52 protein-coding genes (2 of these 52 running past the window's edge) are annotated in these 57,437 nt (G+C 59.1%); 18 read left to right on the plus strand and 34 right to left on the minus strand.

The genetic code is table 11. The annotated features are described in order from the left end of the window. The 7 genes from tauD to AB4P90_RS02215 form a co-directional block, all read right to left on the minus strand. Positions 1-89, minus strand: the 5' end (the start) of a protein-coding gene (gene tauD, locus AB4P90_RS02185) for a taurine dioxygenase (RefSeq protein WP_020302426.1). Its footprint begins 748 nt before the window's first position; the window shows 89 of its 837 coding nt (coding positions 1-89); its start codon is at positions 87-89; its stop codon lies beyond the left edge, outside the window. Positions 90-103: 14 nt separating this feature from the next. After that, positions 104-940: a taurine ABC transporter permease TauC gene (gene tauC, locus AB4P90_RS02190; protein ID WP_014716467.1), complete on the minus strand. Its 837-nt coding sequence runs from the start codon at positions 938-940 to the stop codon at positions 104-106. Then, on the minus strand, positions 937-1,716 hold the full coding sequence (tauB, locus tag AB4P90_RS02195; RefSeq protein WP_395605614.1) for a taurine ABC transporter ATP-binding subunit: 780 nt from the start codon (positions 1,714-1,716) through the stop codon (positions 937-939). Before tauB ends, tauC begins: the two co-directional genes overlap by 4 nt. A 17-nt stretch (positions 1,717-1,733) precedes the next feature. After that, positions 1,734-2,711 (minus strand): taurine ABC transporter substrate-binding protein, encoded by a 978-nt coding sequence (gene tauA / locus AB4P90_RS02200; RefSeq protein WP_395605615.1) that lies wholly within the window; start codon positions 2,709-2,711, stop codon positions 1,734-1,736. Positions 2,712-2,971: 260 nt separating this feature from the next. Further along, positions 2,972-4,555, minus strand: coding sequence for a glutamate--cysteine ligase (gene gshA, locus AB4P90_RS02205; protein WP_032901783.1), 1,584 nt, complete (start codon positions 4,553-4,555; stop codon positions 2,972-2,974). A gap of 214 nt (positions 4,556-4,769) precedes the next feature. Beyond that, entirely contained in the window at positions 4,770-5,153 is a 384-nt protein-coding gene (locus AB4P90_RS02210) for a PaaI family thioesterase (protein WP_014716471.1), read from the minus strand. Beyond that, complete coding sequence (locus AB4P90_RS02215) at positions 5,153-7,477, minus strand: Tex family protein (protein ID WP_014716472.1); 2,325 nt, start codon at positions 7,475-7,477, stop codon at positions 5,153-5,155. The genes AB4P90_RS02210 and AB4P90_RS02215 overlap by 1 nt, the downstream gene beginning before the upstream one ends. Before the next feature lie 357 nt (positions 7,478-7,834). On the opposite strand from AB4P90_RS02215, the gene ompR reads away from it, so the two are divergent. Continuing rightward, positions 7,835-8,575 carry a two-component system response regulator OmpR gene (gene ompR / locus AB4P90_RS02220; RefSeq protein ID WP_003187669.1) on the plus strand — a complete coding sequence of 247 codons (741 nt, stop codon included), beginning with the start codon at positions 7,835-7,837 and terminating at the stop codon, positions 8,573-8,575. A gap of 117 nt (positions 8,576-8,692) precedes the next feature. Continuing rightward, on the plus strand, positions 8,693-10,006 hold the full coding sequence (locus AB4P90_RS02225; RefSeq protein WP_014716473.1) for an ATP-binding protein: 1,314 nt from the start codon (positions 8,693-8,695) through the stop codon (positions 10,004-10,006). Positions 10,007-10,147: 141 nt separating this feature from the next. Here the strand turns inward: AB4P90_RS02225 and rimK are convergent, their stop codons facing one another. The 3 genes from rimK to AB4P90_RS02240 form a co-directional block, all read right to left on the minus strand. Beyond that, entirely contained in the window at positions 10,148-11,053 is a 906-nt protein-coding gene (rimK, locus tag AB4P90_RS02230) for a 30S ribosomal protein S6--L-glutamate ligase (protein ID WP_003187674.1), read from the minus strand. Beyond that, on the minus strand, positions 11,050-11,472 hold the full coding sequence (locus AB4P90_RS02235; protein ID WP_230957596.1) for an ATP-dependent zinc protease: 423 nt from the start codon (positions 11,470-11,472) through the stop codon (positions 11,050-11,052). The genes rimK and AB4P90_RS02235 overlap by 4 nt, the downstream gene beginning before the upstream one ends. Positions 11,473-11,545: 73 nt before the next feature. Beyond that, positions 11,546-12,325, minus strand: coding sequence for an EAL domain-containing protein (locus AB4P90_RS02240; RefSeq protein ID WP_014716474.1), 780 nt, complete (start codon positions 12,323-12,325; stop codon positions 11,546-11,548). A gap of 116 nt (positions 12,326-12,441) precedes the next feature. Here AB4P90_RS02240 and AB4P90_RS02245 point away from each other — a divergent pair, with 116 nt between their 5' ends. Next, entirely contained in the window at positions 12,442-12,849 is a 408-nt protein-coding gene (locus tag AB4P90_RS02245) for an RNA-binding S4 domain-containing protein (RefSeq protein ID WP_003236026.1), read from the plus strand. Positions 12,850-12,985: 136 nt separating this feature from the next. Here AB4P90_RS02245 and AB4P90_RS02250 read toward each other — a convergent pair whose 3' ends face one another. Next, positions 12,986-13,789, minus strand: a complete 804-nt coding sequence (locus AB4P90_RS02250; RefSeq protein ID WP_020302422.1) for a phosphatase PAP2 family protein — start codon at positions 13,787-13,789, stop codon at positions 12,986-12,988. Between the two features lie 124 nt (positions 13,790-13,913). Between AB4P90_RS02250 and hslO the strand changes: the two genes are divergently transcribed. Together hslO and AB4P90_RS02260 are read left to right on the plus strand one after the other, a co-directional pair. Beyond that, positions 13,914-14,816 carry an Hsp33 family molecular chaperone HslO gene (gene hslO / locus AB4P90_RS02255; protein WP_395605616.1) on the plus strand — a complete coding sequence of 301 codons (903 nt, stop codon included), beginning with the start codon at positions 13,914-13,916 and terminating at the stop codon, positions 14,814-14,816. Between the two features lie 179 nt (positions 14,817-14,995). Beyond that, the gene (locus AB4P90_RS02260; RefSeq protein ID WP_005783824.1) at positions 14,996-16,537 is read left to right on the plus strand and encodes a phosphoenolpyruvate carboxykinase; all 1,542 of its coding nucleotides are present in this window, start codon (positions 14,996-14,998) and stop codon (positions 16,535-16,537) included. A gap of 57 nt (positions 16,538-16,594) precedes the next feature. Here the strand turns inward: AB4P90_RS02260 and AB4P90_RS02265 are convergent, their stop codons facing one another. The 4 genes from AB4P90_RS02265 to AB4P90_RS02280 form a co-directional block, all read right to left on the minus strand. Beyond that, the gene (locus AB4P90_RS02265; RefSeq protein WP_395605617.1) at positions 16,595-17,458 is read right to left on the minus strand and encodes an EamA family transporter; all 864 of its coding nucleotides are present in this window, start codon (positions 17,456-17,458) and stop codon (positions 16,595-16,597) included. A gap of 160 nt (positions 17,459-17,618) precedes the next feature. After that, positions 17,619-17,975, minus strand: coding sequence for a DUF1493 family protein (locus tag AB4P90_RS02270; RefSeq protein ID WP_014716478.1), 357 nt, complete (start codon positions 17,973-17,975; stop codon positions 17,619-17,621). 726 nt (positions 17,976-18,701) lie between these two features. Next, complete coding sequence (locus AB4P90_RS02275; protein WP_395605618.1) at positions 18,702-19,301, minus strand: Fic/DOC family protein; 600 nt, start codon at positions 19,299-19,301, stop codon at positions 18,702-18,704. Continuing rightward, positions 19,301-19,471 carry a YhfG family protein gene (locus tag AB4P90_RS02280; RefSeq protein ID WP_120247828.1) on the minus strand — a complete coding sequence of 57 codons (171 nt, stop codon included), beginning with the start codon at positions 19,469-19,471 and terminating at the stop codon, positions 19,301-19,303. Before AB4P90_RS02280 ends, AB4P90_RS02275 begins: the two co-directional genes overlap by 1 nt. Positions 19,472-19,646: 175 nt before the next feature. On the opposite strand from AB4P90_RS02280, the gene AB4P90_RS02285 reads away from it, so the two are divergent. The 3 genes from AB4P90_RS02285 to AB4P90_RS02295 all read left to right on the plus strand — a co-directional run bounded on the left by AB4P90_RS02285 (position 19,647) and on the right by AB4P90_RS02295 (position 23,428). Beyond that, the gene (locus AB4P90_RS02285; RefSeq protein WP_395605619.1) at positions 19,647-20,822 is read left to right on the plus strand and encodes a tetratricopeptide repeat protein; all 1,176 of its coding nucleotides are present in this window, start codon (positions 19,647-19,649) and stop codon (positions 20,820-20,822) included. Between the two features lie 224 nt (positions 20,823-21,046). Next, positions 21,047-22,984 (plus strand): ATP-dependent DNA helicase RecQ, encoded by a 1,938-nt coding sequence (locus tag AB4P90_RS02290; protein WP_395605620.1) that lies wholly within the window; start codon positions 21,047-21,049, stop codon positions 22,982-22,984. A gap of 12 nt (positions 22,985-22,996) precedes the next feature. Further along, a complete protein-coding gene (locus AB4P90_RS02295) occupies positions 22,997-23,428 on the plus strand; it encodes a thioesterase family protein (protein WP_032894109.1) in 432 nt (143 codons plus the stop codon). Positions 23,429-23,575: 147 nt separating this feature from the next. Here the strand turns inward: AB4P90_RS02295 and AB4P90_RS02300 are convergent, their stop codons facing one another. The 3 genes from AB4P90_RS02300 to fdhD all read right to left on the minus strand — a co-directional run bounded on the left by AB4P90_RS02300 (position 23,576) and on the right by fdhD (position 27,591). Continuing rightward, positions 23,576-24,058 (minus strand): glycine zipper domain-containing protein, encoded by a 483-nt coding sequence (locus AB4P90_RS02300; protein ID WP_395605621.1) that lies wholly within the window; start codon positions 24,056-24,058, stop codon positions 23,576-23,578. A 348-nt stretch (positions 24,059-24,406) separates the two neighbouring features. Next, positions 24,407-26,755, minus strand: a complete 2,349-nt coding sequence (locus tag AB4P90_RS02305) for an FdhF/YdeP family oxidoreductase (protein WP_014716483.1) — start codon at positions 26,753-26,755, stop codon at positions 24,407-24,409. Further along, positions 26,752-27,591, minus strand: a complete 840-nt coding sequence (gene fdhD, locus AB4P90_RS02310) for a formate dehydrogenase accessory sulfurtransferase FdhD (RefSeq protein ID WP_003187702.1) — start codon at positions 27,589-27,591, stop codon at positions 26,752-26,754. The genes AB4P90_RS02305 and fdhD overlap by 4 nt, the downstream gene beginning before the upstream one ends. Before the next feature lie 242 nt (positions 27,592-27,833). Here fdhD and lysM point away from each other — a divergent pair, with 242 nt between their 5' ends. After that, positions 27,834-28,274 carry a peptidoglycan-binding protein LysM gene (gene lysM / locus AB4P90_RS02315; protein ID WP_003187704.1) on the plus strand — a complete coding sequence of 147 codons (441 nt, stop codon included), beginning with the start codon at positions 27,834-27,836 and terminating at the stop codon, positions 28,272-28,274. Positions 28,275-28,321: 47 nt separating this feature from the next. Here the strand turns inward: lysM and yrfG are convergent, their stop codons facing one another. After that, positions 28,322-28,984, minus strand: a complete 663-nt coding sequence (gene yrfG / locus AB4P90_RS02320) for a GMP/IMP nucleotidase (protein ID WP_014716484.1) — start codon at positions 28,982-28,984, stop codon at positions 28,322-28,324. Between the two features lie 87 nt (positions 28,985-29,071). On the opposite strand from yrfG, the gene nudE reads away from it, so the two are divergent. Next, a complete protein-coding gene (gene nudE / locus AB4P90_RS02325) occupies positions 29,072-29,638 on the plus strand; it encodes an ADP compounds hydrolase NudE (protein ID WP_014716485.1) in 567 nt (188 codons plus the stop codon). Continuing rightward, positions 29,635-30,471, plus strand: a complete 837-nt coding sequence (gene cysQ, locus AB4P90_RS02330) for a 3'(2'),5'-bisphosphate nucleotidase CysQ (RefSeq protein WP_288856739.1) — start codon at positions 29,635-29,637, stop codon at positions 30,469-30,471. The genes nudE and cysQ overlap by 4 nt, the downstream gene beginning before the upstream one ends. A 127-nt stretch (positions 30,472-30,598) precedes the next feature. Here cysQ and AB4P90_RS02335 read toward each other — a convergent pair whose 3' ends face one another. The 7 genes from AB4P90_RS02335 to rfbB are packed head-to-tail and all read right to left on the minus strand — an operon-like array spanning position 30,599 to position 37,668. After that, a complete protein-coding gene (locus AB4P90_RS02335) occupies positions 30,599-31,054 on the minus strand; it encodes a thioesterase domain-containing protein (protein WP_014716487.1) in 456 nt (151 codons plus the stop codon). A 26-nt stretch (positions 31,055-31,080) separates the two neighbouring features. Further along, positions 31,081-32,466, minus strand: a complete 1,386-nt coding sequence (locus AB4P90_RS02340; protein ID WP_020302411.1) for a sigma-54 dependent transcriptional regulator — start codon at positions 32,464-32,466, stop codon at positions 31,081-31,083. Further along, positions 32,463-34,271: an ATP-binding protein gene (locus AB4P90_RS02345; RefSeq protein WP_032901796.1), complete on the minus strand. Its 1,809-nt coding sequence runs from the start codon at positions 34,269-34,271 to the stop codon at positions 32,463-32,465. Before AB4P90_RS02345 ends, AB4P90_RS02340 begins: the two co-directional genes overlap by 4 nt. 34 nt (positions 34,272-34,305) lie before the next feature. Further along, the gene (gene rfbD, locus AB4P90_RS02350) at positions 34,306-35,175 is read right to left on the minus strand and encodes a dTDP-4-dehydrorhamnose reductase (RefSeq protein ID WP_395605622.1); all 870 of its coding nucleotides are present in this window, start codon (positions 35,173-35,175) and stop codon (positions 34,306-34,308) included. Continuing rightward, positions 35,172-35,717, minus strand: a complete 546-nt coding sequence (gene rfbC, locus AB4P90_RS02355) for a dTDP-4-dehydrorhamnose 3,5-epimerase (RefSeq protein WP_054922633.1) — start codon at positions 35,715-35,717, stop codon at positions 35,172-35,174. Before rfbC ends, rfbD begins: the two co-directional genes overlap by 4 nt. Beyond that, positions 35,714-36,589: a glucose-1-phosphate thymidylyltransferase RfbA gene (gene rfbA / locus AB4P90_RS02360; protein ID WP_003187717.1), complete on the minus strand. Its 876-nt coding sequence runs from the start codon at positions 36,587-36,589 to the stop codon at positions 35,714-35,716. Before rfbA ends, rfbC begins: the two co-directional genes overlap by 4 nt. Next, positions 36,586-37,668: a dTDP-glucose 4,6-dehydratase gene (rfbB, locus tag AB4P90_RS02365; RefSeq protein ID WP_395605623.1), complete on the minus strand. Its 1,083-nt coding sequence runs from the start codon at positions 37,666-37,668 to the stop codon at positions 36,586-36,588. Before rfbB ends, rfbA begins: the two co-directional genes overlap by 4 nt. A 153-nt stretch (positions 37,669-37,821) precedes the next feature. Here rfbB and AB4P90_RS02370 point away from each other — a divergent pair, with 153 nt between their 5' ends. From AB4P90_RS02370 to AB4P90_RS02380, 3 genes are all read left to right on the plus strand, one after another. Then, complete coding sequence (locus AB4P90_RS02370) at positions 37,822-40,731, plus strand: aminotransferase (RefSeq protein ID WP_395605624.1); 2,910 nt, start codon at positions 37,822-37,824, stop codon at positions 40,729-40,731. A 120-nt stretch (positions 40,732-40,851) separates the two neighbouring features. Next, on the plus strand, positions 40,852-41,958 hold the full coding sequence (gene aguA, locus AB4P90_RS02375) for an agmatine deiminase (RefSeq protein ID WP_060767901.1): 1,107 nt from the start codon (positions 40,852-40,854) through the stop codon (positions 41,956-41,958). A 235-nt stretch (positions 41,959-42,193) separates the two neighbouring features. Beyond that, positions 42,194-42,409 carry a hypothetical protein gene (locus AB4P90_RS02380; RefSeq protein WP_395605625.1) on the plus strand — a complete coding sequence of 72 codons (216 nt, stop codon included), beginning with the start codon at positions 42,194-42,196 and terminating at the stop codon, positions 42,407-42,409. Positions 42,410-42,726: 317 nt separating this feature from the next. Here AB4P90_RS02380 and AB4P90_RS02385 read toward each other — a convergent pair whose 3' ends face one another. Further along, entirely contained in the window at positions 42,727-44,802 is a 2,076-nt protein-coding gene (locus tag AB4P90_RS02385) for a TonB-dependent receptor (RefSeq protein WP_395605626.1), read from the minus strand. Between the two features lie 407 nt (positions 44,803-45,209). Between AB4P90_RS02385 and AB4P90_RS02390 the strand changes: the two genes are divergently transcribed. Next, complete coding sequence (locus AB4P90_RS02390; RefSeq protein ID WP_014716498.1) at positions 45,210-46,526, plus strand: OprD family porin; 1,317 nt, start codon at positions 45,210-45,212, stop codon at positions 46,524-46,526. An 80-nt stretch (positions 46,527-46,606) separates the two neighbouring features. Here AB4P90_RS02390 and AB4P90_RS02395 read toward each other — a convergent pair whose 3' ends face one another. The 4 genes from AB4P90_RS02395 to AB4P90_RS02410 form a co-directional block, all read right to left on the minus strand. Continuing rightward, complete coding sequence (locus AB4P90_RS02395; protein WP_032901798.1) at positions 46,607-48,184, minus strand: M48 family metallopeptidase; 1,578 nt, start codon at positions 48,182-48,184, stop codon at positions 46,607-46,609. A 13-nt stretch (positions 48,185-48,197) separates the two neighbouring features. Continuing rightward, entirely contained in the window at positions 48,198-48,563 is a 366-nt protein-coding gene (locus AB4P90_RS02400) for a hypothetical protein (RefSeq protein ID WP_103452309.1), read from the minus strand. Between the two features lie 37 nt (positions 48,564-48,600). Beyond that, a complete protein-coding gene (locus tag AB4P90_RS02405) occupies positions 48,601-49,944 on the minus strand; it encodes a CHASE2 domain-containing protein (protein ID WP_395605627.1) in 1,344 nt (447 codons plus the stop codon). A gap of 198 nt (positions 49,945-50,142) precedes the next feature. Further along, positions 50,143-50,427, minus strand: a complete 285-nt coding sequence (locus AB4P90_RS02410; RefSeq protein WP_395605628.1) for a DUF3077 domain-containing protein — start codon at positions 50,425-50,427, stop codon at positions 50,143-50,145. Between the two features lie 1,053 nt (positions 50,428-51,480). On the opposite strand from AB4P90_RS02410, the gene AB4P90_RS02415 reads away from it, so the two are divergent. From AB4P90_RS02415 to AB4P90_RS02425, 3 genes are read left to right on the plus strand one after another with little or no spacing between them, the layout of a single operon-like run. Beyond that, the gene (locus tag AB4P90_RS02415) at positions 51,481-52,443 is read left to right on the plus strand and encodes an IS30-like element ISPpu17 family transposase (protein WP_004577240.1); all 963 of its coding nucleotides are present in this window, start codon (positions 51,481-51,483) and stop codon (positions 52,441-52,443) included. 51 nt (positions 52,444-52,494) lie between these two features. After that, complete coding sequence (locus AB4P90_RS02420) at positions 52,495-53,745, plus strand: DarT ssDNA thymidine ADP-ribosyltransferase family protein (RefSeq protein WP_395606078.1); 1,251 nt, start codon at positions 52,495-52,497, stop codon at positions 53,743-53,745. Continuing rightward, the gene (locus AB4P90_RS02425; protein WP_395605629.1) at positions 53,745-54,881 is read left to right on the plus strand and encodes a macro domain-containing protein; all 1,137 of its coding nucleotides are present in this window, start codon (positions 53,745-53,747) and stop codon (positions 54,879-54,881) included. Before AB4P90_RS02420 ends, AB4P90_RS02425 begins: the two co-directional genes overlap by 1 nt. A 103-nt stretch (positions 54,882-54,984) precedes the next feature. Here the strand turns inward: AB4P90_RS02425 and AB4P90_RS02430 are convergent, their stop codons facing one another. The 3 genes from AB4P90_RS02430 to AB4P90_RS02440 all read right to left on the minus strand — a co-directional run. Next, positions 54,985-55,272: a hypothetical protein gene (locus tag AB4P90_RS02430; protein ID WP_395605630.1), complete on the minus strand. Its 288-nt coding sequence runs from the start codon at positions 55,270-55,272 to the stop codon at positions 54,985-54,987. Beyond that, positions 55,269-56,249 carry an integrase domain-containing protein gene (locus tag AB4P90_RS02435; RefSeq protein ID WP_061204172.1) on the minus strand — a complete coding sequence of 327 codons (981 nt, stop codon included), beginning with the start codon at positions 56,247-56,249 and terminating at the stop codon, positions 55,269-55,271. The genes AB4P90_RS02430 and AB4P90_RS02435 overlap by 4 nt, the downstream gene beginning before the upstream one ends. Positions 56,250-57,178: 929 nt before the next feature. Further along, positions 57,179-57,437, minus strand: the 3' end of a protein-coding gene (locus AB4P90_RS02440; RefSeq protein WP_395605631.1) for a tyrosine-type recombinase/integrase. The gene runs 1,061 nt beyond the window's last position; the window shows 259 of its 1,320 coding nt (coding positions 1,062-1,320); its start codon lies off the right edge, out of view; its stop codon occupies positions 57,179-57,181.

A 57,437-nucleotide genomic window follows, 5' to 3' on the forward strand; every position in this document is an offset into this window, starting at 1 on the left:
TGTTCAGGGTTCAGCGGCTGGGTGATGTCGACGCCACTGATCTGGGCGCCCAGGGCGGTGCTTAATGGGGTAACGGTCAGGCTGCTCATTGTGGATTCTTCACTCAGTGTGCCTGGCCATGCCAGGGCACTAATTTACGCTGCAGGGCGCGCAGGCCCATTTCCATGGCGAAGGCGATCAGGGCGATGACCAGGATGCCCAGAACCACCACATCGGTGACCAGAAACTGCGCCGCCGACTGCACCATGAAGCCCAGGCCGCTGGTGGCGGCAATCAGCTCGGCGGCGACCAGGGTCGACCAGCCCACACCCAGGCCGATACGCACACCGGTGAGGATGTCGGGCAGGGCGCTGGGCAGGATCACATGGCGAATCAGTTGTGCGCGGGTTGCGCCCAGCGACTGCGCGGCCCTCAGCTTGGCAGGGTCGACGGTGCGCACCCCGGTTGCGGTCGCGATGGCAATCGGGGCGAAAATCGCCAGGTAAATCAGCAGCACCTTGGACAGCTCACCAATGCCGCACCAGATTACGATCAGCGGCAGGTAGGCCAGCGGCGGAATTGGCCGGTAGAACTCGATCAACGGATCGAAAATGCCTCGGGCAATGCGGTTGGCTCCGATGGCAATCCCCACCGGCACGGCGGTCAGCACCGCAAAGCCCAGGCCCAGGCCGATGCGGCTCAAGCTCGCGCCCAGGTGCTGCCACAAGGTGGAATCCATGTAGCCGGTGGTCGCCAGCAGCCAGCCTTTTTGCAACACTGCCGATGGTGGCGGCAGGAACAGAGGTTCGATCAAACCGGTGGCGGTGACGGCCCACCAGAGGGCGAGCAAGGCCACCAGGGTCAGCACGCTGATCCAACGCGTGCTCAGGCTGCGGCGTACCGGAATAACGACAGGTGCCACCGCCTTGCTGGCCGTGGCGGGAAGTTCGTAGCTGCTCATGCGTACACCTGCCGTTGGGAGAACACGTTGCCCAGCACATGTTCACGGGTTTCGATAAAGCGCGGGTCGGACTTGATTGCGCGGGCTGATTCACCGGCGGCGTAACGTTGGCCGAAATCCAGCTGCAGGCGTTCGACGATCTGGCCGGGGTTGGGCGCCAGCAGGATCAGGTCCGTGGCCAGAAACACCGCCTCTTCAATGTCATGGGTAATCAGGAATACCGGCTTGGCCGTGCGCCGCCACACTTGCAGCAGCAACTCCTGCATTTGTTCGCGGGTAAAGGCATCCAGCGCGCCGAAGGGTTCGTCCATCAGCAATACGCGAGGGTCGGCCGCCAAGGCGCGGGCCAGGCCGACGCGCTGTTTCTGGCCGCCCGAGAGCTGCCAGATGCGCCGGCTGTCGAAACCGGCCAGGTCCACCAGCGCGAGCATTTCGCGGGCGCGCACTTCGCGCTGCGCCTTGGGCACGCCGGCCAGTTCCAGGCCAAAGGCGACGTTGGCCAGCACGTCCTGCCAGGGCAGCAGGGCGTCGTCCTGGAACACCACGCCGCGCTCGGCGCTGGGACCCTTGACCGGCACGCCATCGAGGGTGATACGCCCGGCAGACGGTTCGACAAAGCCGGCAATCAGGTTCAACAACGACGTCTTGCCACTGCCGGACGGGCCCAGGGCAACCAGCAGTTGCTGGGGCCCAAGCTCCAGTGAAATATCGGACAGTACCGGTTCCGGGGCGCCTGGGTACTGTGCGCTGATGCGCTCCAGTTGTAGCAAGGCCATCGCAGTGAACTCCTGGGTCAGTTGGTAATGAACTTGGCGCTGACGTAAGGGCCGTAGTCGGGCAGCACGGCCTCGACCTTGCCTTGTTCCTTGAGGAACGCAGCGGTGTCGGTGACGGCCTTGGTGGTTGGCGCTCCCAACAGGGTTACCTGGTCGGCGGCCAACGGGTAGACGTTGCCTTGCAGCAGCAACGGGATATCGCTGGCCTTGGCGCCGGAGAGTTTCACCAGTTTGTCGACGTTGCCGGTATCGGCAAGCCAGGCTTGTGGGTCTTTGCGGTAGGCGGCGTAGGCATCCAGAGTGACCTTGGCAAAGGCGGTGACGATCTCTGGGTGCTTCTCGGCAAAATCCTTGCGCACGATCCAGGCATCGAACGTCGGCGCGCCAAACTTGGCCAGTTCGCCGGAGGTGATCAGCACCTTGCCGGTTTCTTTGGCCACGCCCAGGGCCGGGTCCCACACGTAGGTGGCGTCGATATCACCGCGCTTCCAGGCGGCGATGATGGCGGGCGGGGCGAGGTTGAGGATGGTGACTTTGGCCGGGTCGATGTTCCAGTGTTTCAGGGCAGCGAGCAGGCTGTAGTGGCCGGTGGAAACGAAGGGCACAGCGATTTTTTTGCCGACCAGGTCCTGCGGGCTGTTGATCCCCGAGCCGTTACGCGCCACCAGGGCTTCGGCGCCGCCGATCTGGGTGGCGACGAGGAAGGTTTGCACCGGGACTTTGCGGGTTATTGCGGCGGTCAGCGGGCTGGAACCGAGGTAGCCGATCTGCACGTCGCCCGAGGCGATGGCGGCGATGATGTCGGCGCCATTGTCGAATTTGCGCCAGTCGATCTTGGCGTTGGTGGCTTTTTCATAGGCGCCGTCGGCTTGGGCGACTTTGGCCGGGTCCACGGTGGTCTGGTACGCAATGGTCACATCCGCCGCCTGGGCAAACAGGCTGGCACCGGCCAGGGACAATGCGGCCAACAGGCGCAGAGGGGTCAACAGTTTCAAGGGGAAGCTCCTCAATCAGGCGGCCGAGGGTCGGCGTGAGAGGAGACTAAATGATCTAAGAATTCGAAAATAAATAACTTTTTCGAATTAGCTTATGAGAGGAAATGGCGAAGCCTGTTTTCAGGCTGGCAAAAATAATGTGGGCGCTGGCTTGCCTGCGATAGCGGTGTATCTGTCAACAGGTGGGTTGCTGACCCACCGATATCCCAGGCAAGCCAGCTCCCACACAAGCCAGCTCCCACAGGGGAGCGAGCCTGAGGTTAGTTGCTGATGGCCAGGATGCTTGCCTGGTACGAGCCGACAAACACATCGAAATCGCCCACTTCGTTCTGTTCCAGCTCCGCCTGCTGCGCCAGCGAGGCACGGGCCAGTTCTTCAAAGTGCGCTTGTTCCTCAGGCGCCAAAGGCTCCTTGCGGAAGTACTCGGCATGCACTTCGCTTTGATGCAGAGAGAACTGCGCAAAGCTTTCCTTGCGCTCAGCCATGGCTGCCAACACCTGAGCCGACGGTGTCAGGGACGGGTCCTTGACCTTGGCCAACTGGGCGTCCAGTGCCTCGCTGTGTTCGGTGATGCCGTGGCTCTGATCGAGCAGGGCGGCCAGCGGGGCAATCTTCTCCAGCAACTCGGCCGCCCACTCCTTCATGTCCACCGGCTGGCCGTCACGCTGCAATTGCAGGCCAGGACGGCGACCTTCCTTGACCACGCTGAGGAAGTTGGAGGTGGCGTTGCCGCACTCGTTGTTGGCGAACAGTGGGCTGTCGTTCAGTGCGCAGTACAGCAGGAATGCGTCGAGGAACCGTGATTCCGGCAGATCGATACCCATCGGCAAGAACGGGTTGATGTCCAGGCAGCGTACTTCGATGTACTGGATGCCGCGGGCCATCAACGCCTGGATCGGCCGCTCGCCGGTGTAGGTCACGCGCTTGGGACGGATGTTGGAGTAGTACTCGTTTTCGATCTGCAGGATGTTGGTATTGAGCTGCACCCACTCGCCATCCTTGTGCGTGCCGACTTCAACGTACGGCGCGTAGGGTGTTGCCACCGCTTCGCGCAGGCTGTCGGTGTAGCTGGCCAAGTCGTTGTAGCACGGCGTCAGACCGGCCTGGGCGTTGCTCTGGTAACCCAGGTCGCTCATGCGCAGGCTGGTGGCGTAGGGCAGGTACAGGGTGTCGGCATCCAGGACTTCAAGCTGATGCGAGCGCCCCCGCAGGAAGCCGGCGTCCAGGGCTGGCGAGGCGCCGAACAGGTACATCAACAGCCAGCTGTAGCGACGGAAATTACGGATCAGCGCGATGTAGGCCGTGGACTGATAGTCACGGTCGGTGCCGACAAATCCTTCTGTTTCCTTGAGCAATGGCCACAACTGTTCCGGCAGGGAAAAGTTGTAGTGGATGCCCGCGATGCACTGCATGGTCTTGCCGTAACGCAGGGCCAGGCCCTTGCGGTACACGTACTTGAGCTGGCCGATATTGGAGGTGCCGTAGTAGGCAATCGGAATATCTTCCTCGGCCGGCAACGGGCACGGCATCGAGGGGCTCCACAGGTATTCGCTGCCCAGCTTGGTGTAGGCAAAGCGATGGATCTTGTCCAGGCTGCTCAGGGTATCGGCCGGGTTCGGCAGGGCTGGGGTGATGAACTCCAGCAGCGATTCCGAGTAGTCGGTGGTGATCTGTTCGTTGGTCAACGCGGCGCCCAATGCTTCGGGGTGTGGCGTTTGCGCCAGGCGACCCTCACTGGTGACGCGCAGGCATTCGCGCTCGATGCCGTGCAAGCATTGCTCTAGCAGGGAGAGGTGTTCGCGCTTGCCGAGCAGGGCCAGGCGGCGGTTGAGAAGTTCGCTCAAGTTGGATTCCTTCACGCGTCAGTCGCCCCAATATGGGGGTGGGCAGGACGGTCTACAAGGGTGAAGTGGAAACTGGCGTGATCGCCTGGTTTTGAGTCGATTTGACCCGCTCTGAATTTGCCGACTTCACTCCATGAATTGGGCTACAGCGCAGCGAGAAAATTCCGACGCTGTTATCGCAGCGCCGAAATTAACTCAAATCGGGGGTGGGGAGCTATAGGACAGCGAACGTGCCCTGTGCTTTTGCGACAAGTCTTTCGCCTTGGTACACGTCGGCCTCGACCACCAGGGTGCGGCGACCGGTGTGGATCACCCGGCTGGTGCACAGCACATCACCGTCTTCCACGGCGCGAATATAGTTGATCTTGCATTCGATGGTGGCGCTCTGCTGGTCGAAACCGTGGGCGCTGGAACACGCCAGGCCCATGGTTATATCCACTAGGCTGAAAATCGCCCCGCCATGGAGCTTGCCCGCGCGGTTGCGCAGGTGCGGCTCCAGGGTCAGGGCCACCTCGGCAACGCCTTCTTCCAGGCGTTGCAGGCGGCAGCCGATCAGTTCGCTGAATGCGCTCTGGGTCAAACCGGCCGGAATCTCCATCAACGCTTCTTCAGCTGTTTAGCGTTGGCAAACAGCGACGCCATGGCGTTGTTGCTGGGCGCGGCAGTCGCGGTTTCCTTGCGCGGCGCGTTGTTCTGCGACTGGCGCGGCGCCGAACCGGGGCGAGCACCACGTGCACCGTCGATTTTTTCGCCGGGGGTGTCGCTCATGCGCATCGACAGGCCGACGCGTTTGCGCGGGATGTCGACTTCCATGACCTTGACCTTGACCACGTCACCAGCTTTGACTGCCTCACGTGGGTCCTTGATGAACTTCTCCGAAAGCGCGGAGATGTGCACCAAGCCGTCCTGATGCACGCCGATGTCCACGAATGCGCCGAAGTTGGTCACGTTAGTCACCACGCCTTCGAGGATCATGCCCGGTTGCAGGTCCTTGAGGTCTTCGACGCCGTCCTGGAACTCGGCGGTCTTGAACTCCGGGCGCGGGTCGCGACCCGGTTTCTCCAGTTCTTGCAGGATATCGGTGATAGTCGGCACACCGAAGGTCTCGTCGGTGTACTTCTTGGGGTCCAGGCGCTTGAGGAACGCGGCATCACCGATCAACGAACGGATATCGCGGTCGGTCTCGGCGGCAATGCGTTGCACCAATGGGTAAGCTTCCGGGTGAACCGCAGAGGCGTCCAGCGGGTTGTCACCGTTCATTACGCGTAAGAAACCAGCAGCCTGTTCAAAAGTTTTTTCACCCAGGCGTGCGACTTTTTTCAGTGCAGCACGGGTTTTGAACGCGCCATTTTCGTCGCGATGGCTGACGATGTTCTGCGCCAGGGTGGCGTTGAGGCCGGAGATTCGCGCCAGCAGGGCCACGGACGCGGTGTTCACATCCACGCCCACGGCGTTTACGCAGTCTTCCACCACCGCATCCAGGCCGCGTGCCAGTTTCAGCTGCGACACGTCGTGCTGGTACTGGCCGACGCCGATGGATTTAGGGTCGATCTTCACCAGTTCGGCCAGCGGGTCTTGCAGGCGACGGGCGATGGACACCGCGCCACGGATCGACACATCGAGGTCCGGGAATTCCTTGGAGGCCAGCTCCGACGCCGAGTACACCGAAGCGCCTGCTTCGGAGACCATGACCTTGGTCATCTTCATGGCTGGGTATTTTTTGATCAGCTCGGCGGCCAGCTTGTCGGTTTCGCGGCTGGCGGTGCCGTTGCCGATGGCGATCAGGTCCACCGCATGCTTGGCGCACAGGGCGGCCAGGATCGCGAGGGTCTGGTCCCACTTGTTGTGCGGTACGTGTGGGTACACGGTGGCGTGGTCCAGCAGCTTGCCGGTGGCGTCGACAACCGCGACCTTGCAACCAGTGCGCAGGCCCGGGTCGAGGCCCAGGGTGGCACGCGGGCCGGCCGGTGCGGCCAACAGCAGATCGTGCAGGTTGTGGGCGAACACGTTGATCGCCTCGGTTTCGGCGCCGTCGCGCAGCTCGCCCAGCAGGTCGGTTTCCAGATGGGTGTAAAGCTTGACCTTCCAGGTCCAGCGCACCACTTCGCCGAGCCACTTGTCCGCCGGGCGGTTCTGGTTCTGGATGCCGAATTGTTGACCAATCATGCCTTCGCACGGGTGCATGGTGCCCGGCAACTCGTCACCGACTTTCAACGCGGAGCTGAGAATGCCTTCGTTGCGGCCGCGGAAAATCGCCAGGGCGCGGTGGGACGGCATGCTTTTGAGCGGCTCGTCGTGTTCGAAATAGTCGCGGAACTTGGCGCCTTCTTCCTCTTTGCCGGCGATAACGCGGGCGCTGAGGATGGCTTCTTGCTTGAGGTAGGTACGCAGTTTTTCCAGGAGGCTGGCGTTTTCGGCAAAGCGCTCCATCAGGATGTACTTGGCGCCCTCGAGGGCGGCCTTGACGTCGGCGACGCCTTTTTCCGCGTCGATGAAGCGCGCGGCTTCGGTTTCCGGGGTCAGCGATGGGTCGTTGAACAGGCCGTCGGCCAAATCACCCAGGCCGGCTTCCAGGGCGATCTGGCCCTTTGTACGACGTTTCTGTTTGTATGGCAGGTAAAGGTCTTCGAGGCGGGTCTTGGTATCCGCGAGTTTGATGTCGCGTTCCAGTTGAGGAGTCAACTTGCCCTGTTCCTCGATGCTGGCGAGGATGCTGATACGCCGTTCGTCGAGTTCTCGCAGGTAGCGCAGGCGCTCTTCCAGGTGACGCAGTTGGGTGTCGTCGAGGCTGCCGGTTACTTCTTTTCGGTAACGGGCGATGAAGGGCACGGTGGAGCCTTCATCCAGTAGAGCGACGGCCGCTTCGACCTGTTGTGGGCGTACACCGAGTTCCTCGGCGATGCGGCTGTTGATGCTGTCCATAAAACCACCTGAAATTCTTAAAATCAGCGCGCCGGCCCGTAAAAACAAGGCTCGGCGAGGCTGGTTGAGCGGCCCGACTGGCGCCGCTGCCTGGGTCAAGAGGCTGGCTATTGACCCTCGAAATCGAAAAAGTCACGACAAGCGGGTAAAAAAAGCCCGGCAGCAAACGGTAACGATCTGACGTTGCCCTGCACGGAGGCGCCGCATTATAACCAGCGTTCCGCCCTTGGGGGCTACTGCGCCGCAGCTTGTAGGGCGCGGGTTCGCTGGCAGTAGATGAAAAATCTGCTAACAATGCACACGGTGCGTATAACGGCAGCTACGCCATAATGCGCGCCGAGATAAGAGGAGCATCCAATGAGCAGCACCGCACAAACTGCTGAAGGCGAAAAAATTCTCATCGTTGATGACGATCCGGGGCTGAGCAGCCTGCTGGAGCGTTTTTTCAACTCCAAGGGCTATCGTGCCCGGGCGGTGCCGAACACCGAGCAGATGGATCGTCTGTTAGGGCGTGAAGTCTTCAACCTGGTCGTACTCGACCTGATGCTGCCCGGCGAAGACGGCCTTACTGCCTGTAAACGCCTGCGCGGTGCTAACAACCAGATCCCGATCATCATGCTCACCGCCAAGGGCGATGAACTGAGCCGTATCAAGGGCCTGGAACTGGGGGCTGATGACTACCTGGCCAAGCCTTTCAACCCCGATGAGCTGATGGCGCGGGTCAAGGCCGTATTGCGTCGCCAGGCACCGGCGGTACCGGGCGCACCGGGCAGCGAAGACGAAAGCGTCACCTTTGGCGACTACGAACTGTCGCTGGCCACCCGTGAGCTCAAGCGCGGTGAAGAAGTGCACATGCTCACCACGGGTGAATTCGCAGTGCTCAAGGCCTTGGTCATGAACGCTCGCCAGCCGCTGACCCGTGACAAACTGATGAACCTGGCCCGTGGCCGGGAATGGGACGCACTGGAGCGCTCCATCGACGTGCAGATTTCCCGACTGCGCCGGATGATCGAGCCGGACCCGTCCAAGCCGCGGTATATCCAGACGGTGTGGGGTGTGGGTTATGTGTTTGTGCCGGATGGCACCGCAACCAAGTGACCGATGATTTGCAGGGGCGGGTATCCTGGCGTTTGACCCCATGAGGGTCGACGGGATGCCCGGCGTCTGCAATTCTGCGAGCACCGCTCGTTCCTGCAAGGTGTGCAGCTTTCATCTATGAAAACCCCGCTGTGGTTCCCGCAAAGTTTCTTCTCCCGCACCCTCTGGCTGGTGCTTATTGTCGTTCTGTTTTCCAAGGCACTCACGTTGGTTTATCTGCTGATGAACGAAGACGTGCTGGTGGATCGGCAGTACAGCCATGGCGTCGCCCTGACATTGCGTGGTTATTGGGCGGTAGACCCTGAGAACCGCGAAAAGGTAGCCAAGGCATCGACCCTCACTCGAGTTGACGGCGCCGGTGTGCCTGAAGGCGAGCAACATTGGCCCTACAGCGAGATTTACCAGCGCCAGATGCAGGCCGAATTGGGCGCCGATACCGAGGTGCGGCTTCGTATGCATGTTTCGCCTGCGTTGTGGGTGCGAGCGCCAAGCCTGGGGGATGCGTGGATCAAGGTTCCGCTTTATCCGCACCCGCTGCGTGGGCAAAAAATCTGGAACGTGTTGGGTTGGTTCCTGGCCATTGGCTTGCTCTCAACGGCGTCGGCGTGGATCTTCGTCCGCCAGCTCAACCAACCCCTCAAGCGCCTGGTGTTTGCCGCTCGCCAACTGGGCCAGGGGCGTAGTGTGCGCTTGCCGGTCAGCGACACGCCCAGTGAGATGACCGAGGTGTACGGCGCCTTCAACCAGATGGCAGAAGATGTCGAACAGGCCGGGCGCGAACGCGAGTTGATGCTGGCGGGGGTGTCCCATGACTTGCGCACGCCGCTGACGCGATTGCGTTTGTCCCTGGAATTGATGGGTGACCATACCGACCTCACCGATGACATGGTGCGCGACATCGAAGACATGGACGCCATCCTGGACCAGTTCCTGGCGTTCATCCGCGACGGGCGGGATGAGGTGGTCGAGGAGGTCGACCTCACGGAGCTCGTGCGTGAGGTGGTTGCGCCCTATAACCAGAACGGTGAGCAGGTGCGCACGCGCCTGGAGCCGATCCAGCCGTTCGCATTACGCCGGGTGTCGATGAAGCGCCTGCTGAACAACTTGATTGGCAACGCCTTGCACCATGCTGGTTCCGATGTGGAAGTGGCGGCGTACGTTTCTGGCGACAGTGCCGCACCTTACGTGGTGCTGAGCGTGATGGACCGTGGCACAGGAATCGACCCGGCGGAACTGGAAGGTATCTTCAACCCCTTCACCCGTGGCGACCGAGCCCGAGGAGGCAAGGGCACCGGGTTGGGGTTGGCGATTGTGCGGCGGATTGCGTCGATGCATGGCGGCAATGTTGAGTTGCGCAACCGGGAAGGCGGCGGGTTGGAGGCGCGGGTGCGGCTGCCGTTGGGGTTGATGCTGCCTAGAGACGCCGTCTAACAAGCAATATGAATGCAAATGTGGGAGCTGGCTTGCCTGCGATGAGGGCGGCACATTCAACATTATTGTTGACTGAGCTATCGCTATCGCAGGCAAGCCAGCTCCCACAGGTGGTTGGCGGCGTGTGACCAATGAGGGCTGTCAGCCCTTTCCCTTGGTCCGAGTCATATTCGGCCCGCCATTCTTTTCCAGATGCTGAATGATGATCCCTGCCACATCCTTACCGGTGGTGGTCTCGATTCCTTCCAGGCCCGGCGATGAGTTTACTTCCATCACCAAGGGGCCATGGTTGGAGCGCAGGATGTCCACACCCGCCACGCTCAGCCCCATCACCTTGGCTGCCCGTAGCGCGGTCATGCGTTCTTCCGGGGTGATCTTGATCAGGCTGGCGCTGCCACCACGGTGAAGGTTGGAGCGGAACTCACCGGGCTTCGCCTGGCGCTTCATCGCCGCAATCACCTTGTCGCCTACCACGAAGCAGCGAATGTCCGCGCCGCCAGCTTCCTTGATGTATTCCTGCACCATGATGTTCTGCTTGAGGCCCATGAACGCCTCAATCACCGACTCCGCTGCCGTTGCTGTTTCACACAGCACCACGCCGATGCCCTGGGTGCCTTCCAGCACCTTGATCACCAGCGGTGCGCCATTGACCATCTCGATCAGGTCGGGAATGTCATCCGGGGAGTGGGCAAAACCGGTGACCGGCAGGCCGATGCCCCGGCGCGACAGCAGTTGCAGGGAGCGCAGCTTGTCCCGCGAGCGTGCAATGGCCACGGATTCATTCAGCGGAAACACCCCCATCATTTCAAACTGGCGCAATACCGCGCAGCCATAGAACGTCACAGAAGCGCCGATACGCGGGATCACCGCATCAAAGCCTTCCAGGGGCTTGCCCCGGTAGTGGATCTGCGGCTTGTGGCTGGCAATGTTCATGTAGGCACGCAACGTGTCGATCACCACCATTTCATGGCCACGTTCAGTGCCGGCCTCGACCAGGCGGCGGGTAGAATACAGACGCGGGTTTCGCGACAGCACAGCAATCTTCATGCAGCACCTGGGGCAGAAATAGTGGAGACCGGGAACACCGGCTTGTCTTGAACGTACTTGAGGCCCGGATTGACCACCAGTTGGCCGTCAATCAGCGCCTTGGAGCCCAGCAGCAGGCGGTAACGCATGGCTTTGCGACAGGCGAGGGTGAACTCCACCCGCCATACCCGATCACCCAGGGCCAGGGTGGTGCTGATCACGTAGCGCACCTGCGCATGGCCGTTGGAGCTCTTGATGGTTTTCATCGTCACCAGGGGCGCTTCACAGCGCCGGTGACGCAGTTGCACCACGCTGCCCAGGTGCGCGGTAAAACGCACCCACTTTTCACCGTCGCGCTCAAAGGGCTCGATATCGGTGGCGTGCAGGCTTGAGGTACTGGCACCGGTGTCGATCTTCGCGCGCAGGCCTGCGACTCCCAAGTCGGGAAGTGCCACCCACTCACGCAGACCCACAACGGTCAAATGGTCAAATGTCTTCAATATGGTTAACCGGTCAATTCGCCCAGGCTTGAGGAGATACCTCAGCCAACGCTTTGAATGCAGGCTTGGCGAACCAGAAGCCCTGCATCAGAAATATTCCGCAGTCGGACAGGAAGTCGCGCTCGCCGGCACTTTCGATGCCTTCGGCGATGACAGTAACCCCCAACTGCTCACAGATTGTGACAATCCCTCGGACGATGACCTGGCGGACACGATCCTGGTCGACATCGCGAATCAGCGCCATGTCGAGCTTGATCAAGTCAGGTTGGAAATCGGCCAGCAGGTTCAGCCCCGAATAGCCCGCGCCGAAATCGTCGATGGCGGTCTTGAAGCCGAATTCGCGGTATTCACGCAGAATATTCGTCAAATGGCGATAGTTATCTACATGCTCGCTTTCCAGAGTCTCGAAAATCAGCCGGTCCAGCGGGAAATTGTGCGCTCGGGCGGCCTCCAGAGTGCTGCGGATACACAGTTCCGGGCGATATACCGCATTGGGCATGAAGTTGATGGAAAGGTGAGTCTGCATGCCCAGGGCCGCGGCACCGGCGATGGCCTTGGTCCGGCAACGCTGGTCGAAGCGGTAGCGATTGGTTTCGTTGACCTGAGCCAGCACCGACAGCGCGCCTTCTCCCAGGGGGCCGCGCACCAAGGCTTCGTTGGCGAAGATCGAATGGTCACGCAGGTCTACGATAGGCTGGTAGGCGAACGCAAAATCGAACCCCAGAGGCTCGCTTTGCTGGCAACCCACGCACCGCTGGTTGGGCGAGGTGAGTGAAAGGGGAAAGTCGGTCACGGCGTATCCTCGCGAAAACAGGGTGCTACCTGGCGTATCTTAGGTGAGCCTTGGGGTTTATGCGTCGAAGGGTTTCAACGGTAAAGTTGCGACATTTTTCAGAGCGAGGAATTCAAGTGGCTCAAAAGCAGGAAGAGGAAGAGAAGGTCCGGCTGGACAAGTGGTTGTGGGCAGCGCGGTTCTATAAGACCCGCGCTCTGGCCAAGGCCGCTATCGAGAGCGGCAAGGTGCATCATCGCGGCGAGCGCTGCAAACCGGGCAAGGAGCCGCGCGTCGGCGACGAGTTTCAGATTCGTACAGGGTTTGATGAAAAAACCATCGTGGTGCAGGCACTTTCCATCGTACGCCGCGGCGCGCCTGAAGCGCAGGCACTGTATGCCGAGACCGAAGCCAGCATCGCCAAGCGCGAAAACGCTGCAGCCATGCGCAAAGCAGGTGCTTCAGGCCTGACCACTGACGGCAAGCCGAGCAAGAAGCAGCGCCGCGATCTATTCAAATTTCGCGGCAGCGGCAATGACGATTGATTGCACGAGTCGCCCATGCACACTCGATCAAATGTGGGAGCGGGCTTGCCCGCGAATACGGTGGGTCAGGCACAGATGCATTGATTGACACCCCCCATTCGCGAGCAAGCCCGCTCCCACTTTTAGCCCTGGGGGGTTACGGAGTTGTGCGCATGACACTCAACCGCCCAATAACGGGCAACTTGCTCAGTAGCCCGAAAAGCGGCGCCGTCATCCGCAACAAAGCGCCCGACACCTTCGCCGCGAACGGCGTGTAATACCCCCAGCCCAACGCCAACAGCGCCAGCAGTACGCCACCGATGTAGTCGTCCTGTCCCCAGTGCGCGCCCGCGACCAGCCGCGGCATCATGAACAGCAGCGCCAGGCCCCAGATCACCAGCACCTGGCCGATGCGCCGGGCGAACACGCTCATGAACATCGCCCAGATCAATAGCACCGAAGCATGGTCGCCGGGGAAGCTCTGGCTCGAGCGGTCCTTCAATTCCCAGGTTTTCTCCAGCCCTGGGAAAAAGTCGCTCATTTGAATCGCGCCGCTGATGACCATCGACGGGCTACTGTGCTGCCAGCCCATGTGCGCCGCGAGTTTGGAGAACAGCATGCGGACAAACAGCAACAGCAGCAGAATGCCGAGGAAGCCAAAAAACGCCTGGCGCACCTGCACGGCCTTGAACACCCAGTCGCCGCGAATCAGCAGTGCCAGCAAAATCACGCCGACCACTGCATCAAACGGCCGCAGGCTGGCCACGGCCCATATATGCAACCAGGTCGAGTTCGTGGCCAATGGGCCATTGAGCAGATGAAACAGCCACTCGTCGAAAATCACACAGAGCATCTGGCCCGTGGGCCACAGCCAAAAACACAGCAGCCCGATAGCGAGTAGATTGCAAAGAGCCCATCGCCGGAGGTTCCAGTTGGCTTGGAACAAACCCGGATTGTTCATAAACTGTCCCTCATCGCTCTATTCAGCTCCTTGAATTCAGGAGAAGTCGCACCAAGATGGTGCTAAAGCGTTTAATTTTATAAACCTTGTAATCATTTTGTCATCACTTCAGATACCCAGACCTATGACTGATCTACCGGATACCGACTTCACCCAACGCTTCATCTTCGATGAGAGCGATGCCCGCGGCGAGATGGTTTCGTTGGAGCTCAGCTATGCCGAAGTCCTTGCCAAACACGCCTATCCGGAGCCGGTCGCGCAATTGCTCGGCGAGTTGATGGCAGCCGCGGCGCTGCTGGTGGGCACCATGAAGTTCGACGGTTTGCTGATCTTGCAGGCTCGTTCCGAAGGGCCAGTGCCCATGTTGATGATCGAGTGCTCGAGCGAGCGCGAGATCCGTGGTCTGGCCCGTTACGAGCCTGACCAGATTGCCGCAGATGCCACCTTGGCCGACCTGATGCCCAATGGCGTCCTGGCACTGACTGTCGACCCGACCGAGGGCCAGCGGTACCAGGGTATTGTCGACCTCGACGGTCAGACCCTGTCGGAATGCTTCACCAACTACTTCGTTATGTCCCAGCAAGTGGGCACCAAGTTCTGGCTTAACGCCGACGGCAAGCGCGCCCGTGGTTTGCTGGTGCAACAACTGCCGGCCGATCGCATCAAGGATGAGGATGATCGTGCCGAAAGCTGGCGGCATATCATCGTCTTGGCCGACACCTTGAAGGCCGAAGAACTGCTGGGCCTGGACAACGAAACCATCCTGCACCGCCTCTACCACGAAGAGGCCGTGCGCCTGTTCGACGCACAGGGCCTGCATTTTCGCTGCAGTTGCTCGCGCGAGCGTTCCGGTAACGCGCTGGTCAGCCTGGGCCTGGAAGATGCGCAAAACCTGGTGGTGGAACATGGCGGCCATATCGAGATCGACTGCCAGTTCTGCAACCAGCGCTACCTGTTCGATGCGGCTGATGTAGCGCAATTGTTCGCTGGCGCAGGCAGCGACACCCCTTCCGACACCCGCCACTAAAACGTTTAAGCACAGGTAAATCACCTGACAAACGCCGGATTAGAGGTGTTCTGACGGGAGGGCCCTACTCTTTTTGGGCTTTTCTGGCATAATCCGGCCCACTTTTTTCGCGGTAGTAGTGCGCAACTTTCTACTACAAAACGTTTGGAGCACTCGGCCATAGGCCGACGGGGAACCTCATGACGCAAGCCAATAACGCCGTATACACCGATCTGAGTGTTGACGATCTGGTCAAAGAAGCCCTGCAGCGCGGTGAAGGCGTGCTTGCCGATACTGGCGCGCTGGTCGTAGAAACCGGTCACCGCACCGGTCGTTCGCCGGTTGACCGTTTCATCGTTGAAGAGCCGTCCACCCAGGACGCCATTGCCTGGGGCCCGATCAACCGCAAGTTCCCGGCCGACAAGTTCGATGCCCTGTGGGCTCGCGTCGAGGCGTTCAATAACGCGCAAGAGCATTTCGTTTCCCATGTTCACGTAGGGGCTGCAGAAGACCACTACCTGGCCGTGAAAATGACCACCCAGACTGCCTGGCAGAACCTGTTCGGTCGTTGCCTGTTCATCAACCCGGCCCAGTACAACCCGGCCGGTCGTGAAGAGTGGCAAGTGCTCAACGTGGCCAACTTCGAGTGCGTGCCAGAGCGTGACGGCACTAACTCCGACGGTTGCGTGATCCTCAACTTCGCCCAGAAAAAAGTACTGATTGCCGGCATGCGTTACGCCGGTGAAATGAAAAAAGCCATGTTCTCGGTGCAGAACTTCCTGCTGCCGGCTGCCGACGTGCTGCCGATGCACTGCGCCGCCAACATTGGCGAAGCAGGCGATGTGACCCTGTTCTTCGGCCTGTCCGGCACTGGCAAGACCACCCTGTCTGCCGACGAAAGCCGTTACCTGATCGGTGACGACGAGCACGGCTGGGGCGAAGGCGTGGTGTTCAACATCGAAGGCGGTTGCTATGCCAAGTGCATCGACCTGTCCGAGAAGAACGAGCCGGTTATCTGGAAAGCCATCAAGCACGGCGCGGTGCTGGAAAACGTCGTGATCGACGAGGCCAAGCACGCCGACTACGCCGATGTCAGCCTGACCCAGAACAGCCGTGCCGCCTACCCGCTGGAGCACGTTGCCAAGCGTTCCGAGAAGAACCTGGGCGGCGAGCCAAACGCGGTGATCTTCCTGACCTGCGACCTGACCGGCGTACTGCCGCCTGTGTCGATCCTCAGCGAAGAACAAGCGGCCTACCACTTCCTGTCCGGCTACACCGCTCTGGTGGGCTCGACCGAAATGGGTTCGGGCAGCGGCATCAAGTCGACCTTCTCCACCTGCTTCGGCGCGCCGTTCTTCCCACGCCCGGCTGGCGAATACGCAGAGCTTCTGATCAAGCGTATCCGTGGTTTCGGCTCCAAGGTCTACCTGGTCAACACCGGCTGGACCGGCGGCGGTTACGGCGTTGGTAAACGCTTCAACATTCCGACCACTCGCGGCGTGATTGCAGCGATCCAGAGCGGTGCGTTGATCGGTGCGCAAACCGAACACCTGGACACCATCAACCTCGACGTGCCATTGGCCGTACCGGGCGTTGAAACCGGCCTGTTGAACCCACGCAACACCTGGGCTGACAAGGCTGCCTACGACGAAGCAGCGAAGGCGCTGGCTGGCCTGTTCATCGAGAATTTCAAGAAGTTTGAAGTCAGCGATGCGATCAAGGCGGCGGGTCCTAAGTTGTAAGATTCGCTGGTTGTAAAAAAGCCGCCTCTTAAGTAGGCGGCTTTTTTGTGCGCGACGTTAGCCGGCGATATGCAGTACCACTGCACCGACCAGCACCAGGACGACACCTGCCACCTGCACCGCTGACAACCGCTCCTTGAAAAATACAAACCCCAGGATCGCCGCGATCCCTCCAGAGAGCGTACTGATCACCGTCACCACCGACACCGAGCCGGCCATTGCGCCCCACGAAAACGCCGAGAAACCGCCGAGGTTCATCAAGCTCGCCCCGGTCAACGTCGCGCAGTTTTTCAGCGGCGGGATCTTCAGGCCATCCCTGATTTTCAGCACCATCACCACCAGCACGCACAGGCCTACCAGGTAACCCAGCCACAACATGGTGATTGGCCCCAGCGCTGGCAGTGTGTAGCGGCCTTGCAGCCAGAAACTGGTGCCGTACAAGGTTGCGGCGAACATGGCGTAGGCAATGGACAGGCGCGGGTTGTTGTGAGGCGTACCGTTGTCCTTGTGAACGCTGGACAGCACAACGCCGATCACGCACAGGGCGATGCAGCCCAGTTGTATCAGGCTGATGTGTTCACCGCTGGCCCAGGAGAGCAGGGTGGTCACCACTCCATAGGACGTCACCAGCGGCGCGACGATGGCTGCTTTGCCCAAGGCAAAGGCTCTGGACAGCGCAAGGGCGCCGGACACCGTCAGCAGAGCGGCGGCGACGCCCAGGAGCCAAACGCTTAACGGTGCATCAAGGGATTTGAAAAGGAAGGCCGGGAAAATGACCAGCAGGAAGGTCATGATCACAAAACCGAGAGCTTGGCCGAAATACACCGCGCGTTTAACGCCAACGGCGCGGGCGTTGAGGCCCACCAGAAAGTCCGTGCCGCCCCAGAGCAGAGCGGCCAGCAGGCCCATTGTTACGTCCATGTAAGGTCCTTGTTATTTATACGGCTCGTCAGATGAGCGCAGATCCACTGTGGGAGCGGGCTTGCCCGCGAATGCAATGTATCAGTAACGCAAATATTGGCTGACACGCCGTATTCGCGAGCAAGCCCGCTCCCCCATTTTGTGCTCAGTGTTGCTCAGGTCAGCTCAGGTTTTCCAGCGTCTGCGTGTCCCAGCGGTGGGTCTTGATCGCCAGGTAGAGCATACCGATGGTCAGCGGGATTTTGTCGCCACGGCCTTTGGCGCGACGCTTCAGGAACACGTCGAACACCGGCGGCTGGAAGTAACGATAAGCGTCGTAGTCGCCCAGGTCGACACCAAAATCCTGCTCCAGCGCCTCCATGAATTGCTTGGCCTCAGCACCATCGCACCCGAGGTCGAAGTTCAGTGAGGTGTGCAAGCCAATGGTCTTGTGTTTTGGCAAGCCGATTTCTTCATGCAGCAATTGCAGGAGCTGCTGCATGACGGGACCTTCGGGGAAGTTGGGAGACAGGTTCATGGTGGGACCAATCATCAAAGGGTGAGTGTTGTTTACCCTGCAATAGATATTCGGGGTGCTCATCAACCCGATGCCTGTCACAAAGGCGACTATCGGCAGACTTTCAAGCTGTGCCCCTATGATCCAAGACGTGGCATACAACAGAAGTATTGGACCGGTTATCAATAGGCAGAGCCCGAGCCATTTTCTGAGTAGGGGCAACCTTATTGTTCTATCAATTACAGCGGCCAGTATTAAGAAGAGCAGCAAATTGATCCACTGAATGTACTCGTTCATCGCTCCAGCCACGCTGGCAATTTCGGTTTGCCAGTACCAAGGCGAATCATCGTGAAGGTGATGCCATAGTGGCTGAAGTGTTGAATCCTTTCGATGTTCACAAAGTTATGCCGAGAACGTTGGGAGAGGGGGCTAGTTTCGGCCAGGAAAAGGGCGGTTCTGTAGAGGGGCGAGACACTGTTTGAGGCAGTTTGGGAAACGGACGACGCGCCGTTTTTTGGTTTCTTACAATGCCTTCCTGCATTTATGACGTGATACCGATTTTGCTGGCTGAACCGAGCAAATGTGGGCGCCGGGTTTGCCCTAAGGCTTTTTGTAGGAGCGAGCTTGCTCCTACAGGTTTAGCTGCGGGGTGGCTGTTCGGTCGCTGAATTGGCAGCGACGAGCCGAACCTTAAAAGTGAGTTTTTTTTCGAGCCATAAACAGATGGTTTAGGCGTTCGAAGTTCGATCAGGCACTGAGAGGCCTACCGATACACCGCTCAAAAATCGCTTCCAATCCCCGATAGTCACACGCCACCGCATCAATATTCGCGGGTATCCAGGCCGCATGTTTTACCAACCACCAATTCACCGAACACCCCGCATTCACGATGATCTGTTCAAACAGGATCCGCTGCGCCCGTCCATTTCCCTCGTGGAAGGGATGAATGACATTCAGGTCGCCATAAGCTTCAGCTATTTGACGCACAAGGTCAGCCTGACGCGCACCGACATACCAATTGGCGTCTTGCATATGCCGGACGATTTTTGCCGCTTCTGGTGGAATACGCTCCGGGGTGCAAAACAGCGTGTCGCCTTTCTGGATGTTGACGCTGCGCAGTTCGCCGGCCCAGTCATAAATGTCACCGAACAGGACGCGGTGAATGTGTTGCAGGCGATCAAGGTCGTAGGGCGGCGGAAAGAGTGGCAGGTTGCCTACGGCGATTTCGGATAATTCCCGCTCGGCCTGGTGCAGGCGTGCTTCATCGAGCAAATCGAGGCGGTTGCGCAGGATGCTGCTACCGGGATAGCAGTACGGGTCCTGGCCCACCCCGTATTTGCAGAGCATCAGCGTGAGGTGTTGCGGTACTTGGCAAGGACGGCTTCGCGTGTCGGCAGGGGTTTTTCGACGTCGGTCGGTTGGGTATCGAACCCTTCCAGGCGCAGGCTGGCCAAGTAATTGGAACGCCGGATCTTGTGATAGTGATCCTGTTTTTGCTCAAACGTCAGTTCGCTCATCGCTGCGTCCTCTTGGAAAGCAAGGCTTGATTGTAGCGCAATGCGTAACTCGGTAGGCGGGATAAAACGCCCGTCACAACTTGTATAAAAAATCTGCCAGCGAGCTCATTTCAGCGTATGTTTCACCGCAAAATCTTGCAGGGCGATTCCGCCCACTACTTAAAGGGAGTTAAGCATGGGTTTGCTTCGTGTCGCCTCGGCGATATCTTTGTGTGCGGTGGCGTTTTCTGCCCAGGCCGAGCAGTTGCCGATTGAAGTGCTCAGCGCGGTGGTCAAGGACCAGAAAATCGCCGATGCCGAAGTGCTGCTGCAACGTAATGGCGCGCAGAACGTGGTGGGCCGTACCAACGCGCAAGGCCAGGTAACGCTGACCAGTGAAGCGGCTGACGATGCCAGCAACCTGCTGATCATCAAGAAGCCTGGCTATTCCAACCTGGTGGTGAAGTGCCCGTGCAAAGGCATGACCTATGCCATCAGCCCGGTGATGGAAAATCTCGACGGCCTGCGTGTGGTGTTGACCTGGGGCAAGGCTCCGCGCGACCTCGACTCCCATATGATCTTCCCCGGCAATAACATCTTCTTCAACAATAAAAAGGGCACCGACGCCGAACTGGACGTGGATGACACCGATAGCTATGGCCCGGAGACCATCACCCTGCAGAAAAAGCATTACGGCGAAAGCTACGTCTATGCCGTGCACGACTATTCCAACAGCGGCTCTCCCGCTTCCAGCGAATTGTCCAACAGTGAGGCCAAGGTGTTCGTGTACATGGGGCAATCCCTGGTACGCACTTACTATGTGCCGCAGAACCGCACGGGCAACCTGTGGACCGTGTTCCGCATGACCGGCAGTGGCGACTTCCAGGACATCAACACCTTCACCGGCGTGAGAGTCGGCGCCGAAGATGTACTCAACGAGGTCAAGCCTTTGCTGGACGACAGCGTGGCCGTCACCGCCGTGACAGTGAGCTCGTCGGTACAGGCCGATGCGAAGAAGCTGAACCTCAAGGGCGAAGCGGCCTACCAGGCCGGTAACCTGGACCAGGCCATCGACTTCTTCCGTCAAGCCATCGAGCTGGATAACAGCTTCGGCAAGGCTTACGGCAACCTTGGCCTGGCGTATCAGAAAGCCGGCAATACTGCGGAGTCGATCTGGGCCAACCGCAAGGCTATCGCCCTGGCGACCGGTACCAATGCCGCGACCGTGCGTGCCGGTGCCTACTACAACATTGCACGCATCTACGAAGCGGCTGGGCAGTTCCCGGATGCGTTGCGTCATTACCAGTTGGCCAAGGAGCAAAAGGCCAACCCGGTGTATGACACGGCGATCGAGCGGGTGCAGAACCGCTGATTCAGCTGTAGCTCGGTTGTGAAATGTGGGAGAGGGCTTGCCAGCTCCCACATTTGTATCTGCTGCTTCCTGTTACGTTCTCAGAAAAGTCCCACTTCGGCCCTGAGCCATCCCTCCCCCTGTGTATCATCCTGTCTCTTTTTTCCTTGCGACCTTTCTCGATTCGCTGGGATTCCCGGGCTATGTTTTTGAGCCAACTCAGCGGTCAATGGAGTGACAGCCTTATGCACGACACCCTCCAGCAGGTCTTTGGTTACCCACACTTTCGCTTGGGCCAGGAAGAGACGGTCAGCGCCGTGCTGGCTGGGCGATCTGCCGCCGCCATTTTCCCTACGGGCTCGGGCAAATCCTTGTGTTACCAGTTGTCGGCCGTGTTGCTGCCGCACCTGACGTTGGTGGTGTCGCCTTTGCTGGCGTTGATGCAGGACCAATTGGGTTTCCTGCAGCGCCATGGCATTTCGGCGGGCAGTATCGACTCGGCCCAGAGCCGTGATGAGGCCAATGATGTAATGGCCCGTGCGCGGTCGGGCGAGCTCAAAATTCTGATGATTTCCGTGGAGCGTTTGAAGAACGAGCGTTTCCGTAATTTCCTGAACAGCGTGCAGATCTCGTTGCTGGTGGTAGACGAGGCGCACTGTATCTCCGAATGGGGCCACAACTTCCGTCCGGATTATTTGAAGCTGCCGGACTACCAGCGCCAGTTCAACATCCCTCAGGCGCTGTTGCTGACGGCCACGGCCACGCCCAAGGTGATCGCCGACATGCAGGCCAAGTTCGCCATTGCTGCCGAAGATGTAGTGACCACGGGCTTCTATCGGCCCAACCTCAACCTGCTGGTGGAACCCGTCAGCGGCCATGACAAACGCCGCAGGCTGGTGGAGTGGATGAAAGCGCGGGCCAACCAGCCGAGTATCGTCTACGTCACCTTGCAGAAAACCGCCGAGCAGATTGCCGAGCATCTGAACCGCCACGGTATTCAGGCCGAGGCTTATCACGCGGGGCTGCCCCATGAAAAACGCGAAGGTATCCAGCAGCGTTTCATGGGCGGGCGTTCCAATTGCATTGTCGCAACTATCGCGTTTGGCATGGGCATCGACAAGAGTGACATCCGCAATGTCGTGCACTTCGACCTGCCCAAGTCCATCGAGAACTACAGCCAGGAAATCGGCCGCGCAGGGCGTGACGGGCAGCCGTCGGATTGCCTGGTGTTGGCCAACCGCGACAGCCTCAATGTGCTGGAAAACTTCGTGTACGGTGATACGCCGGAGCAGGACGGCATTTTTCGCGTATTGGAGGAGTTGCAGTCCGCGCGTAGTGAAGGGCAGTGGGAGTTCCTGCTCAGGTCGCTGTCGGACCACAGCAATATTCGCGAGCTGCCGCTCAAGACGCTCTTGGTGCAGTTGGAGCTCAAGGGCGTGATCGCGCCGCGCTATGCGTTTTATGCGGAATACCGTTTCAAATACCTGATCGAACCCGAAGCCTTGCTGGCGCGTTTTTCCGGCGAGCGGCAGCAGTTTGTCGCGGCGATCATCCAGGTGTGCAAGCGCGCTAAAACCTGGGCGACGGTCGATTTCGATGCGCTTTATCAACAGCACAATGCCGAGCGTAGCCGGGTGGTGAAGGCACTGGATTATTTTCAGGAGCAGGGCCTGATCGAGCTCGAAAGCAAGCAGATGACTGAGGTCTACAGTTTGCTCGACACCCATTTCGACCCGCACGCGTTAAGCGCCGAGTTATACACAGGCTTCAAGCAGCATGAGGTGACGGAGGTCGCGCGGATTCACGCCATGCTCGACCTGTTCGCCACCGACCACTGCCTGGGGCAGCGTCTGGCGCACTACTTTGGTGATGATAATGCACCCCAGCGTTGCGGGCATTGTTCGGTATGCCACGGCCATGTCGCCCATCTGCCGGCGCCGCCGAGCCTGCCGCCGCTTGTGGATAAAAACTTCATGGGACTGTGCGGTGATTTTATCCACAGGCATCATGAGTACACGGGGCACTTGCCAAATGCGGAGCGTTTGACGCGTTTCCTTGGCGGTATCAGCGTACCGTTGTTTACCAAGTTGAAGGCGCGGGGCATTCCCGGTTTTGCTGCGCTGGAAGACTACCCCTACGCCGAGGTGCGCGACTGGGCCCATGCTCAATTGGATCAACTTTGATGAGACTTGCCGATGCCTGACTCAACGCCTGTGCGCGACGACTACCGCCACTTCCAACCGATCACCACGCGTTGGCACGACAACGATGCCTACGGCCATGTGAATAACGTTACTTACTACAGCTTCTTCGACACAGCCGTTAATACCTACCTGATCGAACAGGGCGGGCTGGATATTCATGACGGTGAGGTGGTGGGGTTTGTGGTGAGTTCGGCCTGCGATTACTTCGCCTCGATTGCTTTTCCCGAGCGCATTGAAATCGGCCTGCGGGTAGGCAAGCTGGGCAATAGCTCGGTGCAGTATGAGCTGGCGGTATTCAAGGCGGGCGAGCAGGAGGCGTGTGCGGCGGGGCGCTTTGTCCATGTGTTTGTGGACCGAGCCTCGAACCAGCCAGTACCGATTCCGGGAATGTTGCGCGAAGCGATGCAGCGCTTGGTGGTTTGACGCACCTACAAGCAATACAGACCAAATGTGGGAGCCGGGCTTGCCCGCGATGGCGCAGTATCAGGCAGTACGTCTAAAACCTGATTCACTGCTATCGCGGGCAAGCCCGGCTCCCACATCGGATGTGTTCGTCAGAGCGCGGGTTTATCAGTCGCGATAACGATGCTTGTTCTTGCGATGCCCATAGGCATGGCCGCGACCTGGGTGGCCATCGCGGTAGTAGCGACGATCGTTACGGTCGCGATCGCGGTAATGGCGGTTGTCGCGATCACTTTCGTTACCCATGTAGTTGCCTAGCGCGCCGCCCGCGCCACCGCCGGCCGCGGAGCCGATCAGTGCGCCGGTGCTGCCGCCGACGCTGCGGCCCACGACGTTACCGCCGGCTGCGCCCAATGCGCCACCAATGGCGGCTTCGCCACGGCTGCGTTTGTCGGCGCCGACTGCACTACCGCCTGCGCCGCCGAGGGCCGCGCCGATGGTCGAACCGGTGTTGCCGCCCAGCTGCTGGCCGACAACGGAACCTAGAACCCCACCCAATGCGCCGCCTACACCGGCTTCGGTGGTGCCGCCTGCCATGGCTGCGCCACTGACCAGGCCAAGGGACAACAAGAGAATCGAGGAGAACTTCATTCAGGGAAACCTCAAGGGATGACGGCGCGATCCTGAGGTTGTATCGAGGCGCTGACAATCGAAATCCGACCGGCGGCAGAGGTTGTATACAATTTGCTAAGTTACTGTTTTGTATGGGGAACTTAAGTCGTTTTTACGGGTCTTTAGCTACTTCGGAACGGCCGCTTTTATGCAAAAGCGGCCTTTTTTGTGCCTGTCGAATGTGTGGTGCTTGTGCTGGCCTCTCCGCGGGCAAGCCCGCTCCCACATCAGATCGGTCCACACAGTCTCAATGGTGAACCCATCCCAGTGTGGGGGCGGGCTTGCCCGCGAAAGCGTTAGTTCAAGCAACACATATCTCGGATCGAGTCAGGCCGAGCGCGCCATGATCAACCCACTGTCACTCGCCGCTTCCAAGCGAATCGCAACAAACTTGGACGTTGGCGTATGGCTACCGTCGCCAGTGCTTTCCAACGGCACCAACGGGTTCACTTCGGGGTAGTAAGCCGCCGCCTGCCCCGCCGGAATATCAAATGCCAGCAACGTAAAGCCTTTCACGCGGCGCTCACGACCGTCTTCCCACAGCGACACGATGTCTGCCTTCTGCCCCGGCTTGAAGCCCAGGCGGATGATGTCGGCTTCGTTGACGAACAGCACGTCACGTTGGCCTTTGACCCCGCGATAACGGTCGTCCAGGCCGTAGATGGTGGTGTTGTACTGATCATGGGAGCGCATTGACTGCATGATCAGGTCCGGCACTCGGCCCGTGGCGTGGGTACGCTCATGGATCAGGTCTTTGGGCAAGATGTTGGGGCGGAAGTTGGCGCGACCTGACGGAGTGTTCCAGCGGCGTGCGCCGGCGGAGTTGCCCAGATAGAAGCCGCCTGGATGTTTGATCTTCTCGTTGAAGTCCTTGAAGCCTGGGATGGTGTCGGCGATCAGGTCGCGGATGCGCCCGTAGTCGGCCACCAGCCAGTTCCAATCCACGGGCTTGCTGCCCAGGGTGGCGGCAGCAATGCCCGCCAGGATCGCCGGCTCGGACTTCATCAGTTTCGACAGCGGTTGCAGTTGGCCGTTGGAGCCGTGGACCATGCTGAACGAGTCTTCCACCGTCACCGCTTGCGGGCCGTCGGCCTGGATGTCTATGTCGGTGCGGCCCAGGCACGGCAGGATCAACGCATCTTTACCGTGCATCAGGTGGCTGCGGTTGAGCTTGGTGCTGATCTGCACGGTCAGGTCGCAATTTCGCAGCGCTTCAAAGGTACGCGTGCTGTCTGGCGTGGCTTGGGCAAAGTTGCCGCCCAGGCCGATAAAGACTTTGGAGCGGCCTTCAAGCATGGCGTGAATCGCTTCCACCACGTTATGGCCATTGTCGCGCGGCACCTGGAACTGGAAACGACGCTCCAGCGCGTCCAGAAACGCCACCGGTGGGCGTTCGTTGATGCCCATGGTGCGGTCGCCCTGTACGTTACTGTGGCCACGCACCGGGCACAGCCCGGCACCTGGGCGGCCGATATTGCCGCGCAGCAGCATCAGGTTGGCGATTTCCTGGATAGTCGGCACCGAGTGGCGGTGCTGGGTAATCCCCATCGCCCAGCACATGATTACATTCTTGCCTTTGGCGTACATGCGTGCCGCTTGCTCGATCTCCACCAGGGTCAGGCCGGACTGCTCGACGATCTCCTCCCACGAGGTGTCGTCGATCTGACCCAGGTATTCCAGGACGTTGGCAGTGTGCTCGTTGAGGAAGTCGTGGTCGAACACCGCTTCCTTGCCTTCGGCCAGGGCTTGGCGTTCCCACAGCAGCAGGAACTTGGCCATGCCACGCAAGATAGCCATATCGCCACCCAGCGCCGGGCGGAAGTAGGCGGTGTTGGTCGGCTTGTCGCCGTTGGTGAGCATTTCCAGCGGATGTTGCGGGTGCTGGAAGCGCTCCAGGCCGCGCTCTTTCAGCGGGTTGATACACACCACCTGAGCGCCGCGTTTCACCGCTTCGCGTAGCGGCTCGAGCATGCGTGGGTGGTTGGTGCCAGGGTTCTGGCCCCAGACGAAAATGGCATCGGCATGTTCGAAGTCATCAAAGGTCACAGTGCCTTTGCCCACGCCGACACTCTGCGCCAGGGCTACGCCGCTGGCTTCGTGGCACATGTTCGAGCAGTCCGGGAAGTTGTTGGTGCCAAAGGCGCGTACAAACAACTGGTACAGGTAGGCGGCTTCGTTGCTGGCGCGGCCCGAGGTGTAGAACTCGGCCATGTTCGGGCTGGGCAGCGCGTTGAGGTGCTTGCCGATCAGGTCGAACGCGGCATCCCAACTGATGGGCAGGTAGCGATCGGTCTCGGCGTCATAGCGCATTGGCTCCGTCAGGCGGCCCTGGTACTCCAGCCAGTAGTCGCTTTGCTCCAGCAACGCCGTGACGCTGTGCTTGGCGAAGAAGGCCGCATCGACGCGGCGCTTGGTGGCTTCCCAGTTGACCGCCTTGGCGCCGTTTTCGCAGAACTTGACCATGCCGCTTTCCGGCGAGTCGCCCCAGGCGCAGCCCGGGCAGTCGAAGCCGCCGTTCTGATTGGTCTTGAGCATCATGCGCAGGTTTTTCAGGGCGTTGTCACTGGTCAGCCAGGCTTGCGCCACACTGATCAGAGCGCCCCAGCCACCGGCTGGGCCTTTATAGGGCTTGTAGCGTGGGGTTGGGGTCTGGTCGGCTTGGTGGTGAAGGCTCATGGCTGGTGCTCCATCGCAGGGCTATAGACCCGTGGCGCGCTTTTTTGCGGCAGGTGGATGAGGTTGAGGTTGTGCCGGCGCGCCCATTGCAAGGCCAGGCCGGTGGGCGACGACAGGCTGACCAGGGTCTGGATACCCGCGCGCAAGACTTTCTGAATCAATTCGAGGCTGCAGCGGCTGGTAACAATCGCCAGGCCGCCGTCGGTCGGAATCTTTTGGCGGATCAACGCGCCAATCAATTTATCCAGGGCGTTATGCCGGCCGATGTCTTCGCGACCCATCAGCAATTCCCCCTGGCTGTTCATAAAAACCGCCGCATGCACGGCGCCGCTGTGCTGGCCCAGGGGTTGGAATGCGCTGATACGCTGGCGCAGGCCATCTAGCCACTGCGCGGGCGGCAAGGGTGCGCCGGGCAGTACCTGAAGGTCGGGCAATGCTTGTTCTACCGCTTCCACGCCACATAGACCGCAGCCGCTGGTGCCTGCCAATTGGCGGCGTTGCTGCTTGAGGTTCCAGAACGCACGGCTGGAAACCTGTACCTGAGCGTACTGGGCTGCGCCTGAACCGCTGATTTTCAGGTCATAAATGTCGTTAACGTCGGTGATAATGCCGCTGCCGAGGCTGAAACCTACAATGAAGTCTTCCAGGTCCGTAGGCGTCACCAGCATCACCGCCTGGCTGATATCGTTGTAGGCAATCGCCAACGCCACTTCTTCGGCCAGCGCAGTGCTGGCGACTTCCGTGTGTTCAAGATTGCAATAGTGATAGCTCTGGCTAGCGACGGGCGCGGTCGATTCGAGAGCGGGCGCCGCGCAGTGAGGGCGCTTGGCGTTCATGGGGCAGTACCACCGGCGGATTGATCAGTGTTTAGACTAGGCGCGACAAAGGGTCACGTCTAATCGCCAGTATTGATCTATTGATAGAGGGCGTCGATCAAGGTTCACCGGCGTTTGCGTCGGGCTTATTCCAGGCAGGGGTGAGTTGGATACTTTTGAGTCTTTAGCCAGTCTGGAACCCAAGTCGGCAGGACTGGTCTAGTCTTGGGCATCTGGAAATTAAATCCCAAGGAGAGCGCACCATGAGTATTTTTAGCTTTATCAAAGAAGCCGGCGAAAAGATTGTTGACCTGTTGACGCCGGGTAATGCGAACGCGAGTGAGCAGTTGAAGGAGCATGTGAGCAAGGTGGGCCTGGGTAATCCAAACGTGCAGACCACGGTGGATGGCGACAAGGTCACGGTGACCGGTGAAGTGGCCACGCAGGAAGAGAAAGAGAAGATCCTGTTGGCGCTGGGTAACATTGCCGGCGTGGCAAGTGTGGATGACCAGATCACTGTTACTGGCCCTGCGGTTACCGCTGCTCGCTTCGTCGTAGTGAAAAAGGGCGATACCCTCAGCGCGATTTCCCTGGCGGTGTACGGTAATGCCAACCAGTACAACAAGATTTTCGAGGCTAACAAGCCGCTGCTGTCGCACCCGGACAAGATCTACCCGGGCCAGACACTGCGCATCCCTGAGTAATACGCAGGGCAAAATGTGGGAAGGGGCGTGCTCCCTCCCACACTTGATCAAAGTCCGGCAATGAGATCTCGATAATCCCCCACTGCTAAAAATTCTGCGGTGTCCTTTGGTCCTTTCTTGCTATCAGGCTCTTTCACTGCCAGCAAATGACCGACCCCGAAATCCCGGGCGCTGCGCAAGATCGGCAAAGTGTCATCTATAAACAGACTACGGGCCGGGTCAAAGTGGATATCCGCTTGCAAGGCTTGCCAGAATTGCGGGTTTTCCTTGGGAAAACCGTAGTCGTGAGAGCTGATCAAACGCTCGAAATACGGCGCCAGTTCAATGCGTTCCAACTTCAATGACAGCGAATCACGATGAGCGTTGGTGATCATGATCACGCGCTTGCCGGCCTGTTTGATCGCCGCCAGGAACGTATCGGCATCCGGACGCAGGGCGATCAGGTGGGCGGTTTCCAGCTTGAGTTCGCGCACCGGGATCTTGAGCTCGGCGCTCCAGAAATCCAGGCAATACCATTGCAACTGTCCGGCGTTACGCTCAAACAGCGGTTGCAGCTCCATCTCCGCCATGGCCTGGCTCACACCGTGCAGTTCGGCGTAGCGCTGGGGCAGGTGCTCCATCCAGAAGTGGTTATCGTAATGCAGGTCGAGCAGGGTGCCGTCCATGTCCAGCAGGACGGTGTCGATGGCGTGCCAGGGCAGAGAGGGTATGGTGGGGTCTCAGGTAAGTAAAAATATCCGACACAGACAATCGGAAAAGCCACGGTATAGTAACCCGATCACGCCAAGGAGCCGTTTATGCGCCAGAAACCCACTGTCCTCGCCCGCGAAATAGTCGCCAGTAGCCGTTTGTTCCGCGTGGAGGAAGTGCAATTGCGCTTTTCCAATGGCGTTGAGCGCACCTACGAGCGTCTTGTCGGGCGTGGCACGGGCTATGGCGCCGTGATGATTGTGGCGATGATCGATGAAGATCATGCAGTGCTGGTGGAAGAATACTGCGGCGGCACTGACGAATATGAATTGTCGTTGCCCAAAGGCCTGATCGAGCCCGGCGAAGACGTGCTTGCAGCGGCAGACCGCGAACTCAAGGAAGAGGCCGGCTACGGTGCACGGCAGTTGGAGCACATCACCGAGCTGTCATTGTCGCCCGGCTATATGAGCCAGAAGATCCAGGTGGTGTTGGCTACCGATCTCTACGAAGAGCGTCTTGAAGGTGATGAGCCCGAACCAATGCGGGTAGACCGGGTCAACCTGCGTGAGCTGTCGGCGCTGGCGCAAAACGAGCAATTCAGCGAAGGTCGCGCCCTGGCGGCGCTGTATCTGGTGAGAGACCTGTTGACCCAGCGTGGAGCGTTCACCGCATGAGCGAACTGTTTTTAGGCCACCCGTTTATCGCACCGGTCATTGAACTGGCTCGGCAGGCGGGTGAAGCCATCCTGCCGTACTGGCGTGCCGAGGTAGCCGTGACGTCCAAGGCGGATGATTCTCCCGTGACGGCTGCTGACCTGGCTGCCCACCATCTGATTCTCGCAGGCCTCACCGCGCTGGACCCAAGCATCCCAGTGTTGTCTGAAGAGGACGCCGATATCGATCAGAGTGTGCGTGCCGGCTGGCAGCGCTGGTGGTTGGTGGACCCCCTGGATGGAACCAAGGAATTCATTTCTGGCAGTGAAGAGTTCACCGTCAATATTGCATTGATCGAACAGGGCCGCGTGGTGTTCGGCGTGGTGTCGATACCGACCACTGGCCGTTGCTACTTCGGCGGCGCGGGCCTGGGGGCTTGGCGTTCGGACGTCAATGCCGCGCCCAAACAGATTCAAGTGCGCCAGGCCAGGGCTGCGGGCGAAGCCTTTACCGTGGTGGCCAGCCGTCGTCATACCAGCCCTGAGCAGGAGCGTCTGTTAGATGGTTTGAGCAAGGGCTTGGGCGAGTTGAAACTGGCGAATATCGGCAGCTCGTTGAAGTTTTGCTTATTAGCCGAGGGCAGTGCCGATTGTTATCCGCGCCTGGCGCCGACCTCGCAGTGGGATACCGCAGCGGCCCAGGGTGTATTGGAAGGGGCGGGGGGCGAAGTGCTGGAGTTGGATGGCAAGCCGTTCAGCTACCCGGCGCGGGAGTCGTTGCTGAACCCGTTCTTTCTGGCATTGCCAGCCAAGGCCGCCTGGCGTGATCGGCTGCTGACCCTGGCCAGATCTTAAGATCACTGCAGAGCAAAATGTGGGAGCGGGCTTGCCCGCGATGGCGGAGTGTCAGTCGTACAGGTATTGACTGATCCACCGCTATCGCAGGCAAGCCAGCTCCCACATTTGTTTTATGTAATGGCTGCTAGCGGTGCAGGACGTACTGGCCGGTAAAGACTACGGCACGCGCTGCACTGCCTTCATTCACAATCCACGTCTGCAGCGCCAACCGCGCCCGCCCATAGCGCTGATAGGTCGCCATAAAGCGCTTCCAAATCTTTTCATCCGGCGCCGCGCAAATGGCTGTCGCGTCCTGGGTCACCGGCAGCGGGTAGCTGATCTGCCCTTCCTGAATCACGATGTGCCCGTCTTCAATCCCGGCTTCACGCAGCTTCAGGTGCAGCCAACCCCAACCCGCCAGCACGGCGCCGCAGTAGAGGCTGCCGCCAAACATGGTGCTCTTGTGGTTGATATTGGCTTGCAAGGGCAGGTGCAGTTGCAGCTGGTCCTGTTGCCAGTCGAGCACCCTGAGGCCCATTTCCCGGGTGAGTGGGATGTCATGGTGAAGGATGGATTCCAGGTAACGGCTATCGCGGCTCATGGCGGCCTCTTCGTAGGTGGACGATGTCATTCGTCATCGGCGCTCTGGCTGGCACTGTCGGCGAAGTTCAGGCCGTGTTTGCGCAGTTTGTCGTGCAAGGTTTTGCGCGGCACGCCCAGGGCTTCGGCGAGGCTGCGCACGGAGCTGTGGGGGCGGGTCAGTTCGGCGGCGATCAGGCTTTTTTCGAACTGTTCGACTTGCTCGCTCAGGCCTCCGGGCGTGGAGGTCAGCACGCCGGCGGCGGGATGGTCCTGGGCGTTATCCAGGGCCAACTCCAGGCCGAGGGCGAAACGCTCCGCGGCGTTTTGCAGTTCCCGCACATTGCCCGGCCAGCTGTGGCGCAGCAACAGCGCGCGCTGGCCCGGTTGCAGTTCGTGTAAGGGCAGGCCGTGGCGGCTGCTGGCCTCGTCGGCGAAGTGCTGGAACAGCATCAGCGCATCTTCACCCCGTTCCCGTAGCGGGGGGATGCGCAGCGGCGCCACATTGAGGCGGTAATACAAGTCGGCACGGAAACGGCCCTGATCGGCGGCCTGGCGCAGGTCTTCCTTGGTGGCGGCGATAATGCGGATATCCAGCGGGATCAGCTGATTGCCACCCAGGCGCTCCACGACGCGCTCCTGTAAAAGGCGCAGCAACTTGACCTGTACATCCAGGCTCATGCTTTCGATTTCATCGAGGAACAGCGTGCCGCCATTAGCGAACTCGAACTTGCCGATACGGCGCTTTTGCGCGCCGGTAAACGCGCCCGGTTCATGGCCGAATAGTTCGCTTTCCACGACCGATTCCGCCAGTGCTCCGGCGTTAATCGCCACAAACGGGCCGCTGCGTCGGCTTGAGAGGTCGTGCAGGGCGCGGGCGACGACCTCCTTGCCAGCGCCGGTTTCGCCGAGGATCAGCACATCGGCCTTGGTCGCGGCCAGTGCACCGATTTGCTCGCGCAGGCGCAACATCTGTGGCGAGTGCCCTACCAGGCGCGTACTGAGTTGCTGGCGGTCGCTGAGAGCCAGGCGCAGGCTGCGGTTGTCCAGTACCAGCCGGCGCAGGGCCAGGGCGCGGCGCACGCTGTCGAGCAGCGCGTCGCTGGCGAAGGGTTTTTCCAGGAAGTCATAGGCGCCGGCACGCATGGCTTGCACCGCCAGCGGTACGTCGCCGTGGCCGGTGATCAGCAGCACCGGCAGGTCGGGGTCCTGGCCGTGCAGTTCGGCCAACAATTCCAGGCCGTCCATGCCGGGCATGCGGATGTCGCTGACCACCACGCCCGGCCAGTCTCGGGACAGACGTGCGGTGAGCCCGTTGGCTTCTCCCAGGGGCAGGACGTTCAGGCCGGCCAAGTCTAAGGTCTGGCACAGGGCCTGACGCAGGTGTGGATCGTCGTCGATCAATACCACCTGAATCGAGTTGTCGATACTCATACACTGCGGTCCTCGGACGGTTGCAGACTGACGCCCGGCGAGCCGGCACGTAATTTCAAGGTTAACAGCGCGCCGCCTTCCTTGTGGTTGGCGAACAACAGTTCGCCGCCAAAGGCGCGCATCAGCGTGTCGCAGATCGCCAGGCCCAGGCCCAGGCCCTGAGTGCGCGTCTTGGTGGTGTAGAACGGCTCGCTGGCGCGGCCCAGGGCTTCCATGCAAAAGCCTGGGCCGTTGTCGCGAATATACAAGTTGACGCCATGGGGCGTGGTTTCGGCACTCAGCCAGAGTTTGCGTGGCGGGCCTTTTTCGGTGAGGGCGTCCAAGGCATTGGCCAGCAGGTTACCCAGCACCTGGCGCAGGCGGGTTTCACCAGCCTGCACCCACAGGGTTGCCTCTGGCAGGTCGCGGATCAACTCCACCTCCATCGAACGCCGACGCTTGGCCAGCAATGCCAGGGCGTCGTCCAGCGCCGGTTGCAAAGCCACGCTCTCCGGCGCATGCCGGTCGCGACGGGCGAAGGCGCGTAGGTGGGCGATAATCGAAGCCATGCGCCCGGTCAATTCGCTGATCAGCTTGAGGTTGCCACGGGCATCGTTGGTGCGCTCATGGTCGAGCAGGATTTCGGCGTTTTCGGCATAGCTGCGAATCGCCGCCAGTGGCTGATTCAATTCATGGCTGATACTCGCCGACATGGTGCCCAGCGCCGAGAGCTTACCGGCCTGGACCAGATCGTCCTGGGCGCGCACCAGTTCTTGCTGGGCATGCTCGCGCTCCAGCACTTCCTGTTTAAGGCGCCGGTTAAGGCCCTCCAGGTCGCTGGTACGCTCGGCCACGCGCATTTCCAACTCGCGGCGGGCCTTGGCTTCGAAGGCGATGCGTTCCAGATAGTGCCGGCGGCGCTGCATCAGCAACCCCAGCAACAGCATCAGCACCAACAACGTGGCACCGCCCACGGCGACGACCGTGCGCACCGGACGGTTGATCAGCGAGCGCGGCGCGAGGATTTCCACGTTCCAGCCGGTCTCGGCGATAGCCGTGGACTGGCGCAGCCAAGCGCTGCTGCTGAGGCTCAACGGCTGCGGGTCGCGGGTGGGGTAGGGCTGGATAGCAATGATGGCCTGGCGTTCTTCGGCGGTCAGTGGCCGCGTGGCGCGGAATCGCCATTGCGGGCGCGAAGTGAGGATCACCACGCCGTTGTGGTCGGTGACCAGCAATTGTTCCGGGGTATTGCCCCACAGGCTTTCGGTGTGGTCCAGGTCGACCTTCACCACCAGCACGCCGATGATGGTATCGCCGTCACGCACCGCGGCGGCGAAGAAGTAGCCGCGCTTGGCCGAGGTGGTGCCCAGGCCGAAGAACCGGCCGAGGCGCCCGGCCATGGCTTCGCTGAAATACGGACGGAAGGAAAAGTTGCGCCCGACAAAGCTGTCTTGTTTGTCCCAGTTGGACGCGGCGAGGGTCTTGCCGGTGGTGTCCATCAGATACATCACCTCTACCCCGGCCTGGGCGGCGACATCCTTGAGCAACTGGTTGGCGCTGACCAGGTGGGTGCTGACATGGGGAGCGTCCAATGCAGTACGCAGGGCCGGTAAGTCACCGAGGATCTGCGGCAGTATTTCGTAGCGGTGCAGGGTGCCCAGCAAGTTGGCGACGTAGAGGTCGAGGGTCTGGCGATTTTGCCCGGCCAGTTCGCTGCGGTAATAGCGCTCGGCCAAATGCTCCAGCGGCCACAACAGCGGTGCCAGGCACAGAGCCAGCAGGGCTAGGCTGCGCCAGCGGGGTCTTCGCGCAAGGGGTGGGGTCATGGAAGTCGCGCCTGTGAGTACAGGCGCATTATGCCTAGTGCTGCTGTGCAAGACACTCGTGCAATGCGTCTTGCCATTGTGGCTGGCTGACGTGCCATTGCTGTTGCAGGCGCGTGCAGTCCAGGCGCGAGTTCAGCGGGCGCTTGGCGGGGGTCGGGTAGGCGCTGGAAGGAATCGGTTCCAGCTCGGCGCAGGCCTTGCCTTCGGCGCGCAGTTGCTCGCCAATCGCCGCGGCAAAACCGAACCACGAGGTTTCACCCTGGGCAGTGAGGTGGTAAACACCCCAATCCCCTGCCTTACCGGCCTGCCACTGCTCGATCAGCACGCGGGTGCTGTTGGCGATAGTCCCGGCCCAGGTCGGCGCACCGATCTGGTCGGCAACGATGCGCATCTGCGCTTTTTCCTGCAGCAGGCGTTGCATGGTCAGCAGGAAATTCTTGCCATGGCCCGAATAGACCCAGCTGGTACGCAAGATCAGGTACTGGCCGCCAACAGCCGCAATCGCCTGCTCACCCGCCAGCTTGCTCTGGCCGTAGACACCCAATGGGTTCGGCGTGTCGCTTTCGGTGTACGGGGCAGGTTTGGTGCCGTCGAACACGTAGTCGGTCGAGTAGTGAATCAGCGGGATGCCCAGGGCCTTGGCTTCTTCGGCGAGGATGCGGGGGGCGATGGCATTGATGGCGAACGCAGCGTCCGGCTCGCTCTCGGCCAGATCGACGGCGGTGTGGGCCGCCGCGTTGATGATCAGGCCGGGGCGATGGGCGCGCACTTGTTGGCGGATAAGGTCTGCGTTTGCCAGATCAAGCTGGTCGCGGCCCAGGACGATGAGTTCGCCCAAGCCCTGGAGCCGCTGTTGCAGCTCCTGGGAGACTTGGCCGTGTTGGCCGGTGATGAGGATTTTCATGGGAACAGGTCAGCTTCCATCAGCAGTTTGCCGACCTGATCCTTGGCGGAGAGTTGCGGCGGTTCGGCCAGCTCCCAGTCGATGGCCAGCGTCGGGTCATTCCAGAGAATGCTGCGCTCGGCGCTTGGCTGGTAGTAGTCGGTGGTTTTGTACAGGAACTCTGCGTACTCACTCAACACCACGAAACCATGGGCGAAGCCTTCCGGCACCCAGAGTTGGCGATGGTTCTGTGCCGACAAACGGACACCCACCCACTGGCCAAAGTTGGGTGAGCTGCGACGGATGTCGACCGCCACATCCAACACTTCACCGTAGGTGACACGCACCAGCTTGCCTTGAGTGTGTTCAAGCTGATAGTGCAAACCTCGCAGCACGCCTTTTTGCGAGCGTGAGTGATTATCCTGCACGAAATTACGCTTGAGCCCGGTGGCCGTTTCAAAGGCGCGCGCATTGAAACTTTCGTAGAAGAAACCGCGTTCGTCGCCGAATACCTTTGGCTCGAGGATCAGTACGCCGGGTAGTGTGGTTTCAACTACATTCACTGGGTCTCTCCGGCAAGCGAGTAGAGGTATTGGCCGTAGCCGGTCTTGCCAAAGTACTTGGCGCGCTCCAGCAGATAATCACGATCGATCCAGCCATTTTCATAGGCGATCTCTTCCAGGCAGGCCACTTTCAAGCCCTGGCGGTGCTCGATGGTCTGAACGTAGGTCGAGGCTTCCAGCAGGCTGTCATGGGTGCCGGTGTCGAGCCAGGCGAACCCACGGCCGAAGCGTTCAACGTGAAGATCGCCACGCTGAAGGTAGGCATTGTTGACGTCGGTGATCTCCAGCTCGCCGCGTGGCGAAGGCTTGACCGCCTTGGCGATCTTGATCACGTCGTTGTCGTAGAAGTACAGGCCGGTCACGGCATACGGTGACTTGGGCTTTGCCGGTTTTTCTTCGATGGAAAGGGCGCGGCCCTCTTTATCGAAATCAATCACACCGAAGCGCTCCGGGTCTTTCACCCAATAGCCGAAAACAGTAGCGCCCGAGGAGCGCTCGGCTGCGGTGCGTAACTGATCGCCAAAATGCTGGCCGTGGAAGATGTTGTCCCCCAGAATCAGGCACACCGCGTCATCACCGATGAACTCTTCGCCAATGATAAATGCTTGAGCCAGCCCGTCCGGGGAAGGCTGTTCGGCATACGTGAAACGCACGCCAAACTGGCTGCCATCTCCCAGCAGGTTTCGGTACTGCGGTAGGTCTACCGGAGTGGAAATCACCAGAATGTCCTTGATGCCTGCGAGCATCAGCACGGATATCGGGTAGTAGATCATCGGCTTGTCATATACCGGCAACAACTGTTTGGACACGCCCAGGGTAATGGGATGCAAACGGGTGCCGGAACCGCCGGCCAATACAATTCCCTTCATCATGCGATCAAATCCTTCACGTCAGTATTGCCCAGTCGTTCACCTTGATAACTGCCGTCCTGGACCCTGCGGCACCATTCCAGATTATCGAGGTACCACTGCACGGTTTTGCGCAGGCCGGTCTCGAAGGTTTCTTCCGGGACCCAGCCCAGTTCGCGTTCGATTTTGCTGGCGTCAATAGCATAGCGTTGGTCGTGGCCTGGGCGATCCTTGACGAAGGTGATCAGGTCAGTGAATTTCTCCACACCGGCTGGGCGTTGCGGCGCCAGTTCTTCCAGCAGGGCGCAGATGCCACATACCACGTCGATGTTCTTCTGTTCGTTATGGCCGCCGATGTTGTAGGTTTCGCCCACAACCCCAGTGGTGACCACTGTGAGCAGCGCACGGGCGTGATCCTCGACGAACAGCCAGTCACGCACCTGCAGACCATCGCCATACACCGGCAGTGGCTTGCCCGCCAGGGCGTTGAGAATCACCAACGGGATCAATTTTTCCGGGAAATGGAACGGCCCGTAATTGTTCGAGCAGTTGGTCAACAGCACCGGCAGGCCATAGGTGCGCTGCCAGGCGCGTACCAGGTGGTCGGACGCTGCCTTGCTCGCGGAATACGGCGAGCTCGGTGCGTAAGGCGTGGTCTCGGTGAAGAGGTCGTCCACGCCGTGCAGGTCGCCATACACCTCATCAGTGGATATGTGGTGAAAACGGAATGCGCTTTTTGCCGGCTCTGCCAGCTTCTGCCAATAGGCGCGCGTGGCTTCCAGCAGGCTGTAGGTGCCCACGATATTGGTCTGGATAAAATCCGACGGGCCGTCAATGGAGCGGTCGACATGGGACTCGGCCGCCAAGTGCATGATCGCATCGGGTTCGAAGCGTGCGAGCACGGCGCTGACGGTGGCCTGGTCGATGATATCGGCCTGAACAAACTCATAGCGGCTGTTGGACGCGATGCTGGTCAGCGACTCGAGGTTGCCGGCGTAAGTCAGCTTGTCCAGGTTGAGCACCTCGTGCTCGGTGTGCTGGATCAGGTGGCGGATCAGGGCTGAGCCGATAAAGCCAGCGCCGCCAGTAACGAGAATGCGCATATCGGAGGGCCCTTTCCTTAGATAGACATTATGCGGATGAAGCATAGCTTGAGTGGTGCGAGCCGGGTGGTGCAAGCGCTGTATTACTAGGGGGTTGCCTTGTGCCCCTGAACAATGGCGATATAGACGCCTGAAAAAACAAAGGTCGTCACAATGTCGTTAGCCACGTTGACCCACCGTGCCAGCTTGCCTTGCCCACAAGTAACCCCCGAGCAGGCAGCACACCTGCTCGAGCGACATTATGGAATGACGGGCAAATTACGCTCATTGGGCAGTCAACAAGATCTCAACTATAGAGTTGACAGCACTCGGGGCCGCTTTGTTCTGAAGATCTGCCGAGGTGACTACGCCGCGGTTGAACTCCAGGCCCAGCATGCGGCCCTCAACAGCCTGGGCACGCATCCCGGCCTGCGCGTGCCCAAGGTCATCCCGACCGTGGAGGGCGAGGATCTACTGACGGTCAACGTCGATGGCCAAACCCTGCACCTGCGGCTATTGGGCTACATCGACGGCCAGCCCCTGACGCATTTACCCCACCTGAGCCGCACCGTGATCGAAGGCTTTGGTGAGCTGTGCGGGCAGATGAGCCTCGCGCTGGCAGATTTCGAGCACCCTGGCCTTGCGCGCACCCTGCAATGGGACCCGCGCCACGCGCAGGCATTGATCGCCCACCTGCTGGCAACCTTGCCCGACCTGCCGCAGCGTGCTGCTTTGGAGCAGGTGGCCAGGCAGGTCGAGGCGCATGTCCAGCCGTTGGCGGCACACCTGCCGTGGCAAGCGGTGCACATGGATATCACCGATGACAATGTGGTGTGGCAGCGTGATGTCCAGCGGCACTGGCGTATACAAGGCGTGATCGATTTTGGCGATCTGGTGCGTACCTGGCGAGTTGCCGACCTGTCGGTGACCTGCGCGGCGCTGTTGCACCATGCCGACGGTGATCCGTTTGCCCTCTTGCCGGCGATCCAGGCCTGCCACGCGGTCACGCCGTTGCAGCGCGAAGAGTTGGAGGTGTTGTGGCCGTTGATCGTCGCCCGCGCGGCAGTGTTGGTGCTCAGCAGTGAGCAGCAGCAAGGCCTGGACCCGGATAACGTTTATCTAAAGAAAAACGCCGAACACGAGTGGGAAATCTTCCATATCGCCACGTCGGTGCCCTTTGAACTCATGCAAGCGGCGATTCTGCGCAGCGTCGGTGAAACATTACCGCCCGTCGCCAACCAAGACTTCGCGCCTTTATTGCCAGGCTTGGTGGGGCGCGAGTTCGCGCTGATCGACCTGGGCGTACTCAGCCCGCATTTCGAGGCTGGCAATTGGGAAACTCCCGGCATCGATCGGCGCTTGCTGGATCAAGCGGCGACGGTGCATGGGCTGGCGGCCAGTCGTTATGGGCAATACCGCTTGTCGCGCACCCGCCCCGACAGTGCGCTAGAGCCCGAGACATTACCCCTGCATGTCGAACTGCACCTGCCTCACGGCACGGTTCTGGAAGCACCCTTTGCGGGAACGCTGCGCGAAGGTGCCGACGGCTTGCTGTGCTTGCACGACAGTGAGCTGAGCCTGCGCCTGTGGGGCGTGCGCACGTCACTCAAGCCCGGCGCAACGCTGGTCAAAGGGCAGGTGCTGGGCGAGGTGCAGGCGCCGTTGACTGTGCAGTTATGCCGCGCCGACCTTGAGCCGCCGCTGTTCTGCACACCTTCCCGGGCGTTGGCGTGGCAGGCGTTGTGCCCGTCACCCTCGGCGCTGTTGGGCCTGGCCTGTGATGCTGAGCCGGAACTGGACCCGCAGGCCCTGCTGGCCCGGCGGGATGCCAGCTTTGCCCGCTCCCAGAAGCACTACTACGCCGACCCACCGCGTATCGAGCGCGGCTGGCGTAACCACCTGATCGATATGCAGGGCCGATCCTACCTCGACATGCTCAACAACGTGGCCGTGCTGGGCCATGGCCACCCGCGCATGGCTGAGGTGGCGGCTCGGCAATGGTCGTTGCTCAACACCAACTCGCGCTTTCACTATGCGGCAATTGCCGAGTTCTCCGAGCGCCTGCTGGCGTTGGCGCCACAGGGCATGGACCGGGTGTTCCTGGTCAACAGCGGCACGGAGGCCAATGACCTGGCGATTCGTTTGGCCTGGGCCTACAGCGGCGGGCGCGACATGCTCAGCGTGCTGGAGGCCTACCACGGCTGGTCGGTGGCGGCGGATGCCGTGTCCACCTCGATTGCCGATAACCCCCAGGCCTTGAGCAGCCGCCCGGATTGGGTACACCCGGTGACCGCGCCCAATACTTACCGCGGTGAATTCCGCGGGCCGGACAGCGCGCCGGACTATGTACGAAGTGTTGAGCATAACCTGGCGAAAATCGCCGCGAGTCAGCGTCAATTGGCCGGGTTTATCTGTGAACCGGTGTACGGCAACGCCGGTGGCATCTCCCTGCCAGCGGGTTACCTGCAACAGGTGTATGGCTTGGTGCGTGCCCAGGGGGGCGTGTGCATCGCCGATGAAGTGCAGGTGGGTTACGGCCGCATGGGGCATTTCTTCTGGGGGTTTGAACAGCAGGGTGTGGTGCCTGACATCATTACCATGGCCAAGGGCATGGGCAACGGCCAGCCGTTGGGCGCAGTGATTACCCGCCGAGAGATTGCCGAGGCGCTGGAGGCCGAGGGTTACTTCTTCTCGTCATCGGGAGGCAGCCCGGTCAGTTGCCGGATCGGCATGGCAGTGCTGGACGTGATGGAAGAGGAAAAGCTGTGGGAAAACGCCCAAGTGGTAGGCGGGCATTTCAAGGCACGACTGGAGGAATTGATTGATCGCCATCCACTCGTCGGTGCCGTGCACGGTTCGGGCTTCTATCTGGGCCTTGAACTGGTGCGTGATCGCCACACCCTGGAACCTGCGACGGCAGAAACCGCCTTGTTGTGTGATCGCCTGCGGGAGCTGGGGATTTTCATGCAACCTACCGGTGATTATCTGAATATCCTCAAAATCAAGCCGCCGATGGTGACGTCCAGGCGCAGCGTGGACTTCTTTGTGGACATGCTGTCCAAAGTGCTGGATGAACAACTGTGATTTATCGATTGTTATCGGCTATTTTTTGCAGACCCGAGCACCTATCATGTTTTTAGTCTGTTAAAGCCGATTTTTATCCATTATAAGTTGCCCTTCACCCCATTCGGAGCCCTGATCGCCATGACCACCTTGCACAGCACACCTCGCGCCGATGGCTTTCATATGCCTGCCGAATGGGCGCCCCAGACCCAGACCTGGATGATCTGGCCCGAGCGCCCAGACAACTGGCGCCTGGGCGGTAAGCCTGCGCAGGCGGCCCATGTGGCGGTGGCCAAGGCTATCGCACGTTTTGAGCCGGTGACCGTCGCGGTCTCCGCCAGCCAGTACGAAAACGCCCGTGCCCGCCTGGACGTACCCAATATCCGCCTGGTGGAAATGTCCAATGACGACGCGTGGGTTCGCGACACCGGCCCGACTTTCGTGATCAACGGCAGTGGTGAAGTACGGGGTGTGAACTGGGACTTCAACGCCTGGGGTGGTTTTGACGGCGGCCTGTATTCCCCGTGGAACCGCGATTCCCAAGTGGGAGGCAAGATCCTCGAGATGGAGCGCGCACCGCGTTACCGCACTGAAGGCTTCGTGCTTGAAGGCGGTTCGATTCATGTCGACGGCGAAGGCACCCTGATCACCACCGAAGAATGCCTGTTGAACCGCAACCGCAACCCACACCTTGATCGTGCGGCTATTGAGGCGGTGCTCAGCGATAACCTGGCTGTGGATAAGATCATCTGGTTGCCGGATGGCCTGTTCAACGACGAAACCGACGGCCATGTGGATAACTTCTGCTGCTACGTGCGCCCGGGCGAAGTGTTGCTGGCCTGGACCGATGACCCGCAAGACCCGAACTACCCACGCTGCCACGCAGCCATGGACGTGCTGCAAAGCAGCACCGATGCCCAGGGCCGCTCGTTCATCGTGCATAAAATGCCGATCCCGGGTCCGCTGTATGCCACTGAGGAGGAATGCGCCGGGGTAGACCTGGTTGAGGGCAGCCAGGAGCGTAATCCGACCGTGCGGTTGGCCGGTTCCTATGTCAACTTCCTGATCGTCAACGGCGGCATCATCGCGCCGAGCTTCGATGATCCGATGGACGACCAGGCCAAGCAGATCCTGCAGAACCTTTTCCCACAGCATGAAGTGGTGATGGTGCCGGGCCGCGAACTGTTACTGGGTGGGGGCAATATCCATTGCCTGACCCAACAGCAGCCAGCTCCGCAGCGAAAGTGAGTGCAGTTGTAACAGCGCCTTGATGGCGCACGAGCACCGCGCGTTTGCAGTGTTCCCCGCAAGCCCGCGACCCAGCCCGGTCGCGGGCTTTTTCATGCCTGCATGCCGGTGAACAGGGCACATTGGCATAGCTCTTGTATCGCTGTGGTTACAGTGGCCCAAGGGGGATGACCGCGTAGTTCTGTCACAAACCTTGAGTAAGTTAGCCGCTCACGCAGCAGGAGAGAGCGCTGAAATGAATGCCGATGTCCACCTGATGAACACGCGTACGTTCCACCCTGTGCGGGTCGACGGTGACGCCATCCATGCGTTGGCCCTTTGGTTGAAGGCGAACGGCTCGCGACAGGCCAGACAAGCGTCTGACTTGCGCAGTGTGATGAGTGAGCGCTACCCGTTGGGGTTGTTCACGGAGGATGAAGTGCAGGCGTTGTGCGAGGTAATGAGCAACTAAAGAACACCTGAAACCAACTGTGGGAGTTGGCTTGCCTGCGATAGCGGTGGTTCAGTTAAACATTCAGTGACTGGCACACCGCTTTCGCGGGCAAGCCCGCTCCCACAGGGATCTGCGCCAGGCGCTGATGTTGTGGGCACTACCTAACCAGTGTGGGAGCTGGCTTGCCTGCGATGGCGGTGGTTCAGTTGAAGATGTGGTGACTGGCACGCCGCTTTCGCGGGCAAGCCCGCTCCCACAGGGATCTGCGCCAGGCGCTGATGTTGTGGGCAATGCCTAACCAGTGTGGGGGCTGGCTTTGTTTCACATGAGGCGTGTCAGAAGCTGTAGGTACCGGTGACCACCAGGCTTCGCGGCTCCCCCGGTTGAATCTGCGCCGCACTGGTCGCCGAGGCGTAGTAGTTTTTGTCGGCAATATTGTTCAGCGCCGCCCTCACGTCCCACTCTTTCTGACGGAACCCGGCCAGCGCGTCCCAGCGGCCATAACCCGGCAACACCACGGTGTTGAGGTTGTCGGCATATCGATCACCCACCAGGGTCAAACCGGTTTCCGCGTACCAGCCCATCTGCGGTTTCCAGGTGATGAACAGGCTGGCGTTGCGCTTGGCCACGTCGCTGATTCGTTTGCCTTCAAAGCCATTGTTGTCCTTCTCGACCTTGGCGTCCTGCAGGCCCACGCCGCCGCGCACATACCAGTTGTCGACGATCTTGCCGGTGGCGGTCAGCTCCACGCCGCGTGAGCGTTGCTCGCCAGTGAGCAGCGTAATGGTGCGGTCCAGCGGGTCGCTGGTGCGGCGGTTGTAGAGTTCCAGTTCGTACACGGCCAGGGTGGTGCTCAGGCGTTCGTCGAACCAGTCGCTCTTCACGCCGATTTCCTTTTGCTTGGTCAGCTCCGGGCTCAGGTCGTTGGCGTTGCCGGTGGCGTTCGGCGTGATGCCGATCAGGCCGCCGCCGGCTGGTGTGAAGGTCTTGCTCCACGAAGCATAGAACGAGTGGTGTTCCAGGGGCGTCCACACCAGGCCGACCCGCGGGCTGGTGCTGTGGCTTTTCACGTTCTGTTGGATGTCGAGCAGCTTGTTGGTGGTGTCCACTTCGAAACGGTCGTAACGCAGCCCGCCCAGCAGTTGCCACTGGTCGTTCAGGCGCAGTTGGTCCTGCACATACAGGGCGCGGCTTTCGACTTCGGTGTGGTTGTTACTCGACAGTCGCATGCTCCCGGTGTGGCTCAGGCGGCGATTGGGTTGGTTGAGGTCCAGGCTCGGCACTGTTCTGCCATCCCGAGCGGAGTACAGCTTCGGATCGCGGCGCTGGCTGCCCAGCTCAATACCGGTGAGCAGGCGGTGTTCCAGGCCAAAGGTGTCGAAACCGCCTTCCAGTTCCAGGTTGTTGAACACGTTGCGGGTGGTCAGGTCCTGCTGCCAGTGTTGGCGGGTGACGCTGTTGGTTTTCGGGTCATAGCCGGTCTGGTAGGTATTGTCGAAATCACTGTCGAGCTTGAACACGCCGAGGGTGTGGCGCAGTTGCCAGTCGGCGTTGAGCTCGTAGGCGAGTTTGGAACGCAGGGACTGGGATTTATCGTCGATGTAATCGCCGTGATCAAAGTAAGTGGTGCTGCGGCTCACATCCGCCGGGCGCCCGTTGACGCCCGGAATGCCACGGTCTGGGGTGCGGTTGTAACGGCTGTATTCGTATTGCACCAGCCAGTTCAGCTCTGGAGTGAGCTGCCAGCTCATTGACGGCGCGAACAACTGACGGTTGCCGCTGACGCCATCGCGAAAGCTGTTGTTATCCTGGTTGCCCATGTTCAGGCGCAGGCTGATGTTGTCGGTGGGGTCGGTGCTCAGGTCGGCATACAGGCTGCGCAAATCGTTGCTGCCGCCTTGGGCTTCGATGCTGGATTTTTGCCCTGGGGTTGGCATTTTGCTCACCCGGTTGACGATGCCGCCCTGGCCGCCTCGCCCGTAAAGCATCGCAGCCGGCCCCTTGAGTACTTCGATACGCTCGATGTTATGCAGGTCGCGCACGTACTGGCTGTCGTCGCGAATGCTATCCAGATAGAAGTCATTGCTGGCGTCGAAACCACGTATGCGCAGGCTGTCGAAGCGTGTATCGGCGCCGCTGCTGACGTTGGGGATACCGCTCAACGCCTGGCCCAGCTCGTTGGTGCCATAGGAGCGCAGGCTTTCGGTTTTGACTGAGTCGATCGCCTGTGGCACATAGCGAACAGCCGTCGCGGTACGTGTCGCGGTGCTGGTCTCCTTGACCCGTGGGTCGTCTTCGTCCGCTTCCACACTGATCGAGGTTTCAGGCAAGACCGTGGCCGCACCGGCAAAACCGGCAGACAGCAGAACAGAGAGCCCAAGGGAGAGGGGCGTCAGGCGAGGGGCAGGCATGGGAGCGTATCCAAATGACGTGGCAGGAAAATGTGCGCGAATGGTAATGCTTTGCATTTGCGCGTGTTATCTATTCCCTAACGTCCGCTCTGTCGGATTTGTTACTTAATGTGTTTCGAGGGGGATTCAAGGCGCTTTTCAGGCTTTCATCCCTGCGCCTCCGCTCGCCGCTTAGACGAATATCGCCTAAATACAGACGATTCACGAAATTGACACATAGTTCAACGCCCGCATAGGATTGCGCCCAACGCCTGTGGCTAACCACCATGACTAATCCAATAAAAAAAGGCCCGCGGCAGTTCAGTCGTCCGCGGGCCTTCTTTTTGCCGGCACAGTCGACACCAGAAAAAGCAACAGGAGCCTGGTGTCACAGCGCGTACTCAACCCGTAATAAGGAATATAAGAAAATGTTGAAGCAACGGATGAGTCTGATCGCTCTGGGGATTTTGAGCGCATCGACAGCAATGGCAAACGACCAGGAGCAATCCAAGGGTTTCGTTGAAGACAGCCACCTGAACATCGCAGCACGTAACGCCTACATCAGCCGTGACTACAAAAACGGCAAGCAGGACAAAGCTGAATGGGGCCAAGGCTTCATCGGCAAGTTCGAGTCCGGCTTCACCCAAGGCACCGTGGGTGTGGGTGTGGATGTGATTGGCCAATACGCTATCCGCCTGGACGGTGGTAAAGGTCGCGCTGGCGCCGGCGGTATCGACTTCTTCAAGCAGGGCAACGGCACTCTTGATGACAACGGCAAGCCAAACCCAGGCTCGGCACCGCACGACCTGGCCAAAGGCGGCGCTGCCGTTAAGTTCCGCGTTTCCAACACTGTACTCAAGTACGGTGATCAGTTCCCGGCTGTGCCTGTGCTGCAGTACGACAACTCTCGCCTGTTGTCGGAAACCTACACCGGTACTTCGATCGTCTCTAAAGAAATCGCCGGTCTGCAATTGGACGCGGGTCATTTCACTAAAGAAGCGCGCAAGAGCATGGAAGGCACCGACAGCGGCCGCCTGAAAAGCATCGACTATATCGGTGGTAGCTACAAATTCACCGAGAGCCTGTCGGCTGCCCTTTACGCCTCCGACATGCAGGACGTGTTGAAGAAGCAATACGTCAACGTCAACTACGTGCTGGCCTTGCCGCAGCAGCAGTCGCTGACGTTTGACTTCAATGGCTACAAGACCAAGCTGGATCGCAGCTTCGCCTTGGAAAACCAAAAAGACGCTGACGCGCGCGACAACAAAATCTGGAGCCTGGGCGCCACGTGGGCCGTTGGCCCGCACAGCTTCACCATCGCTCACCAGCGCAGCACCGGTGACACTGGCTACCTGTACGGCGGCTACCGCAACGCCGGCGGTATCGGCGACGGCGGCAATACCATCTTGCTGGCCAACTCCTACTGGTCCGACTTCAACGGCAAGGACGAGCGCTCCTGGCAAGCAGGTTACGGCATCGACTTCGCCACCTTCGGCGTACCGGGCCTGACCTACAACATTGCCTACGTGCGCGGTACCAACATCGACGACGGTACCAACCGTGGCGATGGTACCGAGCGTGAAATCTGGAACCAGTTCAAGTACGTGGTACAGAGCGGCCCAGCCAAAGACCTGAGCCTGCGTGCTCGTGCCTCGTGGTTGCGCGTTTCCAACAACGCCAGCGAGTACAACGTAGGCGGTAACGAAATCCGTCTGTTCGCCGACTACCCGATCAACGTTTTCTAATTGATCGAATGTCGTGCCTGATGCCAGGCCATAAAAAACCCCGACTGGTTCGGGGTTTTTTTATGCCTGGAGGCTGCTACCTAGGCCTTGGCTGGCGCGAGTTTCTTGCAGTTTTCCTTGCGTGTCGGGTACTGCTCGCACTTGCGCAACACCGTTTGCACCTGCTGCGCATTCTGCAGTTGCTGGTTGGCCAGCAGCTTTTCGGTAATAAACAGTTCCTCCGAGCCCAGGTTGCGTTCTGCCTTGTCGATCATCGCCAGTGCCGATTGCCCGTCACCGCGTTTGAGGTGGTAGCTGATCATCAAGTCATAGGTGGAAGGCCCGGCCAGGGACCAGTCCTTGATCGCCTGCAACTCTTTCACCGCTTCGCTGTTTTTGCCTTGGGCCAGGCGCACGGTATAGGCAGTGCGCCGAATGCTCGGCTGGTCTTTTACCGGCGAAGCCAGGGCCTTGCGGATGAAAGCGTCAGCGTCTGGCACCTTGTTTTTCTCCAGGGCATCAATCGCGAAGTACGCGTCTTTATAGCCCTGCAAAGCCTTCGCGACCTGGGGCGTGCTCTTCATTTTCGCCCAGCTTTGCGGGTTGACCCGGGCGCGGCGTTCCTGGCGATATTCGCGTTGCAAGTACTGGCGCAGCTCGGTGTCGCGGTCCATGGCCGACATATGTGAGCGGTTGAAATATTGGCTGGTCGCGGTGAGGCCGGTGGTCAAGCCATCCTTGACCAGCACGTCCAGCTCTTTGGTGAACTGGTTGAGATTGAACTGCTGCAGCGAATCCTGCATGGCATTCTTGCGCGCGGTGAGGAACCCCGTGAGCAAGGGTTTCTGCTTGCCTTGGAAGTCGTTGAGGCGTTCCAGGCTATGGGTGGCGGCTCGCGGCGCGTAACCGGCGCGGATCATCAAGTCGGTGCCCAGCAAGTCGGCTTGGTCTTCCTGGCTGCGGCCCCAGGCGGTGCTCCATACCTGATCGGAAAAGGTATTGGCCAGGGCGGTGTACAGCACGGTATTACCGATGGTCTTCTGGGTGCCGGCCGGGTCTTTACTGAACAGTTTCATCGTACCGGAGCTGCGGTCCACGCCCGTATCGGCAGCCATGGTGGCCAAGGCGACCGTGGAGGCCACGGTGGTGAACATGTCTTTCTGCTGCTGGAAAGCGGCCATGCGGTCATGGTGATGCAGCAATACGTGGCTCATTTCATGGCCCAGCATCGCGGCGATTTCATCTTCACTGGCGACGTTGTCCAGCATGCCCAGCGGAACGAACAGATTGCCGTAAGGGTCTGCCGACGGCCCGAAGCCATAGCTGTCGGTGATCTTCACCTGCAGCGGCGGCAACTCCCCCGGCCAGCCTTTGGACAAGCGCGTGACAATGCCCTGCAGGTAGGCTTGCAGCATGGGGATATCCACCAGGTTCTGCTGGCGCGCTTCAGCGGCCGGCACCGCACGCCCGTCGTAGCTCAGGCGCTGTTTGCTCTGACGTTGTGGGTCGAGCTTGTAATACTGGCGTACGTCGCTGTTGTCCACGTAGTGGCCCTGAACCCGGGACTGGGTCGAGGGCCCCACCAGGTTCAGAAATGCCTGGTCTGCGCCTTTCAAGGTGGCGCAACCACTGAGCACCGAACTGGCCAACAGGCTGGCTGCTACTAGATATCCCTTCACCGCAACGCTCCTTTTATTGATTGCAGCCGGCACCAAAACCGATGGTGGAGTTGTTGCGGCTGTCCTTGGCCTGGCTTTTGGTCAGGCCCTGGCAGGGCAGGTCCACGACGTTCAGCGGTGGCTCGATGCGCAGGTCCATGGTGTCCAGCCACACCTTCTGGCCTGCCAGTTCTACCTGCACCAGGTCCAGCGCCTGGTTGTACTGCAACACCGGCAGGGGCTGGGTGGGCGCGTCCTTTTTCGCCAGCTCACGTTGTTGCTTGCCTTGCTCGTCCAGTACGGTCACCGGGTCGGCCAGAAACGCTTTGATACTGTGAGTTTCCGCCCAGGCAGCCTGGGTGAAGAGGGCGGTGAGCAAAACGATGAGACTTCTGTTCATCCTTGAATTCCTTGAGTCAAATGACAAGACGGCACGCTCAGCGGTCGCGGTCGAAGAAGGCTTCGATCCGCTCGCTGAACAGCACCAACGACAGCAACACAATGCCCAGCACGTTGACCGGGGTGATGTCATTGAGGCTCAGCAACACACTGACCCCCGCCAACATCGACATCACCAACAGCCACGACGGGCATGGCGAGGTAAAAAACCAGATTTCCTGGCGACGCCACCGGCTCCAGGGGCGATGGCCCGCCAGGCGACGTGCGTGCAGCGCCTTGAGCACGGCGATCAACGCCAGCAGCCCGAGCTCCAGCAGGTCCAGCCAATTGAACGGCAGGTGGGGGAAATTGGCCGGTTCATGGTCGTAGTCCATGCCCGTATTGATCAGGTTGTCCAGCGCCATGGCGTGCAGGTAAACGCCGGGGAGTTGGCCGTGCACCGGCGACTCCACCAAGTCCCCTGTCGAGGCGATATTGGCGCCCACCAACACCAGGCGGTCGCGCAGCAATTCGGCGACCAGTGCCTGGTCGTCGGGGTCGCTGACCTCCAGGTCACTGGCCGACAACGTCAGCGTATAAGGGCAGCGCGCCTGGGCCGAGTCATCGAGTTTCCAGAACACCGCCTGGAAGAACTGCGCCACCCCATCCAGCAAAAAATGCCGCGCGGGCGCGCAGTGGCGGATATCGGCGATACGTGCCTGCTCGGGCGCCAGCTTCAGCCCCCATTGCACGGCGATGGGCTGGCGCTGCGCAGCGGCTTGCACATCCACCGGTGGCGTTTTGCAGTGCTGCGTGGCGCAGAACACCCGGTACAGCGACATGGCAGGAGTTTCCATCAGCCCTGCCTGCGTGCGCATCGCCAGTGGGTACTTATCGTCCACCCCTTCCCACACCACCAACGCCGGCTGGCTCACCTGCATAAACGGCGCCAGCGTATTGGCCTGGCCCGCCTCCCCGCGCGCCAAACCGGTGTTGGCCAGCCACAGCGGGATGCCCTGGCGTTGATAACGCTCAAACACATTCGCCAACAACTGATGGCCCCGCGTCGGGTCGCCCAACGAGTGGTCGTGGCTATAAAGCAAATCCACAAACACCGCCTGGGGCTTGTACGCCAGCAACCGCTTGAACAACTTACTCTGCTCGCCATACGGCATGGGCCATGAACTGTTATTGCGCATCAGGTAGGCATCATCGATCAACACCACCGCCACCCGCTGCTGCCCAAGGCTCGGGTAGTGACTGGCGAACATGCGATTGAGCCACTGCGCCGACGCCTTGTCGCTGGAACTGGCCAGGCCGAAAGGATCAAGAATCGCCAGCAACACGATGATGACCGCCAGCCAATAGCGGCGGTATTTGAATAGCGGGGGTTTGGACAACATCCATGTCTCGATAAAAACGCAAGCAAGGCGGGGTTTTTAACGGAGTGGGGAGGGGGTGTCAATTGGAAAAGTGGCTAAGTGCCATATTGCCTTTGGCTCGCCTTTCGCAAAAAGCCCCGACCTATTCAGGCCAGGGCTTTCCTCTGTGGGAGCCGGGCTTGCCCGCGATGACGTCAGCCCGCGAACCACACGACTTCTTTATTGCTCAACATTCCCTGGCGACTCCAACACCTTCACCACATCATCAATCACCGCCTTGCTCATCTCCTGCAAAAAATGCGACGCCCAGGCATAACGGTCCGTGTCCTGCGTCATCGCCGCGTCTTCCGCGAGCAGCTTGGCGAGGTGGAGCAGGTCAGAAACGTGATGCAAGGCTTCATGCAGTGAAACACCGTTGTTGACGCGGAACAGAGGTTGGTCGGAGTGAAAGGAAAAGGGGGTGACGCCGAGGGTGGTTAACGCAGACGCATTTGTAACGGTCATCGGTAAAACTCCCGTATCGAGTGAGAGCTACCACGTTCGTTATCAGGCGAATTGGGTGGCAGCTGTGCGCAGGCTGATAAACCGGAGATACAGGAACCCGGCAGACCCGAAGGTCTCCCACGCACAGCCGCCATTGCACGAATTGTGAGGCGAAAAAAACGCCTGCAAATCGGGTTTTGGGGGCGCTTGGTGCGCCTGCATCTTGCCGGGTTATCAGGCCCGGTCGCTGAATTGGCAGCGACAGGAGGGAGGGTAGCGTGGTGGGGCTTGGGGAGCAATCGGGAAAATGGATTGGTTAGGCGCCTGCTGGGTTAAGAGCAGTAATTGACTGGATAATTATTGGTTTTATGGGAGCGGCATAATTATTGGCTAGCCATAATTTTCTATAAAAGCTTGAATGCTAGCGAAAGGCACTGGCTGAGGTGATAAGGCGCGAGAGCATGCCACGCTGATCGTCGGTGGATTGGATGGCACACGAGGCTCCCGGATTGCAGTGTGTGGACAAAAAGAGGACGTGCGGAAACTACAAAGCCCTCATTTCTGCGAGGGCTTCGTTTTGTATGGTGCGGCACCAGGAGTCGAAAATAACAATAAATGTATGATATACAAGGCTTTTATTTTTTATGGCTAGACAAGCTATCTCTAAAAATATCCTTTGTAACTTCCCCGACCTTCTATAGATTGCTCCGCAGGATGGCGGACGTGGAGTCAGAAATGACTCGGTCAGCCTCGTGAGGCTCTACATGGCTGTGCTTTGCTTGATTCGCCCCACGCTGGGAGCTGCGTAGTGCTTCTTCAGTGACTCGTTGAGGGCTTTGTGGCAGCCTTCTAGGGAGCAGCGTCGTTTAGGTCAACAGGCACCCTATTCATTGCTGCTGACTAGGTAATTTCTGAGCGTTTAATAAGGACATAAAATGCCAATTCCAGATCGTTATAACGGCCGTTACGCATATCACTCCTGAATTCATAGAATAAGCGCAACGCTTGAAACGAGAGGCAGAGAGCCAGCCACCGGTAGAATCCAGGCTCTCACACCGAAGGATTCAAGCGCAGATGACTACGCATTACCGGCAGCTGACTCAGGGACAACGTTACCAGATTGAGGCTGGCTTGAGCGCCGCAGAGAGCCAGGCGAGCATTGCAAAGCGGGTCGGCGTGCATCCCTCGACGATCAGTCGCGAGGTTCGCCGCAACAGCACCCAGAATATCTACAAGGCTGTTTCTGCGGCCCATGAAAGTGATGCTCGTCGAGCGGGTGCGCGCAAGTTTTGCAAGCCGGCGACATGGCTCAGCCATCATCTCCCGGTGTGGCTCAAGCATGGCATGAGTCCGGAGCAGATCGCCCAGCGGTTGAAGCAGGAGCAGCCAAGCCGGGCGGTCAGCCATGAGTGGATTTATCGGTTCATTGCCGCCGAACAGCGCGCCGGTGGTGAGCTTTATACCTATCTGCGACATCGCCGAAAGCGCTACCGGAAACGCTATGGAAGCCACGATCGGCGCGGGCAGCTGCGTAATCGCGTGTCAATCAGTGAACGCCCAGCCGAGGTCGAAAGCCGCGAGCGCCTGGGGGACTGGGAGGGCGATACGGTACATGGACTGGGCGGTAACCTGGTGACCCTGGTTGATCGCAAAAGCGGCTATCTGAGCGCCTATCCGGTCAAGCGCAGAACGCGCCGGCAGGTAACGCGGGCGATCAATCTGATGCTTCAGGGCCATGCCGCTCACACGCTGACGCTGGATAACGGAAGGGAGTTTGCCGGGCATGAACGCATCGCGCTACGGAGCCAGTGCCAGGTCTTTTTTGCAGACCCCTATTCATCCTGGCAACGTGGCACCAATGAAAACACCAACGGTCTGCTCCGCCAGTATTTCCCCAAGGGCAGCGACTTCAGCAAGCTGACCGTCGAAGCCGTCAATCGGACAGTAGCGAGGATCAATCTACGCCCGCGCAAGCGCTTGGGCTGGAAGACGCCGTACGAAGTGCATACAGGGGTGAGCGTTGCACTTATGTGTTGAATTCAGGACTTTTCGTCCATTGAAAACTTGGATTCAATTATTGAATTGGGGTTGCTTTCGACGAATCAGAAACTACAAAGAGGCGTAACCCACGTAGATGTTGCTGCTGCGGGGATTCAGTGCCGAAGAGGCGCGATGGAAGTCCCAGGTTCAGGGGGGCGTCATGTTCATGATTACGTCCCGTTTTACTTTGCACAAAAAACCCCGATGCAGCTTTCTGTCATTCTTAAGAAAAACGTGGATCAACAGTTCTTGATTTATTTTGCTGTTCCCTTACGAATCATTGATTCTAGGCAAGGAGTTTTCTTTACCAGCGCTTCAGCTAATACAGATATTCCGCCCCCGTTTTTTTGTTCGGCCGAGTCGGATCGTCTGGAGGATTTGAACTGGGGAATTATTGATCACAATAAATGGAAGTATCCTGATGACAATGAGCGTCATCAAAAAATGGCTGAGTTGCTTGTCCCTGATCTGGTTTCTATGGCGGATGTGGCGTATATAGTCGCATGGAATGATGGCTTTGCTAAGATTATTAGAGATCGATTTGCTGAAAAGGGAGCTCCATGTCCAAAGGTCGTGTGTAACCAGTGGCATTATTACCCAGACATGCAAGATAAGAGGTTCTCATTTATTACTGGTCCGTATTTCTTAAAGAAAGGCTTTTTAGATACGGTTTCAAGCATAGAAAATGGTCGACTCCCGAATCCAAAGTTTATAAATTTGGAGCAGGCGCTGAATGCAGTTCGGGCGGATTTTTGCTCGATATTAGAGCTTGCTAATATTGATGGGCTTGCGGCTGACTATGGTCCTCATAAAGATGATGTAGGCACTCACAGTAGACGAGTCGCGGAACTTGTAGTTGAGAGTCCGGAGTATAATGCTCTTGATCTCCGAGGGAAGCAGATTTTAGAATTCGCGGCATTTTTGCATGATATAGGTAAGGGGCCTAAGACTAGATGGGCCAATTCGTTTATGGACAAGGCTGATAGTAATCATGCTTGCAAGTCTTTGCCAATGTTGCAGCGAATCTTGACTGAGGATGTAGGCGGGCTTTCTAATAACGACATTCGCCAGCTGGTTTTGTTGGTCACCTATGATGACTTGCTGGGGGAGATTGCTGCAAAAGGACGCGATAAAAAGCAATTTTTTGATGTGATCTCCTGTGACGAGGATGTGAATATGCTTGTCGCTCTTAGTCGTGCTGACATCGGGGCTCTTGATCAGGGTTGGCTGATGGGTACTTATCAGCGCATTGAACAGCTTCGGGATGAGGCTTTTAGACTCCTTCGAGGTGAAAACTGATGATTAAATTTGTGTCAGGGGATTTTTTTAAGTTTGAGGCCGATATAAGGGTCAATACTGTTAACTGTGTTGGGGTCATGGGTGCTGGTGTTGCTTTGGCCTTTAAAAAGCGGTACCCGAGTATGTTCGCTGATTATGCTGAACAGTGTAGCTTAGGATTGATTAGGCCTGGGAAACCCTCTGTCTGGCATAGCTCAGATGCTTTGCTTGAGGATGTTGAGATTGTTAATTTTCCCACAAAAGATCATTGGAAAAAGCCGTCCGAATATTCATATGTGGAAAGTGGGCTGCAGTGGCTATCCACTTATTTAAAAGAAAGGCAAGGGAAAGTAGTCACACTTCCTGCGCTAGGATGCGGCCATGGTGGACTGGAATGGGGCAGGGTAAAAGAGCTAATCGAGAAGTACCTCGGTGACTCCCCTGCGCAGATTTTGGTTTTTGAACCGTCAAGTTCAAAAAACGCTGGAAAAGCCATTGCGGATTATTCCAAATATTCTGCTATGTTCAGATCTGTTGAGATCAAAGTTATTGGCGGAAAAACTCCGAATTACCCAGTTTCACTTGGGCGGTTTGTTGATAAGGATTTGTATGTTTTTCCATCCTCTGTTCCAGTTGTTGATTTTGATTTCTGTTTGATTTGCAGTTCAACTCCAGCGGATAAAGAGAAAAAGTTGATTGGAAAAATTTTAGACTTCTGTGAGGGTGAAGGGCTAAGTGTTTTGCTCGGAAGTTCTGCGTATGAAAAAAAGCTTGCCGTTAGTCGAGCGAGTCGAGGGCTTAAGATCGGCTGTTTCCTACCAGTTGGCATTTATGCTTCAGCAAAAAAACTAAAAGAAAATAATTCGATAGAGAACTTGATGTTATTGTCCATTGGGTCTCCGACAGATGACTTTGATAAAAAAGAATACCTCCCGTCTGTGCTGGGTCGTATATTTTTGGCCAAGAATACTTTGTTTCTAACGAGCAGGTTGTCTTGGTTGGAAAGATATAGCTCCTTGCTGCAGAAAAATAAAATATCCTCATATATTTTTAATGATTCCGAGCTGGCTGTCGAAGACTTCAATGCTGCAATTAATTCTGGGGCAAAGGTAATAGAACAGGGTGATCTCAGTGCGATACGGATGCTGGTCCAGTGAGAGAGTCATGCTGCCCAACCATAGAGCCTCTACGTGGCCGATCTTGTGCTTGTAACAGACGGCCGCCTGCGCTTGTTAAATATTGTCGGTCGTGATTATAAAATCAGTTCTTTACTTGGCAGTTGAAAATCCACGGCTTGTCTAAACGACGAGCAAGCAGCCGTACAGTAAGTAGGTAGTAATACCGAGTTCCCTCGCATCTCCCTGCCAAGTAGTGCTCAAGAAACCAAGCCATGTGCTTTCTCTTCCAAGACCAGGGTGTTTCAAGCTGCCAGCGCACCATAATTTCGGCCTGGATGATCTTCGCCTGCCGCAAATGGCGTTGCCGCGTCGCGTTCGATCCGGTAAGCACTCCATTCAAGAACAACTCCATATCGAATGGCTTGCTCATGTCCTTCCTCCAATGTAGGCAGCGGACACGTCGAGCCGGCCGTGCCCAAGCTCGTAGCTGATTTGCCTCCGGGCCTCACGATCAAGGCTCCTATCGACCTGATAATATTGGCCGCCGTTGATAGGAGCCCGATGCAGGGTGACTTGCTCATAGCGCTCACATGCGTACGCCGCTCGTAGCTCATGGAAGCCTTTGAGGTTGTGTGCATGCAGGACGTCCCGCGCTGGGCGGATGATTTCCTGCAGAACAGTCAGATAGCTTTCGTCTGGCGCAATTAGGTTGCGGCTACTCGTAGGCGACACTTGCCGTGCAAACCCAAGTGCGTCTCGAACATGGTGGTCCACCGCAATCCATCGTGGCGCTGAGGCGCCAGCTCGGCCACCTTTGGTGCCATCCTGGATGTTGATCCTGCCTAGGTCGTTAGCCTCACGGCTTAACCGTGGCAGGTCAGCCAAGATGGCCTCACGCAAGCGCATGCCAGTGGCTCGCGCTAACAGAACGATTGCAGCGGCCCGTAGCTGATGATCGCGGCAAAGCACATCGACAATCTGCTTAACCTGTTCGCGGTCTTGGCCCTGCGGCACCGACTGTCGAATTCCGCTGCGCTGCATACCCAGCGCCTTGCTCGGACTGGGCAATGTCACGTACTGATCACCGCGAAGCGCAGCCATAGTCCTGTTAACGCTGGATAGGCGGTTTTGTGCGGTGCTGACAGCAAGGTCACCGCGCCTAACCACGTTGTGCAGATACGCCGCATAGTCGGCCAATACCTTCCGATCAATGTGCCGCGCATCATTGATACCGGGCCCCTGTTCGGAGCGGCACCATTTCACGAATGCCTGCCACCGATCACAGTGTGCCTTCACCGTGCCGTAGTGGCCGCCGCCGAACATGTCTTTCAGTGCTTGCGGACCTGCGTAGCTCAATTGCCTGCCGTAGCCGAAATTACGGCCATCGCGTTTACCCACCAATGCCATGTCGGTCACCTCATCGTCCGCTCTTCGATCCTCGCCCCACGTCATCCCGCCAAGAATGTTGAGTGTTATCAGGGATCAAGGCCCCTGCGACCTGTGGGGAATGTCCTCTTCGCGGGACTGGCGGCTCCTTACGTCCGGGAGCAAGGGCATCTCATGATCTGGCCTCCTGTACACCGTTGCCGGTGGGCGGGCGGAGGCAGCACTGGCTGACGAGATCAGCGCCTGAAGATCCTGAGCCATGTGCAAGCAGCAATGCGATGACCGGGGTATACCTGACTGTCAGTCAGGTGCAGTCCATTCCTTGGTCTGCGGCACCATCATCTACAGCGCTGTTGCTGGTGACATCGGCGTTTGTCACGCCGATTGTCACGAGGGGGAATGCCGCAAAGCCTTGTGCGATCAGGGCTGCAGCAGTGGTAGAAGTGCCCGTCTCTTTCCAGAAGAAAGAGACGGGCACAGGTTGGCGCAATATTCGGCCAAGCGGATAGGTTGCTGCAGGGCAGCGAAGTACGGTGTATCTGGCGCACGAGCGCTATGTGTGTAAGAGCATCCATCACATGGGTAGTGACCGGGCGAGCTGCCGGATGCGAATCGCCATTGGGGAGAACCACCGCGGGAGCGGCGTGACCTTTAAGGTTCGGGCCACCTGGGGTGCTGTCATCGACAGCGCTTGCAACTCCCGGTCTACGCCTGTGGACAATATTCGTCAAGCAAAGCGATTTCAGGGATTTAGCGCCTGTGGATAAAACTATCCCCCGGTGGACATCAGTGGTTTTCCACAGACGTATGCTGTGCCAGCAGTTTTTTTCTTAGGTATGGTCCTTTCAAACGGGGCGGCTTTGCAGCCCCGTTTGAAAGGACCCGCGCGGAGGAGCTTCATGCGGTGCTGTGGGTAACTTCACAGCGAGTTGAGGTGGTGGTGCGGCGGGTTACTCGGTCCTCTTGGCACTGCGCAGGCGCGTGACGTTCTCGCCCCTCTGCTTGGCAAACTCATGCGGGGTCACATGGTCCTCGCGATTCGCCTCTAGAAACCGGCTCCACCAGGTCATGATCATCCGGCGCTCTTCGAGGAACTCGGCCTTATGGGTATAAGCGGCCCGCACGTTGTTGCGTTCCTTGTGGCTCATCTGCCGTTCGATAGCCGTCTCCGACCACAGCCCGGACTCGACCAGCGCACTGCACGCCATG

It is taken from the genome of Pseudomonas sp. B16120 (assembly GCF_044218845.1).
GTDB lineage: Bacteria > Pseudomonadota > Gammaproteobacteria > Pseudomonadales > Pseudomonadaceae > Aquipseudomonas > Aquipseudomonas paracarnis.

Coding starts and splice junctions, on each gene's coding strand:
- AB4P90_RS02270 (WP_014716478.1), bottom strand. CDS start 17,975: ATGAACCTGTCTCCCAACTTCCCCGAAGGTCCCGTCATGCAGCAGCTC.
- AB4P90_RS02345 (WP_032901796.1), bottom strand. CDS start 34,271: ATGACCCCACCCCTTGCGCGAAGACCCCGCTGGCGCAGCCTAGCCCTG.
- AB4P90_RS02410 (WP_395605628.1), bottom strand. CDS start 50,427: ATGACCGTTACAAATGCGTCTGCGTTAACCACCCTCGGCGTCACCCCC.
- AB4P90_RS02400 (WP_103452309.1), bottom strand. CDS start 48,563: ATGAACAGAAGTCTCATCGTTTTGCTCACCGCCCTCTTCACCCAGGCT.
- tauB (WP_395605614.1), bottom strand. CDS start 1,716: ATGGCCTTGCTACAACTGGAGCGCATCAGCGCACAGTACCCAGGCGCC.
- AB4P90_RS02380 (WP_395605625.1), top strand. CDS start 42,194: ATGAATGCCGATGTCCACCTGATGAACACGCGTACGTTCCACCCTGTG.
- AB4P90_RS02290 (WP_395605620.1), top strand. CDS start 21,047: ATGCACGACACCCTCCAGCAGGTCTTTGGTTACCCACACTTTCGCTTG.
- nudE (WP_014716485.1), top strand. CDS start 29,072: ATGCGCCAGAAACCCACTGTCCTCGCCCGCGAAATAGTCGCCAGTAGC.
- ompR (WP_003187669.1), top strand. CDS start 7,835: ATGAGCAGCACCGCACAAACTGCTGAAGGCGAAAAAATTCTCATCGTT.
- AB4P90_RS02210 (WP_014716471.1), bottom strand. CDS start 5,153: ATGGAGATTCCGGCCGGTTTGACCCAGAGCGCATTCAGCGAACTGATC.
- hslO (WP_395605616.1), top strand. CDS start 13,914: ATGACTGATCTACCGGATACCGACTTCACCCAACGCTTCATCTTCGAT.
- AB4P90_RS02260 (WP_005783824.1), top strand. CDS start 14,996: ATGACGCAAGCCAATAACGCCGTATACACCGATCTGAGTGTTGACGAT.
- AB4P90_RS02430 (WP_395605630.1), bottom strand. CDS start 55,272: ATGAGCAAGCCATTCGATATGGAGTTGTTCTTGAATGGAGTGCTTACC.
- AB4P90_RS02425 (WP_395605629.1), top strand. CDS start 53,745: ATGATTAAATTTGTGTCAGGGGATTTTTTTAAGTTTGAGGCCGATATA.
- AB4P90_RS02370 (WP_395605624.1), top strand. CDS start 37,822: ATGTCGTTAGCCACGTTGACCCACCGTGCCAGCTTGCCTTGCCCACAA.
- rfbA (WP_003187717.1), bottom strand. CDS start 36,589: ATGATGAAGGGAATTGTATTGGCCGGCGGTTCCGGCACCCGTTTGCAT.
- AB4P90_RS02300 (WP_395605621.1), bottom strand. CDS start 24,058: ATGAAGTTCTCCTCGATTCTCTTGTTGTCCCTTGGCCTGGTCAGTGGC.
- AB4P90_RS02340 (WP_020302411.1), bottom strand. CDS start 32,466: ATGAGTATCGACAACTCGATTCAGGTGGTATTGATCGACGACGATCCA.
- rfbB (WP_395605623.1), bottom strand. CDS start 37,668: ATGCGCATTCTCGTTACTGGCGGCGCTGGCTTTATCGGCTCAGCCCTG.
- AB4P90_RS02280 (WP_120247828.1), bottom strand. CDS start 19,471: ATGAGCGAACTGACGTTTGAGCAAAAACAGGATCACTATCACAAGATC.
- AB4P90_RS02435 (WP_061204172.1), bottom strand. CDS start 56,249: ATGGCATTGGTGGGTAAACGCGATGGCCGTAATTTCGGCTACGGCAGG.
- AB4P90_RS02250 (WP_020302422.1), bottom strand. CDS start 13,789: ATGAACAATCCGGGTTTGTTCCAAGCCAACTGGAACCTCCGGCGATGG.
- tauC (WP_014716467.1), bottom strand. CDS start 940: ATGAGCAGCTACGAACTTCCCGCCACGGCCAGCAAGGCGGTGGCACCT.
- AB4P90_RS02285 (WP_395605619.1), top strand. CDS start 19,647: ATGGGTTTGCTTCGTGTCGCCTCGGCGATATCTTTGTGTGCGGTGGCG.
- lysM (WP_003187704.1), top strand. CDS start 27,834: ATGAGTATTTTTAGCTTTATCAAAGAAGCCGGCGAAAAGATTGTTGAC.
- AB4P90_RS02265 (WP_395605617.1), bottom strand. CDS start 17,458: ATGGACGTAACAATGGGCCTGCTGGCCGCTCTGCTCTGGGGCGGCACG.
- AB4P90_RS02305 (WP_014716483.1), bottom strand. CDS start 26,755: ATGAGCCTTCACCACCAAGCCGACCAGACCCCAACCCCACGCTACAAG.
- AB4P90_RS02225 (WP_014716473.1), top strand. CDS start 8,693: ATGAAAACCCCGCTGTGGTTCCCGCAAAGTTTCTTCTCCCGCACCCTC.
- AB4P90_RS02335 (WP_014716487.1), bottom strand. CDS start 31,054: ATGAGCCGCGATAGCCGTTACCTGGAATCCATCCTTCACCATGACATC.
- fdhD (WP_003187702.1), bottom strand. CDS start 27,591: ATGAACGCCAAGCGCCCTCACTGCGCGGCGCCCGCTCTCGAATCGACC.
- AB4P90_RS02385 (WP_395605626.1), bottom strand. CDS start 44,802: ATGCCTGCCCCTCGCCTGACGCCCCTCTCCCTTGGGCTCTCTGTTCTG.
- AB4P90_RS02295 (WP_032894109.1), top strand. CDS start 22,997: ATGCCTGACTCAACGCCTGTGCGCGACGACTACCGCCACTTCCAACCG.
- rfbD (WP_395605622.1), bottom strand. CDS start 35,175: ATGAAAATCCTCATCACCGGCCAACACGGCCAAGTCTCCCAGGAGCTG.
- rimK (WP_003187674.1), bottom strand. CDS start 11,053: ATGAAGATTGCTGTGCTGTCGCGAAACCCGCGTCTGTATTCTACCCGC.
- cysQ (WP_288856739.1), top strand. CDS start 29,635: ATGAGCGAACTGTTTTTAGGCCACCCGTTTATCGCACCGGTCATTGAA.
- AB4P90_RS02275 (WP_395605618.1), bottom strand. CDS start 19,301: ATGCTCTGCAAATACGGGGTGGGCCAGGACCCGTACTGCTATCCCGGT.
- AB4P90_RS02405 (WP_395605627.1), bottom strand. CDS start 49,944: ATGTTGTCCAAACCCCCGCTATTCAAATACCGCCGCTATTGGCTGGCG.
- AB4P90_RS02390 (WP_014716498.1), top strand. CDS start 45,210: ATGTTGAAGCAACGGATGAGTCTGATCGCTCTGGGGATTTTGAGCGCA.
- aguA (WP_060767901.1), top strand. CDS start 40,852: ATGACCACCTTGCACAGCACACCTCGCGCCGATGGCTTTCATATGCCT.
- AB4P90_RS02215 (WP_014716472.1), bottom strand. CDS start 7,477: ATGGACAGCATCAACAGCCGCATCGCCGAGGAACTCGGTGTACGCCCA.
- AB4P90_RS02415 (WP_004577240.1), top strand. CDS start 51,481: ATGACTACGCATTACCGGCAGCTGACTCAGGGACAACGTTACCAGATT.